The sequence below is a fragment of the Vibrio sp. L3-7 genome, assembly GCF_963898195.1.
Lineage (GTDB): Bacteria > Pseudomonadota > Gammaproteobacteria > Enterobacterales > Vibrionaceae > Vibrio > Vibrio echinoideorum.
The window spans coordinates 346,028-403,698 of sequence record NZ_CAWQUW010000001.1; the positions used below are offsets into that span (position 1 = coordinate 346,028).

The window sequence follows — 57,671 nt, forward strand, 5'->3', positions numbered from 1 at the left end:
AAAGCCGATTGTTCGGAAGGTATTAAAAAGGTACAGCGAAACCGGCGTACTTCAACAAGCTTCACAGGTAGCTCAGCAGGCCCCTTTGTATCAACTGATCGGATACTAGATAAATAAGGGTATTAACTTAAATACGTTAGCCGTTTGGATAGCAGCCATGAACGAAGGTGTGAGAAAGAGAACAACAGCGCTGCCTAAGAAAGGGCAACGCTGACTTACAATTTAGCGAGAGGAGTCATCATTTGGCGAAGAATCATCCATTTCGCGAAAGGGATTATCGCTTAGCCGACTGCTTTTTCAATTCAAAATCGAATTCATCAGGGAATAAGACAACCCCTTCTTCTTGCTCGTTCGGGAACACAACAATGGCAAGTTCATCGTCTTCTAAGCCATTGGTCCAACGGCTATGCCACTTGTTCAAAGAGATAGACTCAGCTTTACACTCAGACCAATCACCTGTCGCCCACGATTCTGCGAACTCTTGATTTGGCCATACAGGAACGCAGTCTTCGTCTTCGGTGTTCAGCATCACACAACCGTGCTCATCGGTTAAGATCCATACTTCACGGTTCGCTACGATTTCTTTCACACAGTATTTAAGGCGTTGCTCGCCCGTATACTTATTAATTTCAGCGATTTTTTTATCGTCTAGCTGTGTAGTCATCTTAATTTCCTACGTTAGTCAGTAACTTTGTTCATTTTATGCTGAGTAGTGTTAACTTCAAATATTTCTAATAAGAAGAAAGTCTACTTCAAAGAAAAACGCCTGCTAAATTAGCAGGCGTTTATAATTAGGCGATTTAATTAAACAAGCTCGCCTTGAAGCCAAGGCCAACCTTGCTTCTTACGGCTTAATGTATTTTCCATCATCAATACACCGTTTTGTTCGTGCTTAACCAATTTCTCTGCCCACTCACCTTTGTAAAGAAGACGAGTTTGTGCAGTAGTGATGTCCGTTAGCATTACCGCAGCAAATGCTAGACCATCTTTCTCACAACGCTCTTCAAGATCAGCTTCTAGCGCTTCAATCATGCCGTCGACTTGCTCGATAGTCGCAAGTTCAACTTGACCAACAACAACATCACGACCGTTGAATGGGTAGGCTTTAAGGTCTTTTTCTACTAGTTGAGCAGCAGATAGGCCTTCAATGTTTGTCTTAGCGATTAGAAGCGCTTTGATGAATGCATCAATGTCTGTTACGCCTGCAATTTCAGCAAGCTCAGCAACGGCATCTTTATCTTTCTGAGTACATGTTGGAGAAGCAAAACCCACTGTGTCTGAAAGAATTGCAGACATCATCAGCTTAGCGATTTGTTGAGAGATAGAGTGACCTTCAATCTTGAACATGTTGAATAGTACAGTGTTTGTACAGCCAACAGGCCAGATCCAAGCTTCCATTGGGTTAACTGTCATCGCATCGCCTAGGCGGTGGTGATCGACAATACCTACGATTTCAGCTTCAGCAACATCGTCTGGTGCTTGTGCTAGATCTGAGTAGTCTACTAACCAAATTTTCTCACCAGCAACAGAAGTACGAAGTTCTGGAGATTCAGCGCCAGCTACTTCTAGAATGTGTTGAGTTTCGCGGTTGATCTCGCCTTGGCGAATTGGTGTCGCTTCCTCGCCACGAGCTTTAAGAAGCTCTGTTGCAACTAACGCACTACAAATACTGTCACTATCAGGGTTTTTGTGACCAACAACTAAAATCATGTTTCTTCCTATTACACTAACAATTATGACTCTACCTTTAGAGCCTCTCTTTATTAGGCATACTTTACCTCATTTTTTTAGGTTGGTCATGTTTCGTAGGTTTCACCAATGGTAACAATCGATAAAAAAACAACAAATGCAATTGATAATTATTATCATTCGTATATATTTATCTTAAGCCACTAATTTTGAGTAACACCTATGGATCGACTAATCTCTTTTTTGCCAAGCAGTCGTGCTTCAAAAACAACTCAGTTTTCACTGTCATTTAAGCGACTGCTTTTACCTATCTCACTTGCAGCTTTAGTTGCGGCTCCTGCCACGCGAGAATTGACGGTCACCACGTTGTCAGACGCATTCTGGGCCGTGTCATGTTATGTCGCTTTAACCTTGGCGATTTACCACGGGTTAAGCCTATATATTAATAAAGACAACGTCTTCAATAAGCTTGTACATCAGTCTCGCTCGAACCAAGTTGTGTTCGCTGCATTGATGGGAGCGCTTCCCGGTTGTGGTGGTGCTATCGTAGTGACGACCCAGTTCATTTCCGGCAAGCTGGGATTTGGAGCGGTCGTTGCGGTGTTGGTCTCAACCATGGGTGATGCAGCCTTTCTATTAATAGCTAGCGAACCCAAAACTGGCTTAGCTATGATGGCAATGGGTGTGATTGTCGGTACGGCATCAGGTCGAATCATTAATTTGTTTCACGCGGATGATTTTTTACGCCCAAAGCAGTCAGAGAAAAATGAAGTAACGCGTAGCTGTTCATCTCAATCTCAAGAGGAAGAGGAAGACAAAGGAGCGGTATCTAAAAAAGCAATCAACCTGCAAGGCTACTTATGGTCAGTATTGATTATTCCGGGTGCTGCGGTTGCCCTACTTGGTTCTTTTCAAGTTGATGTAAACGAGTTGCTGACGTTGCCTGAAATGTCGATGGAGTGGATTGGAACGATTTTGCTGATCAGCTCGATGTTTCTTTGGGGGTTGACCCGTGAGATTGAAGATTACAAATCAGCCGTAAGTGAAGACGAAAAATGTGTCGGATCTCACCCGTTACAAAAGACGGCTCAAGATACTAACTTCGTAACGGCGTGGGTTGTGGTTGCCTTTCTTTTTTTTGAATTTGGTTCTGTGCTAGCAAACGTGGATTTTGCGATACTATTCTCAAGTTGGGGCATCATGCTCCCCCTGGCGGGTGTGCTGATGGGACTGCTGCCGGGTTGTGGTCCTCAATTATTGGTCACTAGCCTTTACCTTTCAGGAGCTCTGCCACTTTCAGCTCAGGTAGGTAACGCAATTTCAAATGATGGTGACGCGTTATTCCCTGCAATTGCGATGGCACCAAAGGCGGCTCTTGTTGCTACCTTATATTCAAGTGTGCCTGCTTTGATTTGTGCATACGGTTACTGGTTTATGTTCGAACTTTAGACTTACGTTCGAAGCTTAGGTTTATAATTGAGACTTAAGTTTATATTCGAGGTTTTAGCGTTACTCCATAGGTTTCTATTAGGTCGGTACTTTGTATCGGCCTTTTTGTTTCCGTCTACCTAAGTCCTTACAACAGGTTCTTTTTACATTTCCTTCATGCTTCTACAGCCTATCTCAAACAACACGTTACAACCTGTCTCAAAAACGCCCATCTTGGCGCTGTTACAATGCTTAGTTAGAAATCCCAACACGTACACTAGAAAAACAAAAAGCCCCTGTAAGAATGCTTACAGGGGCTCTAATTCAAGCTTTCGTACTTAAGTTACCTAACTAAGAAGCTAGGCTGCTTAACAAGAACTTAAGAAACTTCGATTGGACCACCGAATGAAGTTACTGGAGGCAGTTTGCCTTGGAACTTCTCGAAGTTAACCAAACATGTGTTTGCTGAAGTCGCTTGAGCAAGTTCAGACGTACCGATGTCTTGAGTTAGTGTGTTTGGATCGCCGTAAGTATCTAGCGCGCCCACTTTCTCGTTGATCGGACCGTACCAAGCACCTTCTTCGATACGAACAACACCAGGAGCGTAGCTATCCATTAGAACAGCACCAGCTAGTAGTTGACCACGGTCGTTGAACACACGGACTACATCGCCATCTTTGATGCCTTTCTTCTTAGCATCTGCTGGGTTGATATAGATTGGCTCACGGCCTTGTACAGCGTAAGTCGCACGCCACTCTTCAGATTCACACATCTGAGAGTGAAGGCGCTTGTCCGGGTGACAAGATTGCAGCCAGTACGGGTGTTTGTCAGAGCCTGGGCCACCATGTGAACGTTCAGATTTCTCGAACCACATTGGGTGTTCTTGACAGTGCTCGTAACCCATGTTGCCAACAGTACGGCTTGTGATTTCGATGAAACCAGAAGGTGTACCTAGTGCGTTGATCTCTGGATCTTCACGGAATGAAGCGTGACGAGTCCATGGCTTACCTTTACCGAAGTCTAGGAAACCTTTCTCCCAGAACTCAGCAAACTCAGGCATTTCGAAGCTACCTTCGTTAGCAGCACGACAGTCGTCGTACAGAGATTTAACCCACTGCATTTCGTCCATGCCACGCGTGTAATCGTCGTAACGACCCCAACGTTTAGTAAGGCTAGACATGATCTCGAAGTCCGTCTTAGACTGGAACAGAGGATCCACTAGCTTGTGCATTGCGATCAAACCACGGCCAGAGTACGCGCCGTAACCATCAATATCGTTACGTTCCCACTGAGTACATGCTGGAAGCACGATATCAGAGTGACGACAAGTTGCAGTCCAAGCGAAATCAACAGCTACTACCGTTTGTAGGCTCTTGAATGCTTTACGCATCTTGTTGCGATCTTGGTGGTGGTGCCACGGGTTGTTACCACTGAATACCATCATCTTGATGTCAGGCAATGTTACTGTAGAACCGTTCGCTTTGATCTTCTTACCAGGCTCTAGCAAGCTATCTACCCAACGAGCAACAGGGATTACACGGCTGTAACCGTTGTAATCTGTGTTGGTGTGTTTAGGCGATTGACCTTGGTCGATGTTCAACGGGAAAGAACCCGGAGCAGCGAAACCAGTTGAAGATACACCGATACCAGAGTAATGGTGACCGTAAGAGATACCACCGCCTGGAAGACCAATTTGGCCAACCATTGCTGCAATAACTGCACACATCCAGTAAGGCTGCTCACCGTGCTCTTGACGTTGGATACTCCAACCCACAAGGATCTGCGTACGGCCGTTAACAAGCATCTTAGCGAAGTCACGGATTGAATCCGCGCTTGCGCCACAGATAGCTGAAGCCCACTCAGGAGTCTTCTCAACTTTATCTTTCGTTTCGCCTTGAACGTACTTGATGAAGTCTTCAAAACCTAAACAATAAGTCTTGATGAACTCTTTGTCGTACAAGTCTTCGTTATAAAGAACGTGAGCAACACCTAGCATGAACGCCACATCAGTTTGTGGGTTGATGTACATTTGCTCGTTTTCTAAATAACGACCTGTTTTGTTTTCAACAGGGTCAACAGAAACTACGTTGATCTCTTTCTTAGCAACTTTTTCTTTCAGCTGTTCTAGGTATGCGAATGACTCGTGAGTCTCACATGTCCAACCTACTTGAAGGTTCTTAACTGGATCGTTACCCCAAAGAACAATGTTGTCACTGTTTTCTAGGATAAGTTCCCAAGATGTACCTTGTGCATAAACTTCGGTAGAACCTAACACGTAAGGCATGATCGTTTGACCAGCACCTGTTGAGTAGTCACCGATTTTCTTCACAGAGTAACCGTGAAGTGCCATTGCACGTTGCATGTGGTTTGTACAGCTGTGGAACTGACCTGTTTGTCTCCAACCAGTTTGACCTGTGTGAAGCGCCCATGGGCCGTAATCTTTCTGTACGCGCTCTAGTTCGCGGTAAACAAGGTCTAGTGCCTCATCCCAAGTCACACGAATAAAGCGGTTGTTACCGCGCGTATCAGCGCTGTATTTGTGCTTCTTCAACCAATCTAGGCGAACCATAGGGTAACGCACACGTGATGGGCTGTAGATAATACCTTTGATACCTTTCAACATCTCAGTTGGGTGTTGATCGATTTCTAGAGGTTTAATCTCTTGTACTTTACCCGCGTAAACACGAGCTCTGAATGCACCCCAGTGAGAGCCAGAGACTTTCCAAGCGCCGTCTGTTTCTGCTGCTGAAGCCGATGCCGACGCCAATAAGCTAGGACCGATAATCGATGCCGCACTTGTTGTAGCGACACCTTTCAGAAAACTTCTTCTTGTAATTGCCATTGTGTTACTCCAATTGACGTCTTATTAGTGATGGCCTTCAGAAAAATCTGACGAGTGCTTCTGTAGATACTTAAGAACAAGAGCTTCTGTATCTGTGTCGAAGTTAACGAATGCAATCATACCGTCTAGCATGCCTACCCAACCATTCGCACTGAAGTGAGCTTCATCTGGTTGTGAGTGACAAGTTGAACAGTTAGATTGGTATGCTTGACCCGCTGCGTTCCAGATTGGATCGAAGTTATCAACCATAGACTCTTTCTTCATCCAAAGTGCTAGGTTAACTTCTTCCCATGGAAGGCCAGTAAGCTCATCTTCTTTCTTATCACCAATAGTGATTACGTCACTTTGAGAGACTTCTTTCGTCAAGATTGCAGTCGAGATGTTCATACCGAAATCTTCTTGGATTACACGTCCGAAGCCTTTCGCTTTACGCCAACCGTCGATTTGAATCTTGATCATGTCGCCTTTTTCTTCGATCACGGCAACTTGGCTTGCAGGGCTTAATAGACCCGCTTCAACTTCTGCTGTTTCATCCGTGTACATAGGTAGGTGACGGATTGAAATAACATTGTTGCCTGATGCGTAAGAAGTGCTACCCGCAACATTTTCTAGCTCACCAACAATACCGCTTGCTGATGCCATATCTAGAGGTAAGTTATGAGCAATACCTTTATGACAGTCAACACAGCTTTGATCACGCTCTGCTGCATTCTTCATTTGAATACGCGCTGTTGGGCGCATGTTGTCAAAATCCATTGAGTCGTAGTTGTGACAGTTTTTACACTCTAGAGATTTGTTCGAAGAGAAACGATCCCATTCATGTTTAGCCAGTTCGATACGACGCGCTTCGAATTTCTCTGGTGTGTCTAGGTCACCAAAGACTTGAGCGAATACTTCTTTAGATGCTTGCATCTTACGAGCAATTTTAGCTGTCCATTCATGTGGAACGTGACAGTCAGGACAAGTTGCACGTACACCAGAGGTATTTTTCCAGTGAACCGTTTCTTGCAGTTCCACGTAAACATTGTCACGCATAGTGTGGCAGCTCACACAGAACTCTTCTGTATTTGTATGTTCTAACGCAGTGTTAAAACCACCCCAGAAAATAACACCGGCGATAAAGCCACCCATAGTTAGTACACCAAGACTGATGTGTACCGCAGGGCGAGTCATTGTGCGCCATAATTTAACTAAAAATGATTTCATGTTTAGCTCTCTTAAATATTGATTTTAAAAAATGTTGTTACTAGAGGGCATTACATGCCGCCGTGAGCACCAGGAGGTCCGAATACAAACACTTGCAGTGCCCAAACTAGGAAGCCGTAACCGCCTACAAAAGCCACACTTAATATTGGAAAGAGAACCACCGCAATGAAGAGGAAAGACTTCCACTCCAGCGAGTGTTTTTCGCCAGTTTCAATTTTATTAACATCACTCATACATTTTGCCTATTTTGTATTTAGTAATTTCGAGTAACCCATTCTAAGGGGCTAAAGTTCTTGAGTATCTAACAACAAATTTTAGACCATACACAAAGTAAGGTTCAATCAAATCCCCCGTTATAACCCTTGCTAATCAATACTTTTTTGAGGTCATCCAAACTTGTTTTCAGTTAAACAAAGTTATTAAAAAGTATTAACAAATGTGAAAAATTAAGTATATTTCACAAATGTTAAAAACCAACATTTAAGTAACCATATGGTAACTAAATTTAACCTTTTACCTACTAAGTAGTAGCTAAAAAGACCTAAAACCACCAATGCTTTGTGTTTTATTTGTTAAAGAATTGAATGCTTTTTGAGTAGGCAGCGATGAAGCCGAAATGCATCATTTGGCTCTTTCAGATATGATGTCTATCCACTTAAAAGGAAGCACTATGCAAGACGTTATTGATATATCTTGGTGGCAGTTGTTGTTATTCAGTACACTTCTCATACTTCCCGTAGGGATAAATCACAAGCTGAAACTCGGCCTTGGTAAAGAAGCTTTTATCAGTATTTTCCGCATGGCTGTGCAACTATTTCTTGTCGGACTTTATCTAGAGTATTTGTTCACTCTGAACAGTTTGTGGATCAATTTATTGTGGTTATTCGCGATGATAATCGTAGGAGCAAGCTCAATTGTTGAAAAATCAAAGCTACCGAAAAATCTACTTTTAGCCCCTGTAGCGGTGAGTCTTGCTGTGACGTGTGTACCCGTAGTCATGTTTATCTGCTTCTTTATTATTAAACCAACACCGATTTTAAACGCGCAATATCTTATCCCTATTGCAGGAATGCTATTGGGAAATAGCTTGAGCAGTAATATTGTGGCATTGCAGAACTTGTTTGGGGCTTTTGATACACAGAAATCAGAATACGAAGCAGCAATCGCGTTAGGCGCTTCTCCAAACTACGCGGCGGCTCCCTTTGTACGTAATGCAATACAAAAGGCGATGTCTCCTATTATGGCTTCTATGGCAACAACAGGCTTAGTGACGCTACCTGGCATGATGACAGGACAAATTCTCGGGGGCGCCTCACCGATGATTGCGATCAAATACCAACTGATGATCATGCTGGCTATTTTCGTGATGATGAGTTGTTCTTTGGCGCTCTCACTTCACTTAGCGTTGAAAACATCCCTGACAAAAGAAGGTCGAGTTCTTGCTCGAATACAGCCATCTAATTAGCCTCTTTCCTTCATTAGGATCTGGTTACTCACTGAATTTGAAACAGGTTATCCACAGAAACTGTGGATAACCAAATCAATATAGATCCTTTTTTGGCCACTTAGATTCGACAAAAGATCATTCACAATGATCTTTGGGCAATTTCAAAGACATATATACACTTGCCAAACCAGTGTTATTGAGTATTCACATGATAAATTAAGACGTCAAAGCAGAGGTTTTCCACAAAGAAAAAACGGCCTGCAATGCAGACCGTCTTTTGAATGTAATAAGTCAGTTCAGCGTAATCACTGAGTCTAAACGAATCACGTAATATGATTTAGTTGCGTAAATTGAATTTGTCGCGTGAACTAAACCTATCGCATAAACTGGATTAATCGCGCAAGTAGATCAGCCAATACCACATTCCAACAAAGATGCCGCCACCAATAATGTTACCTAGAGTAACGGGTAGCAGATTGTTCATCAAAAAGTCCATCATGTTCAAATCAACGTAATCCGCTGGGTTAGCACCCGTCATTGTCCAGAATTCAGCTGGAGCAAATGTTTTGATGCCGATAGCCAATGGCACTTGGAACATATTCGCAATACAGTGCTCAAAACCAGCCGATACGAACATCGCTACAGGTAAAATCATCACCGCAATTTTGTCTGTCAGTGTACGACCACTGAATGTCATCCATACCGCAATACAAACCAAAACATTACACATGATGCCTAGCGCGACGGCTTGGATAAAATCATGGTGCATTTTGTGTTGGGATATAGCCATCGCATTTAAACCCACTTGGCCGTGATCAAACATATACTGTTTTGTCAGAAGCATGCATGCAACCAACAGCAGAGCACCAATCAAGTTACCTATATAAACTGTTGCCCAGTTCTTCATTAGGGTATACCAGCTGATTTTGCCGCTCGCTCTCGCCACTAACGTTAAAACCGAACTTGTAAATAGTTCGCCACCAGTCACAACAACGAGGATCAAGCCCAAGCTAAAGGCAAGGCCACCCAATAAGCGAGTAATGCCCCACGGCAAATCACCGGCACCAGTGGTTACTATGGTGTAGAACACAAACGCAATGCCGATATGTATACCAGCTGAAATAGCGAGGAGAAGAGATTTGATTGGATCTTTAGTTGCTTTACCTACGCCGATATCTGCAGCGCGCTCAGCCATTTGTGGCGGTAATAATGAGTCAAATTGGTTTAGATTCATGATGGTTTACATTTTGAAACATGTTGTCGGGAGCGCGATAATCCTCTCTTTCATTTCTGAATTCAAGGGCTATTTTATGCCCCAATTCTCTCTAACAACGCATAAAACAGCAAACCTTCAATGATATTCAAATTTCATACGACTTTAGTAGTAAATAGAAAACTCTGATGAATGAGAACTTATCAACAACAAAAACAACACATCTATAAATATCAACAAGTTACGTTAAAACCAAAAGAATAGCGTACACTATAGTGGGATTTGGAAAGCTTTTATTTTCAGATTTTGACATAGATCAACAGAACGTAAAAAAGCGCCCGCAGGCGCTTTTAAGTCAGTCACAAATAAAGACATTAGTTATGCTAAACCGAAGGTTCTATCACTTCTTCTGATGATTGCTCTAAAGCCGAATCTTCAAGGTTAGATTCAACGCTAGAAGGAGTTAGATCGGAATCACTTTCACTGGCAACCTTGCCACCCAAGCCTTTCAAACTATCCACCAGCTCTTCTAAGCTCTTTATATGAGCATCACTCTTGGTAACCTGCTCATTTAAAAATTCACCGCGCTTAGTCGCCTCAGACAACTGTTGTGCCTGCTTCTGATTCTCGTTATCCAACTTAGCTAACTGTTCAGTCAACGCTTCGATCTCTGACTTCAATAGTGCGGTCATATCGGAGCTTTTTAATGCTTTAACGCTCGTCACAATTTTCTGAGATTGTAAGCGCAAGACAACGTCACGATAATCTTCATCATTGATCACTTGCGAAATGCTCAACAATTGATTCTCGGCATTCAAAACCGATTGCTCAAATCGATCACCTTTTACGCTCGCAAGCACTCTTACTTCGTGAGCAACACTACGCACATGGTTCAATTCAAATTCTGCAGCATCAACGGCATCTTCGATAATCGATTTTTTACGAGGACTCGCTTTCACTTGGCTTTCTGCCAATGCTATTTGAGAAGCCGCCTTCGCAAACGTCAATGGAACCACATCATCAAAGTCTTCGTCTTCCAAGAATTCCAGCTCGTTCTTCAAAGGTTCAATGTATTTCTTATGAGCAACTTTAACCTCTAACAAGCGGGCATTATCTAGAAATTCGATCTGAGCTTCTTGGGCATCTTCCAGCTCATCGACAAGCACATATTCGAACAACTCGCTGTATTCTGAATACAGCCTCTTATAGCTCGATGTAAACATGGTGTCAGCGCCAAGGTACTTAAGATAATCCATTTGCACGATAGAATCGGCTAGCACTCGGTCGGCCTTTTTCTTCAAAACCAAAATCGAATCATAGTTTGATTTGATCAAAGCAATTTTTTCATCAAAGGCTTCTGCATAAGTTAAGCTCGAAAAGATCGAATAGCTTTTCGTCAGTCGGCTCTCGTCTTTCAACAAATCTGCATAAATATTTTCAGCATCATCCCACGCGTCTAGCAACTCGTGGTAATTCTCAGGTGCATAGAGAGACAACTTAGCATGATCTTCTAGCTTAATTTCCCATTGGGAATAAACGCTTTGAACAGACTGGAAAGAACGAACCTCGGTTGTAGATTCATTATTGTTGTTTGTTGTTTGGTTCGCGTCTGTCTGCTCTGAGGGTGTGCTCTGACACCCTGCGATAGCAAATAGCATACTAATAACTAATGCTACTTTGTTCGCTTTCACTGATGCATATCCTTTTTTGTCAATATTCGCTCAATGCAATATATTTCTCTTTACACAATATATTACAACCTCTTAGCAATAAACATCATTCATGATTTAAGTGGGCACAAATCACCCAGCACAACCAAAATAAACTTATCATTCGATGATTAATCATTCAATTTGGTATCACTTATCAATTCTCTTTATTTGCTATTGATTGAGCTGTGAATGCACACTAAGGTGAAGGTAGAGAACGTTATGAATATATAGGTTAATTTATGAAGTACAACGCTGAACATATTGCTGATTTAAATCTTCTTCTTAAATTTGATGTAAGTAGCGCAGCTACTGGTATTAAAGTACATCAAGAAGCGGCTCAAGAAACTCAAGACGCTGTTAAGCGCTTATTTGAAAAGAACCTTTGCACTCAGCCAGACGGCGGCTACCTAACAGATGAAGGTATACAGATGGCAGAGCGCGCAGACAAACTACTTCGCGTACTAAATTAAAGCTCCATTGTTCTAGTAAAAACTCCACTCGCTTCGGCCGTGGAGTTTTTTCATTTTTGGCCAAAGGTTTGTTAGGCTTATACCAATCACAGTGAGTAACTGAGCAGAAATAGCGTAGGAAAAAAGCTCGAGAACAAGGAAGCTCTTTTCTCCAAGTAGGTTAGATAAGTAGTTATTCTACAAGTAAAAATTCTAACGAAGTTATCAAGATTTTTAACAAGCTAGGATGACCAGTTAGTTACTACGATTGGTATTATCATAAATCCATCATTTGCAGTTGTGAGGAACACATGGCTTCTATATTTATTGTTGGTGCAGGATGGGTTGGTGCCCCCTTGTCTGAACATCTCGTCAAACATGGTAACCAAGTCGTCGTGACGAAAACCACCCAAACTGGCGCTGACGCTATTGGTAATGAACGCATTCCTTGTGAAGTATTCAGTTTTGATTCAATACAACCTGAACACTCTATTGGCCAACTTTATTCACTCCTACTAGAAAGCAACACTGAAATAGTCATTGGTAGCTTTCCTCCCGGCTTTAGAAAAGGTGCTGGTGCGGAGTACGCCGATTATTGGCAGCAACTCACTAATGCTTGTCAAAAGGCAAACGTGAAAAAGCTCATCATGGTCAGTTCAACGACGGTATACCCAACCAAGCCCGGAGTTCTGTGCGAGCAAGATGCATCACTCACTCTTTCGACTTCAGCAAACGAGCAAGCATCTGCATTTTCGGACAATGCACGAGTAATGCTTCAAGCTGAACAATTAGTGATGGATTCAGGCATCGATTACACCATTCTTCGCTTCAGTGGGCTAATAGGCCCTAGTCGTCACCCATCTCGGTTCGCAAGCAAGTTAAAGCAGGTCAGCTCTCAAGCACCAGCCAACATACTTCACCTTGATGATGCGATTGGTGCGGTCGATTTCGCGATCAATCAACTACACAATGAAATCGTTAATGTCACCACACCCAATACAGTGAGTAAGGCGGAGTTCTATGCGGCAGCGCTAAAAAGTGCCAATAGCAGCGAGCCACTCCCTCCGGTTGTCGACACCCCAGACAAGCTGATCTCTTCTAAAAAGATCCTCGGTTTAGGTTACTCGTTTAAATTCGATTCTACATTGGACGCTCTTTATGACTAAACAATCTGTCACTAAGCAACCTGTAAAGAACTCTACGACCAAGCTACATCGCTCGGTCGACACCCTTTGGAACTTCATGTCGATGGGTCACAAGATTGTGCCTTCAGACTGTATTTTTGTATTGTGCAGTAACGATACTCGAGTTGCTGAATACGCAGCCGAGCTCTATCACCAAGGAGTGGCGCCTTACATCGTATTTTCTGGCGGTGTGGGACGCTTTACTGAAGAGAGTTTCGAACGTTCAGAGGCCGAAACATTCGCAGCGATCGCACGAGACAGTGGCGTACCAAACTCAGACATTATTATTGAGAAGCATGCGACCAATACCGGTGAAAATGTACGTTTTACCTATGACCTGCTTACAGAACGTGGACTGTCACCAAAGCGACTGACCTTAGTACAAAAGCCCTTTATGGAAAAACGTACCTACGCGACATTCAGTAAACAGTGGCCTGATCAAGTGACCGAGATTCAAGTCACTTCACAATGGCAAGACTGGGTCGATTACTTTAATGAAGAGTTACCGTTAGACATGGTGCTAGGCGCTCTAATTGCTGATTTTGAACGAATCAAATCATACCCAGCCAAAGGGTTTCAGATTGAAATGCCAATCCCTGATGACGTAGACCATGCTTACCAAGCATTGAAGAAACTGGGTTTCGAATAAAGCTTTAAGTAACGTAATAGTCCGTTTCAGAAAACAAAAACGGTGGCACTTGGCCACCGTTTATTATTCTTAGCTTTTTACTTTAGATTGCTAATCTTTGTTTTGCTCTCTAAGCAAAATCAACCAAAGAGCCGTTTATTTACCTAACGCTTCTTTGTAGTGCAGACGGCAAGCAGAAACATATTGGTCATTACCACCGATGGCCACTTGATCACCTTCAGCAATCGCTACACCATGCTCGTCGGTACGGATTACCATATTAGCTTTACGGCCACAGTGACAAATCGTTTTAAGCTCAACCAATTTGTCTGCCCAAGATAATAAGTAACGGCTACCTTCAAACAACTCACCTAAGAAATCAGTACGCAAACCGTAGCAAAGCACAGGGATATGCAGTTTATCAACCACTTCTGTTAGTTGGTACACCTGTTCTTTCGACAAGAACTGACACTCATCGATCAAAACACAATGACGCTTTTCTTCTTCATTAAGTTTTTGGATAGCGTCAAACATATTAGTGTCGCTTTTAAACAGTTGAGCTTCAGATTGCAGACCAATTCGTGAGCTCACTTTACCAATACCATAGCGGTCATCTAACGCTGCGGTAAAGATCACTGGCGTCATACCACGCTCTTGATAGTTAAAAGAAGATTGAAGAAGCGTTGTTGATTTACCCGCATTCATTGCCGAGTAATAAAAATACATCTGAGCCACAGAAATATTCCTGTTAATTAAAAGTTGAAGATAAAAGCAAAGGTGAAACTAAAGAATTTTTGCTAGAAAAAAGGGCTGAAAATCAGCCCTTTTTATAAAGTTTACTTACGACGCCAAGTCGTGCCTTCTGGACCATCTTCCAGAACAATGCCTAGCTCATTGAGCTTATCACGTGCAAGGTCGGCGTTAGCCCAATCCTTAGAAGCGCGAGAATCATTACGTAGCTTAATAAAGCCTTCGATTTCTGCTACTTCATCGTCATTACCAGCAGCATCACCTTTAAGGAAAGCTTCTGGATCTTGATGAAGAATACCGATGATGTCGGCAAGTTCACGCATCAATGCACCGAGAGCGCTTGCTTTTTCAATGCTTTCAGTCTTGATACGGTTAATTTCACGAGCCATTTCAAACAGCACTGAATAAGCTTCAGGTGTGTTGAAATCATCGTTCATCGCTGTAGAAAAACGAGTTACATACTCTTGACCACCAGCCGGAGCTGCTGTTAGGTCTAAGCCGCGAAGTGATGTATACAGACGCTCTAGCGATGCTCGAGCTTGGTTTAGGTTATCTTCGCTGTAGTTCAGTTGGCTACGGTAGTGACCAGACATTAAGAAGTAACGCACGGTTTCTGCATCGTAATGCTGCAGTACATCGCGGATAGTGAAGAAGTTACCTAGAGATTTAGACATCTTCTCTCTGTCGACCATCACCATGCCACTGTGCATCCAAGTATTTACATACTGAGTGCCGTGTGCACAGCAAGACTGTGCGATTTCGTTTTCGTGGTGTGGGAACTGTAGATCGGAACCACCACCGTGGATATCGAAGTGATTACCAAGAATCGAAGAGTTCATTGCTGAACATTCGATGTGCCAACCTGGACGACCTGGACCCCATGGCGATTCCCACGTAGGTTCACCTGGCTTAGACATCTTCCAAAGAACAAAGTCTAACGGGCTACGTTTTGCAGAATCGATATCAACACGAGCACCAGCTTGAAGCTGATCTAGGTCTTGCTTTGAAAGCTTACCGTATTCGTCGAATTTTTTAACTTCGAACATCACATCACCGTTACTTGCTACGTAAGCAAAGCCACGTTGAATCAGCTTTTCTACTAACTCAATGATCTCTGTAATGAATTCTGTTGCGCGAGGCTCTACATCTGGGCGCTTCATGTTCAATGCATCAAAATCTGCGTGCATTTCACCGATCAGACGCTCGGTTAGAGAATCGCAAGATTCGCCGTTTTCATTAGCACGCTTGATGATCTTGTCATCGATATCAGTGATGTTACGAACGAAGTTTAAATCGTAACCAAGGTAACGAAGGTAACGAGTTACTACGTCGAAAGAAACGAACGTACGGCCATGACCAATGTGACAGAGATCGTAGATGGTTACCCCACAGACATACATGCCGACTTTGCCAGCTGTAATTGGTTTGAATTCCTCTTTCTGTCTTGTGAGTGTGTTATAAATTTTTAGCATGATCTCTATCTATATTTGTGTATTAATCAAAATAAGAGGGCAAGTATATCAATTCATGCGTTATTAGGTAATCCCCCAAAGCAGTAATTACCTCAAACAACCAAGTTAAGTTAATGATTTGGTGATTTGAAAGTCCGCCAACATGCGCTAGAATTCGAACTTCATATTAAAAAGACAGTAAGGTAACAATCATGATCATCCTTCACACAAATTTTGGTGACATCAAAGTTCAACTTAACGAAGAAAAAGCACCAGAAACAAGCGCAAACTTCCTACAGTATTGCCGTGACGGTTTTTACGACAACACGCTATTTCACCGTGTTATCGATGGTTTCATGGTTCAAGGCGGCGGCATGACTTCTGGCCTTAAAGAAAAAACAACTCGTGCGACTATCAAGAACGAAGCAAACAACGGCCTAGCGAACAAAGTTGGTACGTTAGCAATGGCTCGTACTATGGAACCGCATTCAGCGAGCTCTCAGTTCTTCATCAACGTTAACGACAACTCTTTCCTAAACTTCCGTAGCGAAAGCCTAGACGGTTGGGGCTACTGTGTATTCGCAGAAGTTGTTGAAGGCATGGACATCGTAAACAAGATCAAAGGTGTTAGCACTGGTTCTATGGGTATGCACCAAGATGTACCTCTAGAAGAAGTGATCATCACTGGTACTACAATCGAAGCTTAATTCATCGCTTTCGATTAGTATTAATAATTGATGACCCGATAAAATCAGGATATAGGGAGCGAATCGCTCCCTTTTTTTAGACCTATGAAAACATATTTTATATCAGATCTGCACCTTGCACCGTCACGACAAGACATCACCGACTGCTTCCTCACTTTCATGAAGAACGAAGCGGTAGAAGCGGATGCACTCTACGTATTAGGTGACCTTTTCGAATTCTGGATTGGTGATGACGATACCAGTGATTTCGCCACTTCTATTCGCCAAACCTTTATCGATTTAGTTAAATCCGGCGTGCCTTGCTATTTCACTCAGGGTAACCGTGACTTTTTAGTCGGTAAAAAATTTGCAAAACAAACTGGCGTGCAACTCTTAGACGAAGTATCAACTATCGATATCTACGGAACAAAAGCGGTCGTGTTACATGGTGATACCTTGTGTACCGAAGATGTAAAGTATCTCGCCTTCCGTGAAAAAGTACACCAACCTTGGTTGCAATGGGTCTTCAATCGAATTCCTTTCTTCATCAAAAAGAAAATCGTCTCTAAGGTTCAGTCTGATATCAAAGATGACAAGCAAACTAAGTCTTTGGACATCATGGATGTAACACAACAAGAAGTCGAAGATGTGATGGAACGTAACAATGTCGATTTAATGATCCATGGCCATACACATCGTCCAAACATCCACACTTTCACTGCTAACCATTGCACTAAAACCCGTATCGTACTGGGCGATTGGTACACTCAAGGCTCAGTGCTGGTGTTCACTCCGCAAAGTTTTGAACTACAGAATCGCGAGTTTAGCAATAGCTTTCAGCATCACTCTTAAAGTTTCACATTGATTATTATGATGGGTCAGACTTTCTGAGATTGTAGATGGTAATTTCCCTCGAATTAGCTATTATCTCTTTATCAGAACTAAACCGAACACAGTACCAAGTTGAAATATTCATATGTAGCGCGTCAGCCAATACTCGATGCTGACAAGAAAACCATAGGTTACGAGTTGCTATTCAGGGATGGTCCTAAGAATACTTTCCCTGAAGTAGAACCGGAACTCGCTACAAGCCGCTTGCTTTCCGATCACTTCCTATCGACTCACTATAATACTCTTGGTGATAAGCTAGGATTCGTGAATTTTCCCTATGCAAGCCTGATTAACTTAGTCCCTACCCTATTTCCGAAAGAAAGCCTCGTGGTTGAGGTTCTTGAAGATTGCGAGCCTACGGACGAATTGCTTGAAGCGATCAAAACTATTTACGATGCGGGTTATACCATCGCATTGGACGACTTTGTGCCGAGCAAAGCATGGAAACGTTTCTTGCCGTACGTGTCTATCATTAAATTTGATATTCGCTTGATCTCAATTACCAAAGCGTCGATGTTCATGAGCGCTATGAAAGAGTTGAATATCCAGTTTCTTGCCGAGAAAGTTGAGACTTATGACGAATATCAAGAGGCTAAACAAGCCGGGTTCACCTATTTTCAAGGGTATTTCTTCAGCAAGCCGGAAATGATTCAAACTCGCGCTCTAAACCCTGCCTTTTTGACCATCGTTCAGCTGTTAAAAGAAATAGCTCACGATCCCATTGATTTTGGTGAAGTGGAACGCCTGATCACACTCGATGTGACGCTTTCTTATAAAGTACTTGCGTATGTAAACTCCGCAGGCGGCTCAGCAACGACTATCCGTTCATTTCGCCAAGCGCTTATTTACCTTGGAGAACAAAAGCTACGTAAGTTCGTTTCACTGGTAGCGATTGCATCTGCGAAAGAAGATAAACCCGATTCACTCTATGGTTTAGCGGTACTGCGTGCTCGTCAGTGTGAACTCTTAGTAGAAAAGATGAATGTAAAAGTAGAACCCGGACAAGCCTTTTTGACCGGTATGTTCTCTCTACTTGATTCACTCTTTGACCAACCGTTACAGCAGGTCTTAGACTCAGTACCAATCGATGAAGAGATCAAGCAAGCTCTGATTCAACGAAAAGGTGTCTTGGGCGCCATTATGGCAATGGTCATTGCGTATGAACAAGCTCGCTGGGACGAAGCAACACGCATTCGTAAACTTCTCAAGCTAAGTGAAGCGGAACTCGGTCAAGCTTATGATGAAGCGACTACTTGGGCTCAAGAGCTGTTATCACCTTCGTTGAAATAGTTCACTTCACATTGCTGCGTCAATAGAAACTAAGCTTTGGTGAGCGATTGTTTCTTGTTAAACTCCAACGCATTCATTTATGGCCTCTTAATAGAGGCCATTTTTACAGGATCTGACTATGCCTTTATGCCCATGCGGTAGCAAAAACACTTACCAACTGTGCTGCAAATCTGGACACCTTAATCATCGTGCTGTTGAAACACCGGAGCAATTGATGCGCTCACGTTATTCTGCACACGTGTTGGGGTTAGTTGACTACGTGGTTGCAACTTACCATCCAAGCTGTAATGCAGAAGCGCAGAGAGAGGGTATTGCCGAATCCATAGATAGTGATTGGGCGGGCTTAGAAGTCATCGAGACTGCCGCAGGTTCACATGAGAACGAAGGCTTTGTTGAGTTTAAAGCTTACTTTAACGACGGTGCTGAGCAGTTCTGTATGCAAGAACGTTCGCGCTTTGTTCGTGAAGACGGTTTTTGGTATTACATTGATGGCACCTTCCCTGAGCAAGAAGATGAACAAGAAGAACGATCAGAGCCAGAAATTGACCCGCGTCTAAACCAAACGGTTGAAAGCTTTAAAATCGGCCGCAATGATCCGTGTATTTGTGGTAGCGGTAAGAAATATAAGAAGTGCTGCGGCTAAGACGCAGATTCGGAAGTCGGATTAAGAAAAGAGATTCTAGCTCTCGCCTAGGCTCTTCGGAATAAAAAACTCATAAATTCAAAGAGCAACGTAGGAAGTTTAAGCATTAAAAAGCCCCGAAAACGTTAGCGTTTACGGGGCTTTTATTTGTCTTTTACATGGTCTATTTATCTAAAGAGAGCTTACTTATGACGCTCTTTAAGCTTATTCACCACATCGTTCATAGACAAACCTTGGTCTTGCAACAGGACCATCAAGTGGTAAATCAAATCTGCTGATTCACACACTAATTCCGCCTTATCGCCCGACGTCGCCGCAAGCGCGACTTCAACGCCTTCTTCACCCACTTTCTGCGAAATACGCTTGGTGCCGCGGGCATATAAGCTGGCAGTGTAAGAAGACTCAGGGTCTGCGTCCTTGCGGGCAGCCAATAGCTGCTCAAGCTGATGAAGCCACACCATCTGTGTTTCATCTTGCTTGTCTGCGTCCCAACACGTTGTTGTACCGGTATGACACGTTGGGCCAATGGGATTCACCTTAACAAGCAAAGTATCGTTATCGCAGTCCAACGACATGTTTTGCAGTTGTAATACGTTGCCCGACGTTTCACCTTTGGTCCATAAACGTTCTTTTGTTCGAGAGAAGAACGTCACTTGGCCTGTTTCACCTGTTTTCTCAAGCGCTGCTGGGTTCATGTATCCCATCATCAACACTTGGCTAGATTGGTAATCTTGAACGATAGCAGGCACTAAACCACCTACTTTATCCCAATCAATACGCTCTGATAATGCGCCTACTTCTGTTTTTGACAAACTGACTGGTTCAAAACTCATAGTCGCACCTCTACATCTTGTTGTTTTAAATATTGTTTAAGTTCACCAATATTGATGACTTGTTTGTGGAATACCGATGCCGCTAGTGCTCCATCCACGTTTGTTTTTTTGTAAGCTTCCGCAAAATGCTCCATTGCACCTGCGCCGCCAGACGCAATCAAAGGTACATTACACACTTCGCGTACCATGTTTAACTGATCAATGTCGTAGCCGTTGCGAACGCCATCTTGGTTCATCATGTTCAACACAATTTCACCTGCACCACGCTTTTGTACTTCCTGCACCCAATCTTTGGTTTCCCACTTGGTTGCTTTAGTGCGCGCTTCATCGCCAGTGAACTGGTAAACCTGATATTTACCGGTTTCTTTATCGAAGTATGAATCGATGCCAACAACAATACACTGCACGCCAAATTTATCAGCAAGGTCAGTAATCAGTTGCGGGTTAGCCAATGCAGGCGAGTTGATGGATACTTTATCCGCACCAAATTCAAGAATGCGCGCTGCATCTTCTGCTGACTTAATACCACCAGCCACACAGAAAGGAATATCAATCACTTCTGCTACGCGTTTCACCCAGCTCTTATCGACCACACGGCCATCGCTTGATGCGGTGATATCGTAAAATACTAATTCATCAGCACCCTCTTCTGCATAGCGTTGTGCTAGCGGAACGATGTCGCCAATAATTTCATGGTTACGGAACTGAACGCCCTTAACCACTTGTCCGTCACGGACATCCAAACAAGGGATTATTCGCTTTGCCAACATGCAAATGCCTCCTCTGCGGTGAACTTACCATCTAGTAGTGCGCGACCAACAATCACACCAGCAACGCCGCTGCCTTTTAGTGCCTCGATGTCAGCTAGGCTGCCAATGCCGCCCGATGATTGGAATTGCACTTGTGGGTACTGCTTACAAAGGTCAACGTAGAGTTCCACGTTTGATCCTTCTAACGTGCCATCGCGAGAAATATCAGTACACAGAACGTGTTTTAGACCAACGGTCAGATAGTCTTCAATCAGTGCTTCAATAGTCACGCCGGAGTCTTCTTGCCAGCCTGAAATCGCTACTTTACGTGTGCCGTTTTCGTCAATGTTGATGTCTAGAGCAAGCACTATTTTTTCAGCGCCGTACTTTTCCATCCAACCTTTAACAAGTTCAGGTTGTTTAACCGCCGTTGAACCAACAACAACGCGCTGCGCGCCAGCTTCAAGTAGGTCGACCACGTCTTGCTCGTTACGAACGCCACCGCCAATTTGGATATTTGCTGGTGTGCTTGCAAGCAGCTTAGCGATTAAGTCCAACTGACGAGCAGTCGTATCTTTAGCGCCAGTTAAGTCGACAAGGTGAAGCCAGCCTGCGCCTGCTTGGTGGTACAAGTTGAACTGCTCTGCTGGATCGACTTTATATTCTGTTACTTGCCCGTAATCCCCTTGGAATAAGCGAACAACTTGGCCTTCAATTAAATCTAACGCGGGAATAATCATTTACATTCCTTATATGGCAACGGTAGCCGCTGCCTAATCCTTATTACAATTCCAAGAAGTTCTGAATCAGCTTAGAGCCAGCTTTTGACGAACGTTCTGGGTGGAACTGAACACCGTAATAGTTGCCACTTTGCACTGCGGCAGTGAACGGATTGCCGTAATCACATTGTGCGATGGTATAGCCACCCACTGGCATTGCGAAGCTGTGTACAAAGTAGAAGTACTCGCCCTCTTCAATGCCTTTGAATAGAGGATGGTTAGGTGTCGCGGTTACTGTATTCCAACCCATGTGTGGTAATGGCAAATCACCCGTTTCAAGTAAACGAACTTCACCATCACACAATCCTAAGCATTCAACTAACTCGTCAGCTTTTTGGCCTTTCTCTTGAGACAGTTTGCCAAGCAATTGCATACCTAAACAGATACCAAGCAAAGGCTTCTCTACTTGCTTCACAAGGGTAACAAGGTCACGCTCTTGTAGGTTCTTCATTGCCTCACTTGCTGTACCCACTCCTGGTAGGAATAGCTTGTCGGCAGCAAGAACAACTTTTGGTTCTTTTGAAATTTCAACTGTATAGCCCAGGCGTTCAATAGCAAACTTCACTGAGGAAACGTTGGCACAACCAGTATCAATAATAACGACTTTTTGATCTTTCATTGTTTTTCCTTGCTAACGTTAGCCTTACAGAACGCCTTTGCTGCTTGGTAACTCATTACCTTCAACTTTGATTGCTTGACGAAGAGTACGACCAAACGCTTTGAACAGGCTCTCAATAATGTGGTGATCATTATTGCCAGCTGAAGAAAGGTGCAATGTACAAGCCAGTGTATCGGTTAAAGAACGGAAGAAGTGAACCACCATCTCCGTAGAAAGGTCACCCACTTGCTCGCGGCTAAACTTAGCATCAAATTTTAGGTACGGACGACCAGATAGGTCTAAAGCACACTGAGCTAAACACTCATCCATAGGCAAGCTGAAACCGAAACGGCCGATACCACGTTTGTCGCCTAATGCATCTTTAAGTGCTTGGCCTAAAGCAAGAGCGGTGTCTTCGATTGTGTGGTGATCATCAATGTGTAGGTCGCCCTTCACAGTCAGGTTCATCTGGAAACCGCCGTGTGTCGCGATTTGATCAAGCATATGATCGAAGAAACCCATGCCAGTATCGATCTTGTTACCACCGGTTTCATCAAGGTTTACGGCTACCTTAATGTCAGTTTCTTTCGTTGTACGAACCACTTCAGCAACACGAGCATTAACCGTTAAATCTTTAACGATCTGTGGCCAGTTGAGTGTGCCTTCCGTTTCTGCATCCGGGCCGTATTGAATGCCGCGGATTGCCATGTTTTCTGCAAGTTGAAGATCCGTCATTCGATCGCCAATGACAACAGAGTGTTGGAAGTCGACTTTGCCGCCTTGTAGGTATTCTTTAACCATACCCAGTTTAGGCTTACGGCAAGAGCAGTTGTCTTCGTCAAAGTGAGGGCAAATAAGCACGTCGTCAAACTTAACGCCTTGAGACTCAAAGAACTCCATCATCATATTGTGCGGAGCATCGAACTCTTCTTGTGGGTAGCTATCTGTGCCTAGACCATCTTGGTTAGTCACCATCACTAAACGGTAACCCGCATCTTGCAATGCCAGTAGGCTAGGGATCACTAGCGGTTCGAATTTTAGTTTGTCTAAACGGTCTACTTGAAAGTCGACTGGCGGCTCAACAATTAAGGTGCCATCACGGTCTATAAAAAGTATTTTCTGTTGTTTACTCACTTGAACTTCCTTTTAATTTTAAATCTGCTGGCCTAGCTAAAATCAAACGCTAACCCAAAATATTGGTTTCATTTGCCAGTCTGTTTTTAATCAACTCAGACTGACAAATGTTATTAATGGTAAGCCTTTCGTTACTGAAAAAAGTTACGAATAAATCCAAGTGTCTTTTCGCACTCTTCGCGGTTACCAATACTAATACGAACACAGTCTTCAATTGGCGAATTGCGCAAGATGATGCCCGTGTCCCATGCCGCTTTGAACAACTCATCGCCGTTCGGGAATTTAACCAGCAGGTAGTTACCCCAACCATCAAATACCGTCACTTGAGGCATGCCTAATAGACCCGCCTGCAAATACGCTCGGTTAGCACTTAAATCCAAAACTTGGAACTTCGCTCGCGCAAGCCCTTGTTCAGAAAGCGCTTGAACAGCAATATCAGCAACTGGAATTGGAACTGGGTAAGGCGCAATCACTTTCAACAGTACATCGATAAGCGCTTTGTTCGCCAGCGTAAAGCCACAACGTAAACCCGCCAGAGCAAAAGCTTTCGACAAGGTACGCAGAATCGCAAGGTTCGGGTATTGCTCAAGCAAGTCGACCGTTGACGCTTCTGGACAGAAATCGATATACGCTTCATCCATCACCACAATCGCTTTGTCTTGCGTCATTTCAAGCAGTTTGACGATGTCTTTGCGATCAACCAAGTTACCAGTTGGGTTGTTTGGGCTACAAACAAACACTACTTTCACGTTATCTAGTTGAGCTTCAATAGCAGGAAGATTCAATTGCCATTCAGCCGTTAAAGGCACAACCTTGCGCTCAACACCAATCGTCTCGGCACTGATAGCATACATACCGTAAGTCGGAGGGCAGTACAGAATCGAGTCTTCGTTCGGCTCGCAGAAAGCTCGAATCAAAAGTTCGATACCTTCGTCAGCGCCACGAGTGGTCAGCGTTTGCTCTGATTTCACGCCTGCATATTGAGCGTAAGCATCGATCAGCTCTTTAGGCTGGCACTCGCTGTAGCGATTTAGACGAGACAAGTTTAGGTTGTACTCGTTATCAAACGGAGACTCGTTAGCGTTTAGCCACACATCTCCGCTGCCACCAATGCGTCTTGCAGACAAGTAAGGTGTAAGAGCCTGAACTTGTTTTCTTGCTAACTTTTCCATGCCCTACCCTTATTTCGCTTTATTTAACTTTTCAATTCGGATGGTCACAGCACGTTTGTGCGCATCCAAACCTTCGGCTTCCGCCATTGTAACTACCGTTGGCGCTAGGCCTTTCAAGCCATCGGCTGTTAGTTCTTGTACTGTCATACGTTTAGAGAAATCTGCTAAACCTAAGCTCGAATACGTTTTGGTGTAACCGTAAGTTGGCAATACGTGGTTTGTACCTGATGCATAATCACCTGCAGATTCAGGAGACCAGTCACCCAGGAAGATAGACCCCGCATTATCCAGCAATGGCAGTAATTCACGTGGGTTCTTGGTTTGAACAATCAAGTGCTCAGGGCCGTAGAAATTCGAAATAGCGATGGCTTGAGTGATCGATTCAGCAATGATAATCAAGCTAGATGCTAATGCTTGCTGAGCGATGTTAGCGCGAGACAATTCTTTCAGTTGTTTTTGTACCGCATCAGTTACTTGATCGGCAATAACTGGCGATGGTGTTACCAATACAACCTGAGAATCAGGGCCGTGTTCAGCTTGGCTCAGTAGATCAGCAGCAATGAAGTCAGCATCGGCTGTTTCATCGGCAATCACCATCACCTCCGATGGGCCTGCCGGCATATCAATCGCAGCACCACGGAAGTCGTTACTCACTTGGCGTTTAGCTTCAGTGACGTACGCATTACCAGGCCCGAAAATTTTATCTACTTTAGAGACACTCTCTGTACCGTAAGCCATTGCAGCGACCGCTTGACCACCACCGACATTGTAAACCTCGTCGATTTTACAAAGCTTAGCGACATACAATATTTCATCGGCGATTGGCGGTGGTGAACAAAGCACAACTTTACGACAACCCGCGATTTGAGCAGGTACACCTAACATAAGAACCGTTGACGGAAGTGGCGCACTGCCACCTGGGATATAAAGTCCAACAGTATTAATCGCACGCGTTACCTGCTCACAAACAACACCGGGTTGCGTTTCAACCTTGATTGGCTGAGGTTTCTGAGCTTCGTGGAACTTAGCTATATTGCTATAAGCTTGTTCTAGCGCTTGCTTCATTTCTGGTGTTAAGCGAGCACACGCCTCTTCAATCTCATTCGAACCCACTCGAATGGAATCTGGAGTCACACGGTCGAACTTCTCAGTCAGTTCTTTAAGTGCTGCATCGCCTTCATTTTTTACTTTTGCAATAACATCAGAAACAATCGCTGTGATGTTTGCACCTTCAGTAATAGCTGGACGCTCTAATACCGAGTCTTGCTGTGATTCACTTAAAGATTGCCAAACAACGGTTCTCATCGTCACTACCCCATCATTTTTTCGATTGGTAATACTAGAATCGAGCTTGCACCCAACTCTTTAAGCTGTTCCATAGTTTCCCAGAACAAGTTCTCAGTGCTGACTAAGTGAACCGCAACTTTGTCTTTGTCTGTAGATAGAGGAAGAACAGTAGGATCTTCAGCTCCAGGCAATAGCGCTTTGATTTGCTCTAGCTGAGACGTTGGCGCGTGAAGCATGATGTACTTAGACTCTTTCGCTTGTTGAACACCCTGCATACGAGTCAGTAGTTTTTCAATCAATGCTATTTTGTCTGCATCAAATTCGCCGGTGCGTTGAATCAGAGTTGCTTTAGATTGGAAGATAACTTCCGTTTCTTTCAGGCCGTTCGCTTCTAGCGTAGCGCCTGTAGAAACCAAATCTGCGATAGCGTCAGCTAGACCTGCACGAGGAGCAACTTCAACCGAACCTGTTAGCATACAAGTGCTGAATTCAACACCCTGCTCGTCCATGTAGGCTTTAAGTAGTTGTGGGTAGGTTGTCGCAATACGTTTACCCGCAAGATCTTGTGGGCCGTTGTATTCTTCATCTTTGTTGATAGCGATAGAAAGGCGGCAACCACCGAAATCTAAGCGGCGTAGAGTGCTGAATTGCGATGGCTCGTTTAGAGCGATACGGTCTAAGCGAACTTCTTCTAGTTCATTCTCACCAATGAAACCTAGGTCAACTACACCGTCCATGATAAGACCTGGGATGTCATCATCACGAACCAGTAACAAGTCGATTGGCATATTTAGTGAATGAACAACTAGCTGCTCACCCATGATGTTAAATTTAACACCACATTTTTTAAGTAAATCTTGGCACTCTTTACTTAAGCGACCTTTCTTTTGAATTGCGATTCTTAGGCGTTGTGTCTGCATTGCTGTATCCCTGTGCAAATATTTGAATTTATTGATTATTTAAAAGCGCTAAAACTAAAAAACCCTCGGAAGACTCTGTCATCCCGAGGGTTTAAATCTAAATTCTTTGACTTAACCTCCGGGAGAATTCTTGCTCCCGGGTATACGTAAATCTCCCCGAAAGACTAGATAGGGTGATGATGGTGATGAATGTTCATTACTAATTTACGCATACTTATCGGCTCTTAGGTTGTTTGCTGTCTTGTCTCCACACTAACTAAGCTGACATCCTTTTTCAACCATTTATTCGAACTTTTTTCACTAAAGTTCAAATTAATTTAACAGGCACAAAAAAGGGAAGCCGCAGCCTCCCTTTTCATTATTCAATCAGATGATGATTAGCTTTTGCACGTCGCCATTTTACAGCGAGAGAAATAAGCTAATGCAAAACATACAGCAACAAACGTTAGAGACGCCGCGCCGAATGCAATGCCAGTTGATGATGTCATACCTAGAGTGATGAAGCCGATACACGATACGAACGCCACAGACAACGCGTAAGGAAGCTGAGTCGATACGTGGTCAATATGGTTACAACGAGCACCTGTAGAAGATAGAATCGTTGTGTCTGAGATTGGGGAGCAATGGTCGCCAAATACAGAACCCGCTAGAACCGCACTTAACATAGGCAGAATTAGCGCGATGTCAGAGGCTGCAGCCATGTCACCCGCGATAGGAAGCATGATACCGAACGTACCCCATGAAGTACCTGTCGAGAATGCCATCAGACCAGCAAGAAGGAACAAGATAACGGGTAGCCAGTGGTAATCAATGTTGCCTGTCGCAAGAGATGATAGGTAAGAACCGGTTTTCATGTCGCCGATTACAGAGCCGATCGTCCATGCAAATACAAGAATCAGGATAGCGCCAAACATAGAGCTTGCACCGATCCACATCGTTCTTGCGATATCAGCCATAGGCAGCTTCTGTTTGAATACTGTCGCTAATGCAACTAGTAAACCGATAACACCACCGTAAACAAGAGATTTACCTACATCTGTATTTTCAAATGCACCAAGAAGGTTAAAAGCTTGACCGTCAGCTGTGAGCGCTTGACCACCGGTGTAAAGCATTGCAGCAATGGTTGCTACGATTAACGACACAATTGGCATCACAAGATCAGAAACTGAACCGTTTTCGCTCTCTTTAATGTCTAGCTCTTCGTTCAGATCGTGAGCTTGCTTTTGGTCATTATCACCGTCAAAGCCACGGCCTTGAGACGCTTCGATCTCATGCTCACGCATCTTACCAACGTCTAGACCAAACCATGCAACGGCAAATACCATTAACAGAGCAAAAACAGCGTAGAAGTTCATTGGGATAAGGCGAACGTAAGCACCCAGCGCAGAATACTCTGTCACGCCGTGTGTCACTAAGATGCCGCCAATGATAGTAATGATGTAAGCACCCCAGCTAGATGCAGGCATGATCACACACATAGGAGCAGCAGTAGAATCTAGGATATAAGCAAGCTTAGCGCGAGATACGTAGAAACGGTCTGTTACAGGGCGAGAGATAGCACCTACCGCTAAACTGTTGAAGTAATCATCAACAAAGATGAATACGCCTAAGAAGGCAGCAAGTAGTTTTGAACCACGTTTGCTCTTAACACGAGACTGAGCCCACTCAGCGAATGCGCGAGTACCGCCAGATAGTGTTAATAATGCCGTTGTCATTCCAAGGATAATTAGGAAAGCAACGATGCTCATGTTCCAAGTGTTAATACCACCATCTTCGATGAAAACACCAGATGCTTTGGTAAACACGTAGCTAGCTGCGCTCCCTACTGAGTAATCAGCAAGTAGAATCGCACCCATGATGATACCGACACCCAAAGAAACCAATACACGGCGGGTAACAATAGCAAGACTTAAGGCCACAAGGGGCGGAAGTAAAGATAAAGGCGATGTTGCAAAATCTATTAAATTCATGATCTTCAAAAACCAGTTTTTTATTTGGCTAGAGATCTACTGCAGACAAACTTGATACGAATTACCAAGCCCATGTTGAACTAAGCGAAAGGGAAGTGAACACTTCACCCAACCCTACAGTAGCGCTCCATAGTTTAAAATTAAGACTATGGCAGTGTTGTACCTATTGAGTACAACCCCAGCAAATTGCTTAGATATACAATTTACTTCGGCAATTACACCTTTCATTCCCGTTCATTGGCATCACCCCAACGAAAACTACTCTTTATAATTGCACCTCTACGTGCGATAACATTATTAACCGTTGAAACCAAAGTTTAACAACAAATCAACCAAAGCCTCGCATCAGGTAGCCGCAATTGTACCCATCAAGAGCAACAATGCAACATATCATTCCGACAAAAATAGTTTTTTGTTAATGAAGTAATCAATAGAAGAATAGCCAATAAAAGGCAATTACTCCACCAGTCACATATCAGTTTTTAAGAGATTCTTAATAATTATTATAAATTCACTGAAATTTGCCTTTTGATTTTCAACTATTCATCTCACTTCTTTATTTAAGTATCTAATAGAAGAAATACTATTTGTTTTATTCCTAGGCTCTGTTTATTATTAGGAGGATTATTTAGTTTACCTTGATGGGAAATATCATGTCTGAATTAACAAAAACTTTATTAAATATCCGTAGCCTTCGTGCATTCTCACGTGAATTAACTCTTGAGCAACTTGAAGAAGCGCTAGACAAGCTGACTATTGTTGTACAAGAGCGTCAAGAGTCTGAAGCTGAAGAACGTGCTGCTAAAGCAGAGCAAGAAGCTAAGCTATCTGCTATCGCTGAACAAATTGCAAAAGACGGAATTGATGTTGCAGATCTTATTGCTGCACTTTCTGGTGAAGCAAAATCTAAAACAACAAAAGCTAAACGCGCTCCTCGCCCAGCTAAATACAAATATGTAGATGCAAACGGCGACGAGAAAACTTGGACAGGTCAAGGTCGTACGCCTTCAGCTATCCAAGAACAACTAGATGCTGGTAAATCTCTAGAAGAGTTTGCTCTTTAAGGCATCAAGTTTGCTAAGTGAATAATCAATAACACACTAAGCAATAGAATTAATATTTAAGTCGACCAAAGTATTATTTACGGCTTCAATATATTCAGAAACAAAAAAGGCTCCTTTCGGAGCCTTTTTTATATTTTGTTATTCGTTACTGGCTTTGATAAACACAGCAGCGTACTTAATAAACAGAGAAGTTCATTTGATAAGTACAACGTCTTATCTTTCCCAGTAAGCTTCTTCTAGGCTATCTTCTCTTTCAGGAAGTCCACGAGATAAACGTGGAGAGTGTTGAACTAACACTTCATAACTTGCGCGGTTTGAATATTTACAAACTTGCGAGAAAGATGAATACGTCAAGAAGGAATGTTGATGCTTACTTGAGTTAGGCACGTTTTCTTTATGATATTTATTTGCAGCCATATCATGCAATAAAGCAGATAACGCAGCATCACCTGCACCATTGGTATTCTTAATCTTTTCTGGGCCACCCATATAAGGTGCAATGTGCGAATAGATTTTCGTTGGGTTATCACATAAGTTTTTATGCGCAGGACGGCTAAACTCGTAACGGTTAAACTCAGCAATAGAACCTGGTAGCAACGGTAATGAGGTTTCACGCTTCACGGCGTCTTCAGTATAACCAGCCATAAATAGGCCGACCGGGCCAGAAGTACATAGAACTAAGTCTACCCACTCTAGTGCTTTGTCTGAAGCAGCAAGTGGATCGCTCTCACCAGTTAACGCTTCGGCTTCATCTTCATTCATTGCTACAACGGTTACGTGTTGCTCAAGGAAGTGTTTCCAAAACTCAGGATCGTCTTGAATAACGAACTTAGTACCTAGCGTTAATACAACGGGTACATCGTATTTCTTCGCGTATTCGATAGCTTTCATTGTTGCTTCAGGCATTGGATCGCCTGGTTTACAACGCACTAAATAAGCTGTTAAGACTAAAGCAGAAGCACTTTTGAAGATTTTTTCAGGAATGCTCTCTGGTTTTAGTTGGTTCATTTGCCCTTCACTAATAGCGAAAGTACGTTCACCGTCTTCAGTAATTAATGCAAAACAGCGACCAATTGCGCCATCTACCCCTTGTAAATGGTTCAGATCCATTCTGCTTGATGTATTACATAAATAACGGTAACCATAGCTACCAATCTTAATATCTTGGCTCATTACACCTAGTAGTGTTGAACGGTCATCGGCCAATACTGAGTAGTTGTGTAATGTGTTGCCGATAGTGCCACCAGCATATTCATTGGTAATTAAGCACTGCTCTTTTAATTCTTGATATAAAGACTCTGCAGCTTCATCGCCGATGACTAGCGAATGTCCCTTACTTAAGCCATATTTTTCAATCAGCTCAGAATTCACTTTTGCCTCGATATCCACCAACGTTTGGTCAATACCTATAATATGAGTGCGTGACATTCTTTTGCTTGTTTGAGCTTGGCTCACTAATGGATCACGAGCGTGAACCGGAAAATAGTGCTTTGATTTACGTTGTCCAGGGAATTTCATAAGGCTAGTCTAAGTCAAGGGGAAATAGGTGGCGGATTCTACCGCGCAATATTTAACGCGGCAATCTTTCAAACTATAGCAAACGTTTGCTGTGCTATTTTTTTATTCGCCGTCCATAAAGCTTAAATCAGGCAGCATACCCAAATGCTCTGCATAACGCTTTTGATTGAACTCGGCGCCATTTTTCATTACATCAAATACTTCAAGCGCAAGTGCACATGCCATAGCCGCTACAGCGTCTTCACGAGACGTGCCTGTCATTACCAAACGCATCAGTGTTTCCTTCACTTTAGCTGGTTGGCCATCTTCAAGTTGATTTTCAATAATTTCGATCAACTCGGCTTCTTGCATAAATTCATTTTGTTCAGACATTTTTTCATCTCAGGGCTTGGATTTCGAGCGACTATGCCACATATACTTCTGACATCCTAGTGAGTCACCTCGCTCTCATGCAATTATCTAACAAAGTCAGCGCACTATTTGTGCAAATGAAACTGTGATTCCGGTCTCGGATCTGTCACGGCGTTTCTCTTTCTGTTAGAATCTGCGACCAAGTATTAGTAACGGTGTTTAGACATGTCAGATATCAGCTCTGGAAACAGCGAAAAGAAAGTAATTGTCGGTATGTCCGGCGGTGTAGATTCGTCAGTATCGGCGTATCTTCTTCAGCAACAAGGCTATCAGGTAGAAGGCCTTTTCATGAAAAACTGGGAAGAAGACGATAACGAAGAATACTGTACAGCTGCTGAAGACCTTGCTGACGCTCAAGCGGTATGTGACAAATTAGGTATCCACCTTCACACTATCAACTTTGCTGCTGAATACTGGGACAACGTTTTTGAATACTTCCTTGAAGAATACAAAGCGGGTCGTACACCAAACCCAGATATTCTTTGTAACAAAGAAATCAAATTCAAAGCTTTCTTAGAATTTGCTGATGAAGTGCTAGACGCAGACTACATCGCAATGGGCCACTACGTTCGTCGTACTTTCCCTACTCAAAAAGAGCTAGACGCTGGCGTGAAACCACAAATGCTACGTGGCCTAGATGGCAATAAAGACCAAAGCTATTTCCTATACACGCTAAGTTCAGATCAAGTGGCACGCAGCCTATTCCCTGTGGGTGAATTAGAGAAGCCTGAAGTGCGCCGTATTGCTGAAGAGCAAGACTTGATCACTGCGAAGAAAAAAGACTCCACCGGTATCTGCTTTATCGGTGAGCGTAAGTTCACTGAGTTCTTGGGCAAATACCTACCGGCTCAACCAGGTAATATCGAGACGCCAGACGGTCAAGTGATTGGTCAACACCAAGGCTTGATGTACCACACTTTGGGTCAACGTAAAGGTCTTCATATTGGCGGCACTAAAGGTGGCGGCGGTAACGAAGAACCATGGTTTGTTGGTGAAAAAGATCTTAAGCGTAACGTTCTGATCGCGGTTCAAGGTAAAGATCACCCGCTTCTTAAATCAGAGGGTTTGTTTGCTTCTCAGCTTCATTGGGTTAATCGCACACCAATTACTGAAGTTATGACATGCACGGTAAAAACACGTTACCGTCAAACCGATATTCCTTGTACAATCATCCCAATTGACGATGATAACATTAAGGTTATCTTCGATGAGCCACAAATAGCTGTAACGCCAGGCCAGTCGGCTGTTTTCTACCAAGATGAGGTATGTCTTGGTGGTGGTATCATCGAAAAACGCATCTAATCTAATCGAACGAACAACAAACGATAGAAAACAACTAGGAGTTACTACGTGGCTAATACACTTTATGACCGTACTATTGCTTTCGCTGGAATTTGCCAAGCTGTAGCTTTGGTTCAACAAGTAGCGAAAGACGGCCGTTGTGATAAAGATGCCTTCGAAGCTTCACTCAATGCCATTTTAAATACTAACCCAGCGAACACTGTGGGTGTATTTGGCCGTGAGGCGAACCTAAAGCTAGGCCTTGAATGCTTAGTAAAAGGTATCGACAGTACTCCAGCTGGTAGCGATATTACTCGCTACATTATCAGCTTGATGGCGCTTGAACGTAAGCTATCTTCTCGCAACGATTCGATGTCTCAACTGGGTGATCGCATTCAAACTGCAGAGCGTCAAACTGAGCATTTTGATCTATTTGACGAGCAAATGATCAGCAATCTTGCGAGCATCTACTTAGATGTAGTGAGCCCTATTGGCCCTCGTATTCAGGTTTCAGGTACGCCAGCAGTACTTCAACAGACATCGAGCCAGCATAAAGTTCGTGCACTTCTTCTATCAGGGATTCGAAGCGCTGTATTATGGCGTCAAGTTGGCGGCAAACGCCGCCACCTTATTTTCGGTCGTAAGAAGATGATCGAGCAGGCTCAAATCCTATTAGCTCGAATGTAATTTATTAGCTCGCGCCTCGTCGCGAGCTTGTTTTTTGTATCAATACAACTCTCACGCAAACGATTGCGCAATGTGCGTGACAATTGAGATTGTTACTGGTATAAACCTCTCAAAATTTAGAAAACTCAATTCAGGAGAACACCATGGAACTGTCAGCATTGAGTGCTGTTTCACCAGTAGACGGCCGTTACGGAAGTAAGACTATTGCACTACGCAGCATCTTTAGTGAATTTGGCCTACTAAAATACCGCTCTATCGTTGAAATTCGTTGGTTACAAAAGCTTGCACAAACTGATGCAATCGTAGAAGTACCAGCGTTCAGTGCAGAAGCTAACCAGTTTCTTGATGAACTAGCAGCTAACTTCAACGAAGAAGACGCTCTGCGTATCAAAGAGATCGAACGCACGACAAACCACGACGTTAAAGCGGTTGAATACTTCTTAAAAGAGAAAGTAGCTGGCGTTCCTGAGCTTCACGCAGTAAATGAATTCATTCACTTTGCATGTACTTCTGAAGACATCAACAATACATCTCACGCGCTGATGCTTAAAGAAGCTCGTGACACAGTGATTCTTCCAGAAATTCGTAACGTAATTGATGCTATCAAGGCACTTGCGAACGAGTACCGTGATATCCCTCTACTGTCTCGTACACACGGTCAGCCAGCTTCTCCTTCTACTATGGGTAAAGAGATGGCTAACGTTGCGTACCGTATGGAACGTCAATTCAAGCAAATCGAAAACGTTGAGATCCTTGCAAAAATCAACGGTGCTGTAGGTAACTACAACGCACACCTTTCTGCATACCCAGAAGTTAACTGGCACGAATTCAGCGAAGAGTTCATCACTGAATCTCTTGGCGTAAATTGGAACCCATACACAACTCAAATCGAACCTCACGATTACATCGCTGAGCTATTTGATGCGGTTGCGCGTTTCAACACTATCCTTCTAGACTTCGACCGTGACGTTTGGGGCTACATTGCTCTTGGTCACTTCAAGCAGAAGACTATTGCTGGCGAAATCGGCTCTTCAACAATGCCGCATAAAGTTAACCCAATTGACTTCGAAAACTCTGAAGGCAACCTTGGTCTAGCTAACGCAGTATTTAGCCACCTAGCACAAAAACTTCCTGTATCTCGCTGGCAACGTGACCTAACTGACTCTACGGTTCTTCGTAACCTAGGTGTTGGTGTTGGCTACGCTATCATTGCATACACTTCGACTCTGAAAGGTATTAGCAAGCTAGAAGTTAACCGCGCTGCGCTACTTGCTGAATTAGACAAAAACTGGGAAGTATTGGCTGAGCCAGTACAAACAGTAATGCGTCGTTACGGCATCGAGAAGCCATACGAGAAGCTGAAAGAACTAACTCGTGGTAAACGTGTAGATGGCGAAGGCATGCGTGCATTCATCGATGGTCTTGAAATCCCTGCAGACGAGAAAGTACGTCTAAAAGATATGACTCCAGCGAACTACATCGGTCAAGCAATCGAGCTAACTGACAAGCTGTAAAATTCGAATTTCGAATCACAGAATAGACTAAGGCTTCCCATGTGGAAGCCTTTTTGTTGAGCGGAACCAAGTGTATTGAACATGGTCTGTCATCAAAAGAACACTAAGCACTCCCTACTTATTATCCTACTCATATTAGTCAGTTTCGATATAAACCATTCAATATCGTAACCCTCTATCACCAGTACCTTTCTATCACCAAACACATATCCCTCAGATATTTACTGTCTTGAATGCCATGATCAAAAAAGGCCCCCCGAAGGAAGCCTTTCAAATACGTATTGCCGCTTAACGAAAGTAGCTTGTGTTAGAAATTACATGTTACGTAAAGACGCAATACGCTTATCTAGCGGAGGGTGGCTCATTAGAAGCTCTGTTAGAGACTTCTTACCGTTGATACCAAATGCCATCATAGAACCTTCTAACTGTGGCTCGTGGCTCACCTTTAGACGCTCTAGCGCTGCAATCATCTTCTCTTTACCCACTAGGTTCGCTGCACCTGCATCGGCATGGAATTCACGATGACGGCTGTACCACATCGTAATGAAGCTTGCTAAGAAACCAAATACCAATTCCAACACCATAGACACACCGAAGTACACCATCATGTTGCTGCCACCCTCTTCTTCGTTGTCATTCGACGCAACAATGTTGGCGATGAAACGAGATAGGAAGATAACGAACGTGTTCACAACACCCTGCATTAGCGTCATGGTCACCATGTCGCCGTTCGCGATGTGGCTCACTTCATGCGCTAATACCGCTTCAGCTTCATCACGCGTCATGTTGTGCAGCAGGCCTGTTGATACTGCTACCAATGAATCGTCACGCTTAGCACCCGTCGCGAATGCGTTGATGTCTGGCGAGTCGTAGATCGCCACTGTTGGCATACCAATACCAACCTGTTGAGATTGACGACTTACCGTCTCCATCAACCAATGTTCTGTTTCGTTACGAGGGCTTTCGATGACCATTCCGCCAACTGAACGCAATGCCATTTTCTTAGACATCATTAGTGAGATGAATGAACCACCAAAACCAAAGACCGCAGCCATCAACAACAAGCCTGAAAGGCTTCCTGGTTGCATACCTGTGACGGCGTATACAATATTAAGAACAACACTTAGTACCAATACAACCGCAAGGTTGGTTGCAAGGAACAACATTACTCGCTTCATTACTTATCTCCGCATGAAAGCTGTTTTTATAAAACTTATTGTTATAGACAAGGCAGACAGCAATTTATTCCAACCTTGAAGACTTATACTTACTTATACATATAGTCTTAGATTAAGAAAACAAGGTTAAGCATTAAATTGCAACATTTGATTACGAGACTGTATTCGAATTAGCCATGGTCTATTAGACCTAAGTCGTATGGTGTCGATATAACAATCCGTTTACAGTGACCTCAGATGATTTATTGGCTAGTCCATGTACAAAAAGGGAAGAATCATGGTTGAAGGTACTAACACTCAAATGGCTATCGATTTACTGTGCTGTCACCTAGGGATTACTGAAGAAGAAGCAAAAAAACAGATCGGAATCCTAACACCGCAAACGGCACAGGTAAAAATCACAGAAACACAGCAAGCACTAATGGGACTGACAAAAGAACATTAACCCCAAGCTTGTTCAAAAGACCGGTTTTTATAAACGTACGGTCAAAAGGCTTAATAAAGCAAAAGGGCTGCAATCGCAGCCCTTTTCTTATTTGAAACGTCTATTGTTCAATCAAAGATCAAGCAGTGGCTGTACATTAATGTACTTACCTATGTTCTTAGACTTCGCTTTTGGTACGTATGGGATTTCACCTAACTTCGGCGCTCCTAGCTTATCTTCAAGCATCGCAATAATCTCAGCATAATGTTCAGTGCCTGGATTAATACGGTTTGCAACCCAACCTACTAGGTTTAGGCCATCAGCGCGAATTGCCTCTGCGGTTAACAAAGCGTGGCTCAAACAGCCCAGCTTTATTCCAACAGTCAGTACCACGGGAAGCTGTTCTTTTTTGACCCAGCTAGACAGGTATTCGTCATCTGAAACCGGAACACGCCAACCACCAGCACCTTCAACTAGAACGATGTCAGAGTTTTGCTTATGCGCTTCTAGCTTCGCGGATAATACCGCTTCATCAACCACTACACCGTCATGCTTTGCTGCAATGTGAGGTGATGATGGTAGCAACAATGCGTACGGGTTAACGTCTTCGTAAGCAATATCTTGCGTTGCAGCCTCTTGAAGATGCAACGCATCACTGTTACGTAGCCCTTCAGGATGTTGTTCACAACCTGCAGCAACTGGTTTGTAACCAATTGTTGATAGCTCTTGTGCGGCCAAAGCTTGAAGAATCGCTTTTGAAACCACAGTTTTTCCCACTTCGGTATCCGTACCTGCAATAAATAATGCATCAATCATAATTGAATAACCCCTAAACAAACTTGATATGTTGCTGGTAAGAAACCTTGATGGTTTTTAAACTCTCTATATTCCCGTTCAACAAGCTGTAGCATTCGGCGACTTGTTAAACCTTGTGAGCGACCACTTACGTGATTAGCGCCAATACCTTTAAGGTCGCGCATCAGTTCAAACGCAGTGTCGTACCAAACGATAATGGTGGGCAAGTCTAGTTGATGAGCCGTACAGCTAGATTGCGCTAACGCAATTTTTACCTGATTGATTGTAATAAAATGGTTAACGTGTTGATGTGTGTCAATTTTGCTCCACGATTTTTTCAACTCAAATAGTGACTCTTCAAGCAAAGTTGAGAAAATTACTTGCCCTCCGTCACAGGTTACACGCTTCATTTCTCTTAAAGGTAACGATAAGTCGTCACACCATTGCAACGCTAAGCTTGAAAAAACAACGTCAAAGCACCCATCTTGGAACGGAAGTTGCTCGGCATCAGCTTGTTGATACAAAGAGACCGATGTACCACAACGCTGCTTCGCCTTTTTCAACATTCTAATAGATAGATCGGCACACACCACCTCAGCACCACGTTTCACCATCTGTTCAGAAAAATAGCCGGTACCGCAGCCTAAATCCAACACCTTCAAACCTGAGAGATCGTTAGGTAGTTTATCTAATAAACGATGGCCGACGTCACGTTGAAACTCAGCGTGTTTATCATAGGTTGCGGCTGCTTTACCGAAAGCTTCTGCAATCGCACTCTTATCTTGGCCTACGTAATTATGCACTGCTGCTTCTTGTGACATTTACTGAGCCTCATTCCTTAATTCAAAGCATGATTCTATGCTTGGTTTGCTTCCAGACTCATTGCTTCGCTCTATTGCTTGAAGCAACGAGTCAATTAACTGAAGAATCTGTTTCTTACTGTGATTGGCCGTTAAAGTAATTCGCAGGCGAGCAGTCCCTGCCGGAACCGTCGGCGGTCTTATTGCGGTTACCCAAACTTGGTTACGCTTCAATTCTTCGGCAATAGATAACGTAGCTTGAGCTTCGCCAACTACAAACGGCTTAATAGGAGTCTGAGTATCAATAAAACCTTTCACGCCACTCATCTGCTCTGAATAAATAGCACCAAGTTCTTGGAGCTTTTCACGACGCCACTCTTGCGTTTGAATCATCTGACACGCATGAGACAAAGCGACGGCTTGTGAAGGAGGTATCGCCGTCGAATAAACATGATGACGAGCAAACTGAGTTAAGTAATCACCCACTTCTGACGTACAAAGAATCGCAGCACCAGAAAGACCGAATGCTTTACCAAAGGTCACCACCAAAATATCAGGCGTTACTTGTGCCGCGTTGCAGCTCCCTGCTCCTCTATCACCCAATACGCCTATACCGTGGGCATCATCAACCGCCAACCAACTGTCATACCGATTGGTCAAGTTAGATATCTGTTTAAGAGGCGCTTGGTCACCATCCATGCTGAACACACCTTCCGTCACGACTAACGATTGTGGAGAGCGGCTTAGTAAAGACTCTAGGTGCTGCGTATCGTTGTGCTTAAAGCGTTTCATTGTTGCAGGAGAAAGCATCCCCGCTTCCATCAGAGAGGCGTGGTTAAGTTTGTCTTGCAACAGAGAGTCGTCTTTTTCGAGCAGAGAGAACAACAGAGCTTGATTAGCACTAAACCCAGAGCTAAATAGAATGGCGCGTTCAAAACCAAGCCACTCACATAGCTGAGCTTCTAGATTTCGATGAACAGAACTAAAACCAGTAACCAATGGGGATGCCGCACTGCCTGCGCCATACTGAGAAAGCCCCACTTGCCATGCATTCACTAATTCAGGATCGTTCGCTAAGCCTAGGTAATCATTACTCGAAAAGTTAATGAAGCTAGAACCTTCGCTATTAAGCAAAGGGCTATTACTGTTTTCGAGTACCTTAAGTTGACGGGTTAACCCTTGCTCACGACGATGAACAAGGGCTTCTTTGATGCGAGATTTAAACAGTGGCATCGTAGAAAATGTCATCTTTCGTTGGACGAGCAGCAACGCGCTCCACCACTTGATCTAACAGTTCATTTTCTTGAATTTCGTCTGGCTTTTGAGCCACTTGTTGACTATTGATACCCAACTTCTTAAACAACTGCATATCCGTGTCTTCATCTGGATTTGGCGTAGTCAGTAACTTACAACCGTAGAAGATAGAGTTCGCACCAGCCATGAAACACATCGCTTGCATCTGTTCGTTCATGTTCTCACGGCCCGCTGATAGACGAACCGCAGACATTGGCATCATGATACGAGCAATGGCAATCAGTTTGATAAAATCGAAAGACTCAACATCGTCAACGTTTTCCATCGGTGTGCCTTTCACTTTTACAAGCATGTTGATTGGCACACTTTCGGGGTGTACAGGAAGATTAGCTAGCTCTACAAGTAGACCTGCACGGTCATTGGTGCTTTCACCCATACCAATAATGCCACCAGAACAAATCTTCATACCCGCATCACGTACATGAGATAAAGTATCTAAACGATCTTGGTAAGTACGAGTAGTAATGATGCTGCCGTAGAACTCAGGAGACGTATCAAGGTTATGGTTGTAGTAATCTAAACCCGCACCCGCTAGTTCACCCGCTTGATCGGGCGTTAACATGCCCAGTGTCATACAGGTTTCCAAGCCCATGCCTTTCACACCTTTGATCATGTCGGTAAGGTGAGGCATATCGCGCTCTTTCGGGTTTTTCCATGCAGCGCCCATACAAAAGCGAGTTGAGCCCGCATTCTTAGCTTTTAGCGCAGCATCCAAAACACGCTCGACTTCCATTAAGCGTTCTTTGTCGACATCCGTTCGGTAGTGAGCACTTTGAGGACAGTACTTACAATCTTCAGGACAAGCACCCGTCTTTATCGATAAAAGCGTACTCACTTGCACGTGGTTTTGCTCTTGGTACCGTCTATGAACGACTTGAGCTTCAAACATTAAATCCATAAACGGTTTTTCAAGCAGTGCTGTTACTTCAGCCACTGTCCAGTCATGACGAACTTCCACGTGTCGATCCTTTTTTATTATTTGATGTTGCATCTCTATTAATAGAGATTGCATTTATGCTTGGCTAGTCTACCGACAAGCTTTAGACTGTCAACACTTTGATAATATCAAAAGTTTACATCTGGTTATTTTCTAATCACACCTAAAATGGAAGTTACTATGGATCTCGCCTTTGATCGCCAGCATATCTGGCATCCTTACACATCAACGTTAACACCTCTGACCTGCTACCCAGTCACCAACGCAGACGGTGTTTACCTAGAATTAGAAGGCGGAAAGCGAATTATTGATGGCATGTCATCTTGGTGGTCAACCATCCACGGCTACAATCATCCAGATCTCAATGCTGCAGCTCACAGCCAAATCGATAAGGTTTCACACGTTATGTTTGGTGGTATCACCCACCAGCCCGCTATCGATTTGTGTAAAAAGTTGTTGGATCTAGCGCCAAGTAATCTAGAACACATATTCTTGGCTGATTCAGGTTCAGTGGCCGTAGAAGTTAGCCTTAAGATGGCACTGCAATACTGGCATGCTAAAGGGCAACCTCGTTCAAAGTTCCTAACGCTAAGAGATGGTTACCACGGTGATACCTTCGCGGCGATGTCAGTGACCGATCCGGATAACTCGATGCATAGCCTTTACAAAGGCTTCCTACCTGAACATATTTTTGCTGATTCACCAAAGACTGGCTTTTGGGACGAGTGGAATTCAAGTGACATCAATAGCTTTCGAGAGAAACTCACAACCCATCATGAAGAGGTTGCAGCCGTGATCTTAGAGCCAATAGTTCAAGGTGCTGGCGGCATGCGCATATACCACCCTGAGTTCTTAAAACAGGTTCGCTTACTGTGTGATGAATTCAACGTATTACTTATCTTGGATGAGATTGCGACCGGGTTTGGCCGCACTGGGAAACTGTTTGCCTGTGAGCATGCCGATGTTCAACCGGACATTTTATGCGTAGGCAAGGCTTTAACTGGCGGCTATATGACGCTGTCAGCGACGCTTGCGAGCAAAGAAGTCGCGGACACCGTATGTGGCGGTGAAGCAGGTTGCTTTATGCACGGGCCAACCTTTATGGGCAACCCTTTAGCTTGTGCTGTGGGTGCAGCAAGTTTGTCCATAATTGAAAAAGGCGACTGGCAAAATCAGACTCAACAGATTGAACAACTCTTTTCTGAGTTATTACCACCGTTGCGAGAGCATGATCTTGTCAAAGACGTTCGTTGGTTAGGCGCTATTGGCGTTGTTGAAACACATACACCTGTCGATATGGAAACCATCCAAGCTCACTTTGTAGAGCAAGGTGTTTGGATCCGTCCTTTTGGTAAGTTGATCTATATGATGCCTCCTTTCATTAGCAAGCCTGAACATATAGAGAAGCTTGTTTCCGCTATTGATTGCGCATTAAAAGATCGCCACTGCTTTAAATAGAAGACAAAGCTATTACCTCTCCTTACTGAGTCATTTGCTATCTGCAATATTGAAGTTAAGGAGAGGTCGGTTCATTATTCTCGACAATAGAGAACGACCGCCTTCTAACGAAGTTGGCTGTCTTTACTTGCTCTGCGATTGAACAATGAGTGACGATACGCAACGTGTTCAAACATGGACTGGCATCCAATACAGAAACGCACGCCTTTAATTGCTAGCCGTCTCTTTTCTGATATCTCATCACCGCACTCGTCACAATAATGCAAGCTTTCCCCACTTTGAATGTTCCCTCTTACACGAGAGATCTCATCATCAATGGTATTTTGAATTTGCTGACTGACGCTATCGTCACCTGCCCATCCTACGGCCATAAGTCCTCCTCTGTATTTGCATGAGAAAACTTGTACCTACCGCGGTAAGAGCGCATTATAACCATTTTTTAGTGATGTAATAATAACCAAAATTAGAGAGACACTATTACAAATGAGTAATGAAATTGGCCCTCGACTCACTGCTTTCCGGTGTAACAGATAATAAAAAACCCAGCCGATTGACTGGGTTTTCGTATAACAGTTTTACTGATTAACCGATGTGCGTTACGCCGCCCATGTATGGTTGAAGTACTGTTGGGATAGCAATACGGCCATCTGCTTCTTGGTTGTTCTCAAGAATAGCAACCATAGTACGACCAACAGCAAGACCAGAACCGTTTAGTGTGTGTACAAGTTCAGGTTTCTTCTCGCCTTTACGACGGAAACGAGCTTGCATACGACGCGCTTGGAAATCCCACATGTTTGAACAAGAAGAGATTTCACGGTAAGTCTCTTGTGCTGGAACCCATACTTCTAAGTCGTAAGTTTTCGCAGAGCCGAAGCCCATGTCACCAGTACATAAAATCACTTTACGATAAGGAAGCTCTAGAAGTTGAAGTACTTTCTCAGCGTGACCAGTTAGCTCTTCAAGCGCTGCCATTGAGTCTTCTGGCTTAGTGATTTGTACTAGTTCAACTTTGTCGAATTGGTGCATACGGATAAGACCACGAGTGTCACGACCGTAAGAACCCGCTTCAGAACGGAAACATGGCGTGTGAGCTGTCATCTTAAGTGGCAGATCAGCTTCATCAGTAATCGTATCACGAACCATGTTCGTTACCGGTACTTCCGCAGTAGGGATAAGCGATAGCGTCTTAAGAGGTACGTCACTTACTTGCTCAGTTAGCGGGCTTGTGTGGAACAAGTCTTCGCCGAACTTAGGAAGTTGACCAGTACCGTATAGGCTATCGTGGTTCACTAGGTACGGTACGTACATTTCTGTGTAGCCGTGCTCATCAGTGTGAAGGTCCAGCATGAACTGAGCAATAGCACGGTGTAGGCGAGCAAATTTGCCTTTCATCACGATGAAACGAGAACCCGAGATTTTAACTGCGCTAGCAAAATCAAGACCGCCAGACATTTCTCCAAGATCTACATGATCTTTCACTTCGAAGTCGTAAGTCTTAGGTTGACCCCAACGAGAAACTTCTACGTTGTCGTCTTCATCTTTACCATCTGGCACTTCTGCATCAGGTAGGTTAGGAATAGACATTGTGATCGTTTCTAGCTCAGATTGAAGCTCAGCCAATGTTACTTTAGCTTGGTCTAGTTCTGCGCCTAAGTTGCCTACTTCAGCAAGGATACGCTCAGCTTCTTCATGGTCGCCTTTTGCTTTCGCTTGACCAATGGACTTCGATCGAGAGTTACGTAACGCTTGCAGCTCTTCAGTTTTCATCTGAAGGGACTTACGTTTTTCTTCAAGTTCACGAATTGTCTCTACATCAAGGGTGAAGCCTCGACGTGCTAATTTTGCCGCTGTTTCATCCAGCTCAGCTCGAAGTAATTTAGAATCCAGCATTGCTAATCCTATGCTTTAGTTATTTGAATATTCAGTAGCTTGACTACTGAATCACTGCTAAACCCCTAAAACTGGTGCTATTTCGACCAATTTTAAACGATTTAATTGAATTTTTATGACAAGGTAACGATATCCAAAAAAGACTACTTTTCATAGCGTTTTTGTGGGCTTTTTGTGTCCAAATCCGCCAGATAATCTAGCTTCTCGCCAATTTTAGTCTCTAAGCCTCGTTTTGTTGGGAAATAGTATTGTTTCTCTCCCATTTCAGGAGGCAAGTACTTTTCGCCAGCCGCGTAGGCACCTGGTTCGTCATGAGCATAACGGTATTCTTGCCCATAGCCCATGTCCTTCATCAAAGTTGTGGGTGCATTTCGCAAATGATGAGGCACTTCATATTCAGGAAGATTATGAGCATCCGTTAAGGCTTGCTTCCAAGCGGTGTAAACGGCGTTACTCTTTGGCGCACACGCTAAATAGACAACGGCTTGTGCAATCGCACGCTCACCTTCAGCAGGACCAATACGCGTGAAGCAGTCCCACGCCGACATCGCGACTTGCATGGCTCGAGGATCAGCGTTTCCAATATCTTCAGAAGCAATCGCTAATAAGCGTCTTACGATATACAAAGGGTCACAACCCGCTGCAATCATTCGCGCCGACCAATACAGAGCTGCATCAGGGTTAGATCCACGAATCGATTTGTGAACAGCGGAGATCAAGTCGTACCAAATATCGCCCTTATTATCAAAGCGAGCAACCTTCTCTCCGGCGACTTCCGCCAATAACTGCAGCGTTATCGATTTCTCACCTTGGTCGTTGTCTTCTGCCATATCATACAGCAGCTCAAGGTAGTTGAGCGCCATACGAGCATCGCCGTTAACCAGTTCAGCGAGACGATCTAAGACGTTATCTGAAAAGTCGGCCGACACATCACCAAGCCCGCGCTGTTTATCTTCGATGGCTTGGCGTATCACCAACGCGATATCATCGGTATTTAGTGACGTAAGTTTGTAAACACGTGCTCGTGATAACAAAGCGTTGTTCAATTCAAAGGATGGATTTTCTGTCGTCGCACCAATAAAAGTCACCGTTCCATCTTCAATATGAGGCAGAAAGGCATCTTGTTGGCTTTTGTTAAAGCGATGGACTTCGTCTACAAACAGAATCGTTCTGCGCCCTGTTTGTTTGTTCTCGCGCGCTTTTTCAATGGCGATACGAATATCTTTTACGCCCGAGGTCACCGCTGATACGCGCTCAACTTCGGCGTTGGCATAATTAGCGGCCACTTCCGCCAAAGTAGTTTTACCGGTGCCCGGAGGCCCCCATAAAATCATCGAGTGAATATGACCCGCTTCCAACGCTCTACGAAGTGGTTTACCTGGGCCTAATATATGCTGTTGACCAATATACTGTTCGACAGTTTCAGGTCTCATACGAGCAGCAAGGGGACGAAAATCTTCGTCCCCCGCAAAATCTAAGCTGTAATTACTCAATTGCAATCTCTTGATTCGTTGATGGCATCAATACCAATCGACTTATTACCAAACGATCTGCTGATGTAGATCAGTTTCTTTGGTCGTCGACCTCGACACCTTCCGGCGCTACAAAAGTAAAACGGTCTGCAGCAGGCTTACCTAAGTCAACATTTTCAAAGGTAAACTCACCTTTCTGACCATCTTGTTCAATCACATTAAAGCCCTGAACAATGCCTTTTTCAGTAATGTTAATCTGGAAGTCGCCTTGATTAGAATCAACAGCCGTTGGCGTTAACGTAAACTGGTTACCCGATTGCACTACGTTGTAATTATCCCAATCACTTTCTTGGCTACGCGTAAGCAAAACAAAAGGCGTTTGTGATGTCGCTTGTTCTTGCCAGTAAATACTTACCTGCTCAATGAACGGGCTGTAGTACCACAAGCTTTGGCCATCTGATACCAGCAAGTTTTCATCAGGAAATGTCGTTTCCCAACGGAATAAACTAGGTCGTGCTATCTCTACCGTGCCCTCGCCTTCCATCACAACATCACCGTCAGGGCTGGTTACGACTTGTTTAAAGTCAGCGCTAAAACCGGCGTTCAATGCCAAGCGACTACTCAACTCTTCTTTCGGAGAAGCAAATACTGAGAAGCTCATAAATAAAAGTGCGAATACTTTTTTCATCAATAATCCTGTTAGAACATAAGTCGGTCATGTTTTCGGTTTGACCGACTTAATGGGCATGAGTTCCTAGTGGAACTAATCTTTTGGTGGAGCTGGTGCTAAGACTTCACGGTTACCATTGTGGCCCGGAGTACTTACGATACCTTGAGCTTCAAGCTGCTCTACAATTCGTGCTGCACGGTTGTAACCAATCTTAAATCGACGCTGTACGCCAGAAACCGAGCCTCGACGCGAGTGAACTACGTGCTCAACGACTTGATCAAATAGAGGATCAACTTCTTCATCTCCTTCCATCTTCTCACCCGGTAACAGTGTTTCTGGGGTTTGGTCGCCGTTCGTAATCTCTTCAATATAGTTTGGCTTACCGCGTGCTTTCCAGTTGTTCACTACCGCGTGTACATCGTCATCAGAAGCAAACGCGCCGTGTACACGAGTTGTGTGGCTTGAACCCGGTGGTAAGTACAACATATCACCCATACCCAATAATGATTCTGCACCACCTTGGTCAAGAATAGTTCTTGAATCCGTTTTGGTTGATACCGTAAAGGCAACACGCGTTGGGATGTTGGCTTTAATAAGACCAGTAATAACATCCACCGAAGGACGTTGAGTTGCTAAGATCAAGTGAACACCAGCCGCACGCGCTTTTTGCGCCAAGCGTGCAATAAGTTCTTCAACTTTCTTACCCACTACCATGATTAAATCGGCGAATTCATCAACGACAACCACAATGTAAGGCAGTTTCTCCAACAATGGCGCTTCAGGGTCCATACTGTCGCCCGGCTTCCACAGTGGGTCATGGATTGGGTGACCCGCTTCCGCGGCCATCTTCAATTTGTCGTTGTAGCCTTTTATGTTACGAACACCAAGAGCCGACATAAGTTTGTAACGACGTTCCATTTCGCCTACACACCAACGAAGGGCGTTAGACGCATCTTTCATGTCAGTCACAACTTCAGACAACAGATGTGGAATACCTTCATAGATAGATAATTCCAACATTTTCGGATCGATCATGATGAAACGAACATCTTCTGGTGATGCCTTGTAAAGCATACTCAAGATCATGACATTCACACCAACCGACTTACCTGAACCTGTCGTACCCGCAACCAGTACATGAGGCATTTTAGATAGGTCAGCAATGACGGCCTCACCTGCGATATCTTGCCCAAGAACGACAGTCGTAGGAGATTTAGCTTCAATAAATTGTTTGCTACCCACTACGTCAGAGAAAAACACAGTCTGGCGACTCATGTTTGGTAATTCCAAACCAACATAAGGCTTACCCGGAATAACCTCAACTACACGCACAGCCAGCGCTGATAGTGAACGCGCTAAGTCCATCGACAAACCTGAGATACGGCTAACTTTGACACCTGGTGCAAGGTCTAACTCAAATCGAGTGATCACTGGGCCAGGGAAAATATCAACAACTTCAGCCTTGATCTTGTAATCCGCTAATTTAGATTCAACAAGGCGAGCGATGGCTTCTAGTGCATCACGATCAATGAAGGTCTCACGCTTCTCAGGGTGGAATAACAATTCAAGCGTTGGCAATGGTTCCGCTGGTTTCGGCAAGTTAACGTCTTGCTGAACTAAAAACGGATTTTGTGTTGCAGCCATGTTCGCTTGAGCTTCAGAAACCATGTTCTGGAATGCGGCTACATCTTGGTCTTGATTTAAAGGTTCTTCTTCTATTACCTCTTCCCAAGGAAGATCAACAATTGGCTGTTGGGGCTGTTCCGTTGGTTGCACAAATTCTGAATGTTCTTGCTCATCAGATAAAGGTTCAGGTTGCTCTGTGTTTTGTTCATCAGTAACTTCAGCGTCAAACTCTGAGCTTGGTTCAAAGCTCTGGTTTTGCGTTGTCTCAAAAGGTGAATCTTGTGCTGAGAACTCTTGTGATGTTTCTTCTTGTTCCCCTATTGGTGATGCGTACAACGACTCAGGCTGAATATCTTCTGTATCGAACTCAGTATTTACTTCTGCAGCTCTATCAATTTCTGAGTTGGCGGTATCAATGTTGACATCATTAACAGGGCTAACTTGCGGCTCTTTACTCTGCATGTACTCTTGATACGCGACTTGAGACTCGTGAGCATCGGCCTGATTTTGTTCAGCAAGATCATCTTCATACATAGCTGCATTTTCTAACTGCTCTATAGTCGCGTTCAACTGCTTCGAACGCTCGATACCTTCTTCCAATGGATCATCGGGCGCTTGATAAATTGGTACAGCGGGGACTGACTCTACTGGTGCATTTTCATTTTTAATCGGTGTATGCGTAGAAGCTTCTTGTTTAGTTGGAGCCTCTACTGGCATATGAATATTATATTGGCGTTTCGGTGATACGGTATTGTCTAAAGTATTGGCGGTCGCACCTGAAGCTCCTGCAGTCGCAGAAAAGCTCATAGCAGGGTCAAGATGTTCTGCTTCTTTACGCCCTTCTATAGCGCTGTCTTCTATAACACTGCCTTCTACAAGATTATCTTCTAAAGCACGTACATCACGGTGAGTTGGTCGTTGACGCTCTTCTAACAGCAAATCTCGATCTGCTGATTCTTGCAACTCAGGCTCAAGCAGCTCTTGATCTTGGCCGCGAACTTTATTGACAACAGACGTAAAGAACTTAATCGCGCATTCACCCAACCATTCAACAATGCTTAACCAAGAAATACCCGTTAATAAGGTTAAACCCGCCCCCCACAAGAAAAGAAGAACAAGAGTACTACCCAAAACATTCAGCGTTGGAAGTGCAAGGCTTGTGAGCACATCACCAACCACACCGCCTGATGAAAAGTACCAAATGTCGTCAAAGTTGATATCGGCTAGACCACAACTAGTAAGAATAAGAACGGTAAGACCAAGTAAACGAGAGCCCCACAGCATGAAATCTATTGGCTCGTCTTCATTGCGTTTACGGAATAATACCCACGCAGCAACCGTTACCAAGATAGGTAAAGGGTAAGCCAAAGAACCAAACACAAAGAAAAGCGTATCCGCCAACCATGCACCTAGGTAGCCACCCGCATTTTGAATGTCACCACCCCACGCCGTTTGCGACCATGATGGGTCTGCAGGACTAAAAGTTAATAACGCAACGGCAAGTAGAATAGAGAAGAGAACACCCAGAATAAGACTGCACTCTTTTAGACGTTGAGAACCATTCAAACGGGGAGACTGAGGCTCTTCACTCGTTTTAATGATTGTTTCTACTTTATTACTGCTCTGCTTGAACATAAACCAACTTAATAATTGAACGGGATAAAAACGTCGCGAGAGGCCCAAGCCGCTCGTTTAAATGAAACTACTGTTGATTTAACCATATCAAACAGAAAAACCCAATTCCAGAAAGCAAGAAAGCGGAACAAATGTCCGCTTTCTTTCATTTCACCAATTGCGATTAACGAGTTTTAATCACAAGTTGATTAGTTTGTTTCACTTCTTCCATGACAACGTAAGTTCGAGTGTCGTTTACGCCTGGTAGACGCAGTAACGTATCACCGAGCAACTTACGGTAAGCACCCATATCCGATACACGTGTTTTTAGAAGATAGTCAAAATCACCCGACACTAAATGACACTCTTGGATGTCATCAAGCTTCTGAACAGCGGTGTTGAATTGTTCGAACACATCTGGAGCACCACGGTTCAACGTAATTTCAACAAACACTAAAAGTGAAGCATCAAGGTACTGTGGGTTCAGCAACGCTGTGTACCCAGTAATGTAACCTTGACGTTCTAAACGACGAACACGTTCAAGACATGGAGTTGGAGAAAGTCCTACTCGTTTTGATAGTTCTACGTTTGAGATACGACCGTCTTTTTGCAACTCATTAAGAATGTTGCGGTCAATACGATCTAGTTCCTTGGACGGCTTCTTATAATTGTCTGCCATTTTTTATTCCACCTTATTACTTCCTTGCAAAAAAATATACTACAACTTTTTAATATTCAGTATCAAATTCTACCTGAACCTATCTATACTAGATATTAATTCGACAGAATTACCCTACACATAGATAAAACAACCAAAATAAAATAAGGAGTCAGGATGATCATTGGCGTACCTAAGGAAATCAAGAACCACGAATACCGCGTTGGTATGACCCCAGCTAGCGTGAGAGAACTAATCTCACACGGCCACCAAGTTTTTGTAGAAACCAATGCCGGTACTGGTATCGGTTTTTCAGACGATGATTACATCGCTGTAGGCGCATCCATTCTTCCTACTGCTGCTGACGTTTTCACGAAAGCAGAAATGATTGTAAAGGTTAAAGAACCTCAAGCTGTCGAGCGAGCTATGCTTCGTGAAGGGCAAATATTATTTACCTATTTACACCTTGCACCAGATTTTCCACAAACGGAAGAGCTAATCAAGAGCAAAGCTGTCTGCGTAGCCTATGAGACTGTAACAGATAATATGGGTCGCTTGCCACTATTAGCACCAATGTCTGAAGTGGCTGGTCGTATGTCTATTCAAGCAGGTGCACAAACATTAGAGAAATCTAACGGTGGTTGTGGTCTTCTTCTTGGCGGCGTACCAGGTGTTGAGCCAGCAAAAGTTGTTGTTGTTGGCGGCGGTGTTGTTGGTGCTAATGCAGCACGTATGGCTGTTGGCCTTCGCGCTGATGTAACCATTCTTGATCGTAACGTAGATACACTTCGTCGTCTTGATGAAGAATTCCAAGGCCGTGCAAAAGTGGTTTATTCTACAGAAGACGCTATCGAGAAGCATGTTCTAGAAGCCGACCTAGTGATTGGTGCAGTACTAATCCCAGGTGCAGCCGCTCCTAAACTTGTTACAAAAGATCACATTGCGAAAATGAAGCCAGGCTCAGCAGTTGTTGACGTTGCGATCGACCAAGGTGGTTGTTTCGAAACTTCACACGCGACGACTCACGCAGATCCAACTTACATTGTTGATGATGTCGTTCACTACTGTGTTGCTAACATGCCAGGTGCCGTTGCTCGTACTTCAACTTACGCACTAAACAATGCAACACTTCCTTACATTGTTAAGCTAGCAAACAAAGGCTACCGCGAAGCTCTTCTATCCGATGAAGGTTTCCTAGAAGGTCTAAACGTCATTCACGGTAAAGTAACTTGTAAAGAAGTTGCTGAAAGCTTTGACCTAGAATACGTAGAGCCAGCTAAAGCAATCGCAATGTTTAACTAATTGCGTTTAGCCAGTTAGTGCCTTAGTGATCAACAGTCAGTAAAGCACTGCTCGCTAACTAAAAAGCCAGTACGACTCATTTTGGTCGACTGGCTTTTTTGTATTTATGACCATACACCTCAAGTACCGTGATCTCTTTATTTTTGGTTCTTGGTTCTTGGTTCTTGGTTCTTGGTTCTTGGTTCTTGGTTCTTGGTTCTTGGAGCTAGCATTTCACCTTAAAGCCATGAATCAACAGATTCCTTGGCGTAATACTACGTTCACAAAACTCCTCTATAGAAGCTTCGTAACCTTGTTCTTGTAAATAGATGGCGCGATCCAACGCCAACCATACTTCTAAAGGACGCATAAAGACTTGTTGAACCAAGCTCAATTTTTCCATTTCCCAAAAAAGAGCCTCTCCTTGAGCAAAATATGAATCAAAATCAATATTAGCTTCAAGCGGTAATGTCTTGATCTCAGATGCCCAACGGCAAAATGATTCAAAACCTTCGGACAATTCTGATTTTTTGATGCTAGGCACAGGCACATATTCGCCAATATTAAGTTCAGTTTTAAGCAATTGACTGAAACCCAATCGATAAGTCATCTCCAACTGGCGGTGCCTTTTTACTCTTTCCCCACCCGTTACGGTCTCTTGAAGAGGGATTCTTAGGTCACCTTTACTCAATATTAATGCCGAAATTTTCGCAACGGAAGACATCGCTTGATAGGTCTCACCGCGAATAAGATGGTAACAGCAAGGTGAAATGGTCACCGTTGGCAATCCATGAGAAACTGATTTTTTGACTAATTCAACATGAAGGTCGCCGCAAGCATGCAGTGCTACAGCATGTTGATTTGAATTGAATACTTCATCCGCCCTCTGTGAAAATGCATCACCTTGAACAAACGTCATGTCTAAATGTTGAGCATCTGCAATTGTTTGCCCGCTCTCACACAAAGACTGTTGCCATTCAAAGCTAGTGACTTTTTGGCAAGATTGTTGTGACAGAATTCGCCCTAAAAAACCTTTCCCCGAGCACCACTCCAACCACTCTTTGCCATGATGATGTTCGAGCGCAACTTCTCCCATCGCAACAATTTGTTGCAACTTCCTTCCCGGAATACCCTCTTCCGTTCCTCGATCCAGCTTTAATCCAGCAAGTTTCGTGCTATTGAACTGGATACTTTGGCTTACTTGCTCTAGTTGCGGAATAAAACGTGCAAGCTCTGCTATTAATATCTGAGGCTGATCTTTTAAATACTGGATGCTCTCAAGACTCAAGCTTTCTAACCAATCAATAAGAGGGCGATTCACATCTAACCATGGTTGTTGGAGAGTTTGGCATAGGTGGAAAGGCTCTGAGCGCCAGTAGACTTGGTGATCTAACAAAAATGAGTCGAGTATTTTAAATCGTGAATGCATGCTTCCCCCTATGGTGCGAGGATTGTAGGGGTTAGAGACCGAAATAGAAAGAAGCTATATAAGGAACGGTATAAAGAGAGGTAATACAAGACGTGAGTGTATGGAAGTCACGCTTGGTTAAAGCAAAAATCGGCCTGATAACAGACCGATTCGGAATCTAGAGAAACACTTCTAAATGTCTGATCTTCTGATCTTCTGATCTTCTGATCTTCTGATCTTCTGATCTTCTGATCTTCTGATCTTCTGATCTTCTGATAATTATCGAACAGGTAACTCAATGTCTTTAAACATTTCTTCTATCTCATCATTTGATTTTAGAGAAATGGCTTGCTCAACAACAGGACGAGTCAAATGCGGTGCAAAACGCTCCATAAAATCAAACATGTAAGAACGCAAGAAAGTGCCTTTTCTAAAACCAATGCTTGTGGTGCTGGCACCAAATAGATGACTAGCATCGATAGCAACTAGATCAGTATCTTGTTCTTGATCGATGGCCATACTTGCGATGACACCGACACCGATACCCATTCGTACATATGTCTTAATTACATCCGCGTCGGTTGCAGTGAACACAACGCGAGGCGTCAATCCAACCTTGTTGAACGCGGTATCAAGCTCTGAACGTCCAGTGAAACCAAATACGTAAGTCACTAGAGAGTAAGCAGCAAGATCTTCGATCGTGATATTTCGCTTTTGCGCCAGAGGGTGGTCTTTAGTAACGACTATCGAACGGTTCCAGTGATAACAAGGCAGCATAATCGCATCTTGATAAAGGTGTAGTGCTTCCGTTGCAATCGCAAAGTTCGCCGTCCCTTTAGCCACCGCTTCTGACATTTGGCTAGGCGTACCTTGGTGCATGTGAAGTGATACTTTCGGATAACGCGCAGTGAAACCTTTGATCACGTCCGGCAACGCGTAACGCGCTTGAGTATGCGTCGTTGAAATGTTCAATGTGCCCATTTCAGGATGAGTGTGCTCACCAGCAACCGCTTTAATACTCTCGACACGCGCCAAGATTTCCTGAGAGATGCGAATGATATCTTCACCGGCAGGGGTAACCTGTGTTAAATGCTTCCCGCTACGTTCAAAAATCTGAATACCTAGTTCATCTTCTAACAATCTAACTTGCTTACTAATACCAGGCTGAGATGTGTATAAACTCTCTGCCGTCGCAGAAACATTTAGGTTATGGTTGAGAACCTCAACAATGTACTTGAGTTGTTGTAACTTCATATCTAACCTCGTAATCCTTTACTCATTTCTGTGCTAACTTATTTGCAAAGCGAGCGTTATAGTCTTGTGTAATATAATTAATAGTTATAACGCTTCAAGCACAAAAATGACAGAAAAATTGAGCTTTTACAGACTAACAAACATAAATATCACTAACGCTTTGCAACCCACTCCTCATTCTCATACATTAGTTAGTAAATTTTGATTGCCGATTGCGCTCAACAAGAGATAATTAGAAATTGCAATTTACGAGTGCCGATACACAATGGAATCGTGTATTCTCTCCAGTTAGCTATAGAAAACAACAAGCAGACACAAACATATGAATATTGGTTTAATAATTGCCTTAGTAGCCGTTCTTTTGGTGTTAGTTTTAGGCTACAACATCATGCTTCAATACAAAGTTAAGGTAGAAACAGCGAAGAAACAGGAAGCTTCTCGTTATCTAACCATTATTGACGGAACAGAGGAGTTGATTGGTAATGCGCATCACATGCCTTTTAGCCAAGATCTTCTTGTATGCTTAAACAATCGAATTCTTGATGCGCTAGAAAATATGTATCAACTCGATCCAAGAAATAAGCAACTTGCCCAACGAATCGAAAGCGTAAAGCAACAAATCACTCAGCTTAAAGAAAACTACCAAGGTGGTGAGAGTACTGCATTCCGTGTACCAAGCAGTGATAAGCAAGCTATCATGATGCTTAAGCTTGTTAAACGCCTACGTGATACAGTTCGTAACGAACACAATAAAGGTCGTTTTGAAACTCAAGCTTATGTGGTCGAAAATGCTCGCTTAGAAACCATTCAAATTCGCATCAACATTGAGAACGTTATTAAGCGTGCAAACGACTCGATATCTCGTGGACAACCGGGAACGGCGATTCAGTTATTACGTAAAGGCATAGATGCGTTAGCAACCAAAAACGACTCATACTCTAATCAAGCAAAAGAAAAGCTTCAACAGATGCTCAACGATCTTGATCAGAAACGCCAAGATAAAAATGCGCAAGACTTGCAGCAAATGGAATCTAAAGAGCGTGATGAAGATATGGATGCCCTCTTCGGTCAGAAGAAAAAATGGTAACACTCTAATTCAAACGTTTAGAGGCCACCTTATTTTCAAAATAGGTGGCCTTTTTTATGTCTGGTGAATTTCCTTTCTCCTTATAGGGAGATCTCGATAGCTGTGATAACATTTCGTATTATCAACGAACTTTCCTCGACCATGTATCAAGAACTATTAGATCCAATTCACTCTTTTCTTAAATCTGAAACGCCAGATTCATGGATAGATGAAGCTAAGAAGCCTGAAAACCTTCACATCATTTTACGCGACCACATGCTCTGTGAACTCAAAGCTGCACAAAGTGCTTTGTTCTTAATCCGTAAGTACGCGGTTGATAAAGAAAGTGCGAAACAGCTCAACGAATGGATTTTGCCATACGAGCAATTCGCTTATCGTCGTATCGGAGACTTAGAATCACTTCGTGGTAAGAGTAATGTATCAAAGCAAATCACAGCGAAAGACGGCTGTAACTACGGTGCTGATCTCATCGATAAAATGGTACTTCTGATAAAAGAAGAACTGCATCACTTCTATCAGGTGATGGAGTTAATGGAAAAGAAGGGAGTGACCTACCAACCAATTGAAGCTGGTCGCTACGCTAGAGGTTTAATTAAGCAAGTTAAGACGTACGAGCCTGATGCTCTGGTTGATAAACTGATCATCGGCGCCTTTATAGAAGCTCGTTCTTGTGAACGTTTTGCTAAACTGGCTCCTTTCTTAGAAGAGGATATGGAGAAGTTTTATGTGTCTCTACTTCGCTCAGAAGCTCGTCACTATCAAGATTACCTCGAACTAGCGGAGCAAATCGCAGGGAAAGATATCTCTGAGCGTATTGCCCACTTCGCTCAAGTAGAAGCAGAACTCATCACTTCAGAAGACAGTGATTTCAAATTCCATAGTGGTGCTCCGATTTAAGCCGAGTAGTAAATCTAGTTCAAATCAATCCAATCCATAAATAAGAAGGCCAGCAAATTGCTGGCCTTCTTATTGATATCACTACCTTAACGTAAGCTTAAACTACTAGCGTGCCGTTTATCTCAGCGAGCACAGTTGCAGGGTCAACAGCTTGAGTAATTGGACGGCCGATAACTAAGTAGTCTGAACCGGCTTCAATCGCTTTAGAAGGCGTCATAATACGCTTCTGGTCACCAACATCAGCACCTACAGGACGGATACCTGGAGTCACTAACTTAAACTCTTGGCCAAGTGCACCTTTAAGTAAAGAAGCCTCTTGTGCTGAGCATACAACACCGTCCAAACCAGAGTTTTTAGTTAGAGAAGCCAAGCGCATAACTTGCTGTTGTGGCTCAAGATCTAAACCAATACCCGCTAAGTCAGACTGCTCCATACTGGTTAGTACTGTCACACCGATTAATAGCGGACGATCTTTACCATACGGTTCTAAGATTTCGCGAGAAGCGGTCATCATGCGCTCCCCTCCACTTGCATGTACGTTAACCATCCACACACCTAGCTCAGCAGCAGCGCGTACTGCTTTTGAACATGTGTTCGGGATGTCATGGAACTTAAGATCTAAGAAGACTGAGAAACCACGTTTATGCAATTCACGAACAAATTCAGGGCCAAACAGGGTAAACATCTCTTTGCCAACTTTTAGGCGACAAGACGCTGGATCAATACGATCGACGAAGGCTAACGCATCCGCTTGGTTATCATAATCCAATGCTACAATGATTTTTTGGTCGTTCATTTCATCTCCTAACGCAGTTAACTTTCTTTAAATAATCACTATAAACTTTAAATAATCAATATAAATAATAGCGACAAATAACAGCCATAAAAATGCAGCCCGAAAGCTGCAATTAATAATTTGGTCTATCAAGGACCATAAATCTATTCACCATCTAGCCCACGAATAGGCTTGATCGTTCCCCATCCTTTACATGATGGACAGTGCCAATACATTGAGTGTGTAGAGAAGCCACACTGACGACAACGGTAGTGAGGCTTAACCTTCAACTGTTCGCCAACCATGGACTGAAGTGTGGTTAAGCTTTCTTTTGCTCGACCTTCTTCAGCTTCTGCTAGGTGGTAATCAATTAATCGATAAAAGCCTTTCATGGTTGGGTTTTTAACCAATTGCTTCGTCAGTAATTCTTGGGCAGAGCCAACATCTTCATGGTGAGCAACTAATTGAGCGAGCATCAATTCAGCGGATACACCAGCCTTCTTCTGAATACAGGCTTTCAGGAACTCGACAAGTTGAGCTTCTTGTCCAAGCTTGTGGTAACACTCAGCAAGGGTTGGTAACACCTCACTGATAAAATCGATATCTTGTTCGAGAACGGATTCTAAACAAGTGATTGTCTTTTGATAATCTTCGTTTGCTAAATGGAATTTACCTAAAGCAATACTGGCACGAACACATTTCGGGTC

54 protein-coding genes, 1 riboswitch and 1 other annotated feature (2 of these 56 running past the window's edge) are annotated in these 57,671 nt (G+C 43.5%); of the genes, 19 read left to right on the plus strand and 35 right to left on the minus strand.

The window, feature by feature from the left end; translation table 11 throughout:
* Window positions 1–109, plus strand: partial view of a DUF2927 domain-containing protein gene (locus AACW75_RS01620; protein ID WP_145568172.1) — the final stretch only. Its footprint begins 671 nt before the window's first position; 109 of the gene's 780 nt are visible here — the last part of the coding sequence; the start codon falls outside the window, past its left edge; the stop codon is at window positions 107–109.
* 165 nt (window positions 110–274) lie between these two features.
* Here the strand turns inward: AACW75_RS01620 and AACW75_RS01625 are convergent, their stop codons facing one another.
* Window positions 275–664: a DUF2750 domain-containing protein gene (locus AACW75_RS01625; protein ID WP_017073356.1), complete on the minus strand. Its 390-nt coding sequence runs from the start codon at window positions 662–664 to the stop codon at window positions 275–277.
* Between the two features lie 140 nt (window positions 665–804).
* Window positions 805–1,710 carry a manganese-dependent inorganic pyrophosphatase gene (locus AACW75_RS01630; protein ID WP_102551062.1) on the minus strand — a complete coding sequence of 302 codons (906 nt, stop codon included), beginning with the start codon at window positions 1,708–1,710 and terminating at the stop codon, window positions 805–807.
* 201 nt (window positions 1,711–1,911) lie between these two features.
* Between AACW75_RS01630 and AACW75_RS01635 the strand changes: the two genes are divergently transcribed.
* Complete coding sequence (locus AACW75_RS01635; RefSeq protein ID WP_145568171.1) at window positions 1,912–3,138, plus strand: putative manganese transporter; 1,227 nt, start codon at window positions 1,912–1,914, stop codon at window positions 3,136–3,138.
* Between the two features lie 358 nt (window positions 3,139–3,496).
* Here AACW75_RS01635 and torA read toward each other — a convergent pair whose 3' ends face one another.
* From torA to torE, 3 genes are read right to left on the minus strand one after another with little or no spacing between them, the layout of a single operon-like run.
* Window positions 3,497–5,959 (minus strand): trimethylamine-N-oxide reductase TorA, encoded by a 2,463-nt coding sequence (gene torA / locus AACW75_RS01640; protein WP_017073352.1) that lies wholly within the window; start codon window positions 5,957–5,959, stop codon window positions 3,497–3,499.
* 24 nt (window positions 5,960–5,983) lie between these two features.
* A complete protein-coding gene (gene torC, locus AACW75_RS01645; RefSeq protein WP_017073351.1) occupies window positions 5,984–7,165 on the minus strand; it encodes a pentaheme c-type cytochrome TorC in 1,182 nt (393 codons plus the stop codon).
* A gap of 50 nt (window positions 7,166–7,215) precedes the next feature.
* Window positions 7,216–7,398, minus strand: coding sequence for a trimethylamine N-oxide reductase system protein TorE (gene torE, locus AACW75_RS01650; RefSeq protein WP_017073350.1), 183 nt, complete (start codon window positions 7,396–7,398; stop codon window positions 7,216–7,218).
* A 437-nt stretch (window positions 7,399–7,835) separates the two neighbouring features.
* On the opposite strand from torE, the gene AACW75_RS01655 reads away from it, so the two are divergent.
* On the plus strand, window positions 7,836–8,630 hold the full coding sequence (locus tag AACW75_RS01655) for an ABC transporter permease (RefSeq protein WP_017073349.1): 795 nt from the start codon (window positions 7,836–7,838) through the stop codon (window positions 8,628–8,630).
* Window positions 8,631–9,003: 373 nt separating this feature from the next.
* Here AACW75_RS01655 and focA read toward each other — a convergent pair whose 3' ends face one another.
* Window positions 9,004–9,846, minus strand: coding sequence for a formate transporter FocA (gene focA, locus AACW75_RS01660; RefSeq protein ID WP_017073348.1), 843 nt, complete (start codon window positions 9,844–9,846; stop codon window positions 9,004–9,006).
* A 362-nt stretch (window positions 9,847–10,208) separates the two neighbouring features.
* A complete protein-coding gene (locus tag AACW75_RS01665) occupies window positions 10,209–11,516 on the minus strand; it encodes an ATPase (protein WP_145568170.1) in 1,308 nt (435 codons plus the stop codon).
* A 260-nt stretch (window positions 11,517–11,776) separates the two neighbouring features.
* On the opposite strand from AACW75_RS01665, the gene AACW75_RS01670 reads away from it, so the two are divergent.
* The 3 genes from AACW75_RS01670 to AACW75_RS01680 all read left to right on the plus strand — a co-directional run bounded on the left by AACW75_RS01670 (window position 11,777) and on the right by AACW75_RS01680 (window position 13,819).
* Complete coding sequence (locus AACW75_RS01670; protein ID WP_017073347.1) at window positions 11,777–12,007, plus strand: TIGR02647 family protein; 231 nt, start codon at window positions 11,777–11,779, stop codon at window positions 12,005–12,007.
* Window positions 12,008–12,297: 290 nt separating this feature from the next.
* Window positions 12,298–13,152: an NAD(P)H-binding protein gene (locus AACW75_RS01675; RefSeq protein WP_237297371.1), complete on the plus strand. Its 855-nt coding sequence runs from the start codon at window positions 12,298–12,300 to the stop codon at window positions 13,150–13,152.
* The gene (locus tag AACW75_RS01680) at window positions 13,145–13,819 is read left to right on the plus strand and encodes a YdcF family protein (RefSeq protein ID WP_135456583.1); all 675 of its coding nucleotides are present in this window, start codon (window positions 13,145–13,147) and stop codon (window positions 13,817–13,819) included. Before AACW75_RS01675 ends, AACW75_RS01680 begins: the two co-directional genes overlap by 8 nt.
* Window positions 13,820–13,954: 135 nt before the next feature.
* Here AACW75_RS01680 and AACW75_RS01685 read toward each other — a convergent pair whose 3' ends face one another.
* Window positions 13,955–14,533, minus strand: a complete 579-nt coding sequence (locus AACW75_RS01685; RefSeq protein WP_017109910.1) for a thymidine kinase — start codon at window positions 14,531–14,533, stop codon at window positions 13,955–13,957.
* A 101-nt stretch (window positions 14,534–14,634) separates the two neighbouring features.
* Window positions 14,635–16,020 (minus strand): cysteine--tRNA ligase, encoded by a 1,386-nt coding sequence (gene cysS, locus AACW75_RS01690; RefSeq protein WP_017073344.1) that lies wholly within the window; start codon window positions 16,018–16,020, stop codon window positions 14,635–14,637.
* Between the two features lie 191 nt (window positions 16,021–16,211).
* On the opposite strand from cysS, the gene AACW75_RS01695 reads away from it, so the two are divergent.
* The 4 genes from AACW75_RS01695 (at window position 16,212) to AACW75_RS01710 (ending at window position 19,509) form a co-directional block, all read left to right on the plus strand.
* Window positions 16,212–16,706, plus strand: coding sequence for a peptidylprolyl isomerase (locus tag AACW75_RS01695; protein WP_004734582.1), 495 nt, complete (start codon window positions 16,212–16,214; stop codon window positions 16,704–16,706).
* Window positions 16,707–16,790: 84 nt separating this feature from the next.
* Window positions 16,791–17,537 (plus strand): UDP-2,3-diacylglucosamine diphosphatase, encoded by a 747-nt coding sequence (gene lpxH, locus AACW75_RS01700; RefSeq protein WP_135456587.1) that lies wholly within the window; start codon window positions 16,791–16,793, stop codon window positions 17,535–17,537.
* Between the two features lie 111 nt (window positions 17,538–17,648).
* Complete coding sequence (locus tag AACW75_RS01705) at window positions 17,649–18,866, plus strand: EAL and HDOD domain-containing protein (protein WP_017073342.1); 1,218 nt, start codon at window positions 17,649–17,651, stop codon at window positions 18,864–18,866.
* A 118-nt stretch (window positions 18,867–18,984) separates the two neighbouring features.
* Complete coding sequence (locus AACW75_RS01710) at window positions 18,985–19,509, plus strand: YchJ family protein (RefSeq protein WP_145568168.1); 525 nt, start codon at window positions 18,985–18,987, stop codon at window positions 19,507–19,509.
* 182 nt (window positions 19,510–19,691) lie between these two features.
* On the opposite strand, the gene hisIE is transcribed toward AACW75_RS01710, so the two are convergent.
* The 9 genes from hisIE to AACW75_RS01755 all read right to left on the minus strand — a co-directional run bounded on the left by hisIE (window position 19,692) and on the right by AACW75_RS01755 (window position 28,951).
* Entirely contained in the window at window positions 19,692–20,342 is a 651-nt protein-coding gene (hisIE, locus tag AACW75_RS01715) for a bifunctional phosphoribosyl-AMP cyclohydrolase/phosphoribosyl-ATP diphosphatase HisIE (protein WP_017073340.1), read from the minus strand.
* The gene (hisF, locus tag AACW75_RS01720) at window positions 20,339–21,112 is read right to left on the minus strand and encodes an imidazole glycerol phosphate synthase subunit HisF (protein ID WP_017060270.1); all 774 of its coding nucleotides are present in this window, start codon (window positions 21,110–21,112) and stop codon (window positions 20,339–20,341) included. The genes hisIE and hisF overlap by 4 nt, the downstream gene beginning before the upstream one ends.
* Window positions 21,094–21,831, minus strand: a complete 738-nt coding sequence (hisA, locus tag AACW75_RS01725) for a 1-(5-phosphoribosyl)-5-[(5-phosphoribosylamino)methylideneamino]imidazole-4-carboxamide isomerase (protein WP_017073339.1) — start codon at window positions 21,829–21,831, stop codon at window positions 21,094–21,096. The genes hisF and hisA overlap by 19 nt, the downstream gene beginning before the upstream one ends.
* Window positions 21,832–21,874: 43 nt before the next feature.
* Window positions 21,875–22,489, minus strand: coding sequence for an imidazole glycerol phosphate synthase subunit HisH (gene hisH / locus AACW75_RS01730; RefSeq protein ID WP_145568167.1), 615 nt, complete (start codon window positions 22,487–22,489; stop codon window positions 21,875–21,877).
* Between the two features lie 24 nt (window positions 22,490–22,513).
* The gene (gene hisB, locus AACW75_RS01735) at window positions 22,514–23,602 is read right to left on the minus strand and encodes a bifunctional histidinol-phosphatase/imidazoleglycerol-phosphate dehydratase HisB (protein ID WP_004734574.1); all 1,089 of its coding nucleotides are present in this window, start codon (window positions 23,600–23,602) and stop codon (window positions 22,514–22,516) included.
* Between the two features lie 131 nt (window positions 23,603–23,733).
* Window positions 23,734–24,774 carry a histidinol-phosphate transaminase gene (hisC, locus tag AACW75_RS01740; protein WP_102494321.1) on the minus strand — a complete coding sequence of 347 codons (1,041 nt, stop codon included), beginning with the start codon at window positions 24,772–24,774 and terminating at the stop codon, window positions 23,734–23,736.
* Between the two features lie 9 nt (window positions 24,775–24,783).
* A complete protein-coding gene (gene hisD / locus AACW75_RS01745; RefSeq protein ID WP_145568166.1) occupies window positions 24,784–26,085 on the minus strand; it encodes a histidinol dehydrogenase in 1,302 nt (433 codons plus the stop codon).
* Window positions 26,085–26,981 carry an ATP phosphoribosyltransferase gene (gene hisG, locus AACW75_RS01750; protein WP_029224816.1) on the minus strand — a complete coding sequence of 299 codons (897 nt, stop codon included), beginning with the start codon at window positions 26,979–26,981 and terminating at the stop codon, window positions 26,085–26,087. Before hisG ends, hisD begins: the two co-directional genes overlap by 1 nt.
* A gap of 53 nt (window positions 26,982–27,034) precedes the next feature.
* Window positions 27,035–27,170, minus strand: a sequence feature (His leader region).
* 188 nt (window positions 27,171–27,358) lie between these two features.
* On the minus strand, window positions 27,359–28,951 hold the full coding sequence (locus AACW75_RS01755; protein WP_029224815.1) for a Na+/H+ antiporter NhaC family protein: 1,593 nt from the start codon (window positions 28,949–28,951) through the stop codon (window positions 27,359–27,361).
* 112 nt (window positions 28,952–29,063) lie between these two features.
* A riboswitch (Lysine riboswitch) is annotated at window positions 29,064–29,241 on the minus strand.
* Between the two features lie 363 nt (window positions 29,242–29,604).
* Here AACW75_RS01755 and AACW75_RS01760 point away from each other — a divergent pair.
* Window positions 29,605–30,015, plus strand: a complete 411-nt coding sequence (locus AACW75_RS01760; RefSeq protein ID WP_004734569.1) for an H-NS family histone-like protein — start codon at window positions 29,605–29,607, stop codon at window positions 30,013–30,015.
* A gap of 213 nt (window positions 30,016–30,228) precedes the next feature.
* On the opposite strand, the gene AACW75_RS01765 is transcribed toward AACW75_RS01760, so the two are convergent.
* Both AACW75_RS01765 and AACW75_RS01770 read right to left on the minus strand, forming a co-directional pair.
* On the minus strand, window positions 30,229–31,533 hold the full coding sequence (locus tag AACW75_RS01765) for an inosine/guanosine kinase (RefSeq protein ID WP_145568165.1): 1,305 nt from the start codon (window positions 31,531–31,533) through the stop codon (window positions 30,229–30,231).
* 102 nt (window positions 31,534–31,635) lie between these two features.
* Window positions 31,636–31,905 carry a hypothetical protein gene (locus AACW75_RS01770; RefSeq protein WP_145568164.1) on the minus strand — a complete coding sequence of 90 codons (270 nt, stop codon included), beginning with the start codon at window positions 31,903–31,905 and terminating at the stop codon, window positions 31,636–31,638.
* 204 nt (window positions 31,906–32,109) lie between these two features.
* Here AACW75_RS01770 and mnmA point away from each other — a divergent pair, with 204 nt between their 5' ends.
* From mnmA to purB, 3 genes are all read left to right on the plus strand, one after another.
* Window positions 32,110–33,246 (plus strand): tRNA 2-thiouridine(34) synthase MnmA, encoded by a 1,137-nt coding sequence (gene mnmA, locus AACW75_RS01775; RefSeq protein WP_145568163.1) that lies wholly within the window; start codon window positions 32,110–32,112, stop codon window positions 33,244–33,246.
* Between the two features lie 48 nt (window positions 33,247–33,294).
* Window positions 33,295–33,912: a high frequency lysogenization protein HflD gene (hflD, locus tag AACW75_RS01780; protein WP_017073329.1), complete on the plus strand. Its 618-nt coding sequence runs from the start codon at window positions 33,295–33,297 to the stop codon at window positions 33,910–33,912.
* Between the two features lie 143 nt (window positions 33,913–34,055).
* Window positions 34,056–35,426 (plus strand): adenylosuccinate lyase, encoded by a 1,371-nt coding sequence (gene purB / locus AACW75_RS01785; RefSeq protein ID WP_145568162.1) that lies wholly within the window; start codon window positions 34,056–34,058, stop codon window positions 35,424–35,426.
* 314 nt (window positions 35,427–35,740) lie between these two features.
* Here the strand turns inward: purB and htpX are convergent, their stop codons facing one another.
* The gene (gene htpX, locus AACW75_RS01790; RefSeq protein ID WP_010439977.1) at window positions 35,741–36,604 is read right to left on the minus strand and encodes a protease HtpX; all 864 of its coding nucleotides are present in this window, start codon (window positions 36,602–36,604) and stop codon (window positions 35,741–35,743) included.
* Between the two features lie 277 nt (window positions 36,605–36,881).
* Here htpX and AACW75_RS01795 point away from each other — a divergent pair, with 277 nt between their 5' ends.
* Entirely contained in the window at window positions 36,882–37,049 is a 168-nt protein-coding gene (locus AACW75_RS01795) for a hypothetical protein (protein WP_017073327.1), read from the plus strand.
* A 111-nt stretch (window positions 37,050–37,160) separates the two neighbouring features.
* Here the strand turns inward: AACW75_RS01795 and bioD are convergent, their stop codons facing one another.
* From bioD to bioB, 4 genes are read right to left on the minus strand one after another with little or no spacing between them, the layout of a single operon-like run.
* On the minus strand, window positions 37,161–37,844 hold the full coding sequence (gene bioD, locus AACW75_RS01800; protein ID WP_029224814.1) for a dethiobiotin synthase: 684 nt from the start codon (window positions 37,842–37,844) through the stop codon (window positions 37,161–37,163).
* Entirely contained in the window at window positions 37,841–38,644 is an 804-nt protein-coding gene (gene bioC, locus AACW75_RS01805; protein WP_145568160.1) for a malonyl-ACP O-methyltransferase BioC, read from the minus strand. Before bioC ends, bioD begins: the two co-directional genes overlap by 4 nt.
* Complete coding sequence (gene bioF / locus AACW75_RS01810; RefSeq protein WP_145568466.1) at window positions 38,645–39,856, minus strand: 8-amino-7-oxononanoate synthase; 1,212 nt, start codon at window positions 39,854–39,856, stop codon at window positions 38,645–38,647.
* Window positions 39,843–40,895, minus strand: a complete 1,053-nt coding sequence (gene bioB, locus AACW75_RS01815; protein WP_017073323.1) for a biotin synthase BioB — start codon at window positions 40,893–40,895, stop codon at window positions 39,843–39,845. The genes bioF and bioB overlap by 14 nt, the downstream gene beginning before the upstream one ends.
* 159 nt (window positions 40,896–41,054) lie before the next feature.
* Here bioB and bioA point away from each other — a divergent pair, with 159 nt between their 5' ends.
* Window positions 41,055–42,332 (plus strand): adenosylmethionine--8-amino-7-oxononanoate transaminase, encoded by a 1,278-nt coding sequence (gene bioA / locus AACW75_RS01820; protein WP_145568157.1) that lies wholly within the window; start codon window positions 41,055–41,057, stop codon window positions 42,330–42,332.
* Window positions 42,333–42,436: 104 nt separating this feature from the next.
* Here bioA and AACW75_RS01825 read toward each other — a convergent pair whose 3' ends face one another.
* From AACW75_RS01825 to lrp, 6 genes are all read right to left on the minus strand, one after another.
* Window positions 42,437–42,703 (minus strand): DksA/TraR family C4-type zinc finger protein, encoded by a 267-nt coding sequence (locus AACW75_RS01825; protein WP_017073321.1) that lies wholly within the window; start codon window positions 42,701–42,703, stop codon window positions 42,437–42,439.
* 211 nt (window positions 42,704–42,914) lie between these two features.
* Window positions 42,915–44,222 (minus strand): serine--tRNA ligase, encoded by a 1,308-nt coding sequence (gene serS, locus AACW75_RS01830; RefSeq protein ID WP_017073320.1) that lies wholly within the window; start codon window positions 44,220–44,222, stop codon window positions 42,915–42,917.
* A gap of 143 nt (window positions 44,223–44,365) precedes the next feature.
* On the minus strand, window positions 44,366–45,721 hold the full coding sequence (locus AACW75_RS01835) for a replication-associated recombination protein A (protein ID WP_237297372.1): 1,356 nt from the start codon (window positions 45,719–45,721) through the stop codon (window positions 44,366–44,368).
* Window positions 45,722–45,785: 64 nt separating this feature from the next.
* On the minus strand, window positions 45,786–46,382 hold the full coding sequence (gene lolA, locus AACW75_RS01840) for an outer membrane lipoprotein chaperone LolA (RefSeq protein WP_029224812.1): 597 nt from the start codon (window positions 46,380–46,382) through the stop codon (window positions 45,786–45,788).
* Window positions 46,383–46,457: 75 nt separating this feature from the next.
* Window positions 46,458–49,625, minus strand: coding sequence for a DNA translocase FtsK (locus AACW75_RS01845; protein ID WP_145568153.1), 3,168 nt, complete (start codon window positions 49,623–49,625; stop codon window positions 46,458–46,460).
* 163 nt (window positions 49,626–49,788) lie between these two features.
* A complete protein-coding gene (lrp, locus tag AACW75_RS01850; protein WP_004734558.1) occupies window positions 49,789–50,283 on the minus strand; it encodes a leucine-responsive transcriptional regulator Lrp in 495 nt (164 codons plus the stop codon).
* 156 nt (window positions 50,284–50,439) lie between these two features.
* Between lrp and ald the strand changes: the two genes are divergently transcribed.
* Window positions 50,440–51,564 (plus strand): alanine dehydrogenase, encoded by a 1,125-nt coding sequence (ald, locus tag AACW75_RS01855; protein WP_145568151.1) that lies wholly within the window; start codon window positions 50,440–50,442, stop codon window positions 51,562–51,564.
* 205 nt (window positions 51,565–51,769) lie between these two features.
* Here the strand turns inward: ald and AACW75_RS01860 are convergent, their stop codons facing one another.
* Window positions 51,770–52,972, minus strand: a complete 1,203-nt coding sequence (locus AACW75_RS01860; RefSeq protein WP_145568149.1) for a methyltransferase — start codon at window positions 52,970–52,972, stop codon at window positions 51,770–51,772.
* Window positions 52,973–53,230: 258 nt separating this feature from the next.
* A complete protein-coding gene (gene cysB, locus AACW75_RS01865) occupies window positions 53,231–54,205 on the minus strand; it encodes an HTH-type transcriptional regulator CysB (protein ID WP_017073313.1) in 975 nt (324 codons plus the stop codon).
* Window positions 54,206–54,527: 322 nt separating this feature from the next.
* On the opposite strand from cysB, the gene AACW75_RS01870 reads away from it, so the two are divergent.
* A complete protein-coding gene (locus AACW75_RS01870; protein ID WP_017073312.1) occupies window positions 54,528–55,292 on the plus strand; it encodes a hypothetical protein in 765 nt (254 codons plus the stop codon).
* A gap of 102 nt (window positions 55,293–55,394) precedes the next feature.
* The gene (gene miaE, locus AACW75_RS01875) at window positions 55,395–56,189 is read left to right on the plus strand and encodes a tRNA isopentenyl-2-thiomethyl-A-37 hydroxylase MiaE (protein WP_318276404.1); all 795 of its coding nucleotides are present in this window, start codon (window positions 55,395–55,397) and stop codon (window positions 56,187–56,189) included.
* 97 nt (window positions 56,190–56,286) lie between these two features.
* Here the strand turns inward: miaE and pyrF are convergent, their stop codons facing one another.
* Window positions 56,287–56,985 (minus strand): orotidine-5'-phosphate decarboxylase, encoded by a 699-nt coding sequence (gene pyrF / locus AACW75_RS01880; RefSeq protein WP_102551572.1) that lies wholly within the window; start codon window positions 56,983–56,985, stop codon window positions 56,287–56,289.
* A 143-nt stretch (window positions 56,986–57,128) separates the two neighbouring features.
* Window positions 57,129–57,671: the 3' portion of a lipopolysaccharide assembly protein LapB gene (gene lapB, locus AACW75_RS01885; RefSeq protein WP_029224810.1), read on the minus strand. Its footprint extends 633 nt past the window's final position; 543 of the gene's 1,176 nt are visible here — the last part of the coding sequence; the start codon falls outside the window, past its right edge; its stop codon occupies window positions 57,129–57,131.

Excerpts from the sequence above, each read along its gene's own strand:
- AACW75_RS01760 (WP_004734569.1), top strand. The coding sequence starts at position 29,605 with ATGTCTGAATTAACAAAAACTTTATTAAATATCCGTAGCCTTCGTGCA.
- bioA (WP_145568157.1), top strand. The coding sequence starts at position 41,055 with ATGGATCTCGCCTTTGATCGCCAGCATATCTGGCATCCTTACACATCA.
- hisF (WP_017060270.1), bottom strand. The coding sequence starts at position 21,112 with ATGTTGGCAAAGCGAATAATCCCTTGTTTGGATGTCCGTGACGGACAA.
- AACW75_RS01695 (WP_004734582.1), top strand. The coding sequence starts at position 16,212 with ATGATCATCCTTCACACAAATTTTGGTGACATCAAAGTTCAACTTAAC.
- lrp (WP_004734558.1), bottom strand. The coding sequence starts at position 50,283 with ATGGCAGACAATTATAAGAAGCCGTCCAAGGAACTAGATCGTATTGAC.
- lolA (WP_029224812.1), bottom strand. The coding sequence starts at position 46,382 with ATGAAAAAAGTATTCGCACTTTTATTTATGAGCTTCTCAGTATTTGCT.
- AACW75_RS01845 (WP_145568153.1), bottom strand. The coding sequence starts at position 49,625 with ATGTTCAAGCAGAGCAGTAATAAAGTAGAAACAATCATTAAAACGAGT.
- AACW75_RS01795 (WP_017073327.1), top strand. The coding sequence starts at position 36,882 with ATGGTTGAAGGTACTAACACTCAAATGGCTATCGATTTACTGTGCTGT.
- hisA (WP_017073339.1), bottom strand. The coding sequence starts at position 21,831 with ATGATTATTCCCGCGTTAGATTTAATTGAAGGCCAAGTTGTTCGCTTA.
- cysS (WP_017073344.1), bottom strand. The coding sequence starts at position 16,020 with ATGCTAAAAATTTATAACACACTCACAAGACAGAAAGAGGAATTCAAA.
- mnmA (WP_145568163.1), top strand. The coding sequence starts at position 32,110 with ATGTCAGATATCAGCTCTGGAAACAGCGAAAAGAAAGTAATTGTCGGT.
- hisG (WP_029224816.1), bottom strand. The coding sequence starts at position 26,981 with ATGCAGACACAACGCCTAAGAATCGCAATTCAAAAGAAAGGTCGCTTA.
- AACW75_RS01680 (WP_135456583.1), top strand. The coding sequence starts at position 13,145 with ATGACTAAACAATCTGTCACTAAGCAACCTGTAAAGAACTCTACGACC.
- AACW75_RS01870 (WP_017073312.1), top strand. The coding sequence starts at position 54,528 with ATGAATATTGGTTTAATAATTGCCTTAGTAGCCGTTCTTTTGGTGTTA.
- pyrF (WP_102551572.1), bottom strand. The coding sequence starts at position 56,985 with ATGAACGACCAAAAAATCATTGTAGCATTGGATTATGATAACCAAGCG.
- AACW75_RS01825 (WP_017073321.1), bottom strand. The coding sequence starts at position 42,703 with ATGGCCGTAGGATGGGCAGGTGACGATAGCGTCAGTCAGCAAATTCAA.
- htpX (WP_010439977.1), bottom strand. The coding sequence starts at position 36,604 with ATGAAGCGAGTAATGTTGTTCCTTGCAACCAACCTTGCGGTTGTATTG.
- hisIE (WP_017073340.1), bottom strand. The coding sequence starts at position 20,342 with ATGAGTTTTGAACCAGTCAGTTTGTCAAAAACAGAAGTAGGCGCATTA.
- hisC (WP_102494321.1), bottom strand. The coding sequence starts at position 24,774 with ATGGAAAAGTTAGCAAGAAAACAAGTTCAGGCTCTTACACCTTACTTG.
- ald (WP_145568151.1), top strand. The coding sequence starts at position 50,440 with ATGATCATTGGCGTACCTAAGGAAATCAAGAACCACGAATACCGCGTT.
- torC (WP_017073351.1), bottom strand. The coding sequence starts at position 7,165 with ATGAAATCATTTTTAGTTAAATTATGGCGCACAATGACTCGCCCTGCG.
- serS (WP_017073320.1), bottom strand. The coding sequence starts at position 44,222 with ATGCTGGATTCTAAATTACTTCGAGCTGAGCTGGATGAAACAGCGGCA.
- AACW75_RS01625 (WP_017073356.1), bottom strand. The coding sequence starts at position 664 with ATGACTACACAGCTAGACGATAAAAAAATCGCTGAAATTAATAAGTAT.
- AACW75_RS01770 (WP_145568164.1), bottom strand. The coding sequence starts at position 31,905 with ATGTCTGAACAAAATGAATTTATGCAAGAAGCCGAGTTGATCGAAATT.
- cysB (WP_017073313.1), bottom strand. The coding sequence starts at position 54,205 with ATGAAGTTACAACAACTCAAGTACATTGTTGAGGTTCTCAACCATAAC.
- AACW75_RS01765 (WP_145568165.1), bottom strand. The coding sequence starts at position 31,533 with ATGAAATTCCCTGGACAACGTAAATCAAAGCACTATTTTCCGGTTCAC.
- bioF (WP_145568466.1), bottom strand. The coding sequence starts at position 39,856 with ATGCCACTGTTTAAATCTCGCATCAAAGAAGCCCTTGTTCATCGTCGT.
- lpxH (WP_135456587.1), top strand. The coding sequence starts at position 16,791 with ATGAAAACATATTTTATATCAGATCTGCACCTTGCACCGTCACGACAA.
- hisH (WP_145568167.1), bottom strand. The coding sequence starts at position 22,489 with ATGAAAGATCAAAAAGTCGTTATTATTGATACTGGTTGTGCCAACGTT.
- purB (WP_145568162.1), top strand. The coding sequence starts at position 34,056 with ATGGAACTGTCAGCATTGAGTGCTGTTTCACCAGTAGACGGCCGTTAC.
- bioC (WP_145568160.1), bottom strand. The coding sequence starts at position 38,644 with ATGTCACAAGAAGCAGCAGTGCATAATTACGTAGGCCAAGATAAGAGT.
- AACW75_RS01630 (WP_102551062.1), bottom strand. The coding sequence starts at position 1,710 with ATGATTTTAGTTGTTGGTCACAAAAACCCTGATAGTGACAGTATTTGT.
- torA (WP_017073352.1), bottom strand. The coding sequence starts at position 5,959 with ATGGCAATTACAAGAAGAAGTTTTCTGAAAGGTGTCGCTACAACAAGT.
- AACW75_RS01655 (WP_017073349.1), top strand. The coding sequence starts at position 7,836 with ATGCAAGACGTTATTGATATATCTTGGTGGCAGTTGTTGTTATTCAGT.
- AACW75_RS01755 (WP_029224815.1), bottom strand. The coding sequence starts at position 28,951 with ATGAATTTAATAGATTTTGCAACATCGCCTTTATCTTTACTTCCGCCC.
- AACW75_RS01710 (WP_145568168.1), top strand. The coding sequence starts at position 18,985 with ATGCCTTTATGCCCATGCGGTAGCAAAAACACTTACCAACTGTGCTGC.
- AACW75_RS01670 (WP_017073347.1), top strand. The coding sequence starts at position 11,777 with ATGAAGTACAACGCTGAACATATTGCTGATTTAAATCTTCTTCTTAAA.
- focA (WP_017073348.1), bottom strand. The coding sequence starts at position 9,846 with ATGAATCTAAACCAATTTGACTCATTATTACCGCCACAAATGGCTGAG.
- AACW75_RS01675 (WP_237297371.1), top strand. The coding sequence starts at position 12,298 with ATGGCTTCTATATTTATTGTTGGTGCAGGATGGGTTGGTGCCCCCTTG.
- AACW75_RS01635 (WP_145568171.1), top strand. The coding sequence starts at position 1,912 with ATGGATCGACTAATCTCTTTTTTGCCAAGCAGTCGTGCTTCAAAAACA.
- torE (WP_017073350.1), bottom strand. The coding sequence starts at position 7,398 with ATGAGTGATGTTAATAAAATTGAAACTGGCGAAAAACACTCGCTGGAG.
- bioD (WP_029224814.1), bottom strand. The coding sequence starts at position 37,844 with ATGATTGATGCATTATTTATTGCAGGTACGGATACCGAAGTGGGAAAA.
- AACW75_RS01860 (WP_145568149.1), bottom strand. The coding sequence starts at position 52,972 with ATGCATTCACGATTTAAAATACTCGACTCATTTTTGTTAGATCACCAA.